Consider the following 44950-nt stretch of genomic DNA (forward strand, 5'->3'; position numbering starts at 1 on the left):
CTCGGCGAGCGCGGCGGTTTTGTCGGCATGACGGGATTTGGCGCGTCGGGGCCGGCCGATGCCTTGTACGAGCACTTCGGCATCACGCCGGCGCATATCGTCGCAGAAGCGCGGCGTCATTTCTAATCCGCTTCAATCCGCTCAACAGGATCCAGCATGCAAAAGATCGTCTTTCTCGACCGCGCCACACTCGCACCGCAAATCAGGCTGCCGCGCCCGGCGTTCGAGCACGAACTCGTCGAATACGACCATACGCGAGCCGGTCAGGTCGCCGCGCGCCTCGATGGCGCAACCATCGCGATCACAAACAAGGTGCCAATAACTGCCGACGTATTCACGAAGCTGCCGGCATTGAAGCTGGTGGCCGTCGCGGCCACGGGCACCGATTGCGTCGACAAGGACGCATGCAAGAGGCATGGCGTCGCGGTTTCGAACATTCGCGGCTACGCGATGAATACCGTGCCCGAGCATACCTTTGCGTTGATGCTCGCACTGCGGCGCAATCTGATCGCGTATCGCGATGACGTGCTGAACGGGGAATGGCAGAAATCCGGGCAGTTCTGTTTCTTCAATCACGCGATTCACGACCTGGGTGGCATGACGCTCGGGATCATCGGCGAAGGCGTGCTCGGCCAACGCGTCGCGGAGATTGCGAAGGCGTTCGGCATGCATCCGCTGTTCGCGGCGCACAAGGGGCGCGAAGGGCTCGGACCGCTCTATACCCCGTGGGACGAAGTGCTCGCGACAAGCGACATTATCACGATTCACAGCCCGCTTACGCCGCAAACGCGCGGCATGCTAGCGATGCCGGAATTCCATGCTATGAAGCGAAAGCCGCTCATCATCAATACGGCGAGAGGCGGGCTTGTGGATGAAGAGGCGCTGGTGCGGGCGCTTGACGACCAGTTGATCAGTGGCGTGGGGTTCGATGTATTGGCGAGTGAACCTCCGGATGCCAATAATCCGTTGATGCGGATCGCGGGGCTGCCGAACGTGATCGTGACACCGCATGTGGCGTGGGCTTCGGACGAGGCGCAGCAGAGGTTGGCGGATCAGCTGATGGAAAACATTGGCAGCTTCGTGCGCGGGGAGTCGGTGAATAGGGTTGTTTGAGGGGACCCCGACAGCGATTTCAGCTGATCGAACGAATACTTCGTCGCCTTCCCCTCATGGTCCTCATAAATGAGGGCAAGGCGCCCGCTACCGTCGGCCGACTTGTCGCAGGCGTCCACACCGATGTTGTAGTTTGCAGGGATATTCCACGCAAAGTCCGCTGTAACACTCTCGTACGTCTGTCCTTCTAGCTTCATCTCCGCCCCCAACCATCAAAGTACCTCTGTGCTTAGTCCTGGAGCCCTTTAGGCGGTTCGTAGCGAGGGAACCCGTTATATTCGGTGATTCGCTCAGCGTTGGCGAGCGGCCAGGAATGTCGGGCGTTGGGAACCCCGCCGTCCACGCGGATCACTGTACCGTTAATGAAGGCCGAGGCCTCCGAGAGTAGGAAAACCGCAGCGCTCGCGAGTTCAGATTCGGTACCAAAACGTTGAAGCGGCACTTTATGCTTCAGTTGGCGAAGCAATGCCTGGTATTCTTCGTTATAGCTGTCCATGCCTGCGGAGGCGATCCACCCCGGCGCCACGGCGTTCACCCGAACGCCGGCATGCCCCCATTCACAGGCTGCCGTCTCGGTCAAATTCCAAACACCCGCCCGTGCGGCGCCCGAATGCCCCATCCCGGGCATGCCCCCCCAAATATCCGCGAGCATATTCACGATCGCACCGCCGTGACCCGCCATCCATTGGGTAAAGCACTCGCGCGACATGAGGAATGTCCCATGCAGGTTGTTACGCACTACAGCGTCCCAGCCATTCAGCGAGATTTTTTCCAGCTTTGCCGGGAATTGTCCACCGGCACAGTTAAACAGGCCATCGATGTGGCCGAAGTCCGCGAGAGCCGCCGCAACCGTCTGTTTCACGCTGGCTTCATCGCGAATATCGCAAGCATATAAGCCGATTCGGTCCGCACTTTCCGGATAGTCCACATTAAGCTCGTCACGAACCGCAGTCAGTTTGTCCGGATTCCGTCCGACCATGATCAGCGTCGCGCCCAGCGAGGTAAGCTCATGCGCCGTGCAGCGACCAAGGCCACTTCCGGCACCGGTTACCATCACAACTTTTCCATCAAACAGGCCCGGTCGAAACACCGAACGGTAGCGGGCACTGACTGATTCATTTACGCGGTCCTTCATATCGTCTCTCCGAATTGGCGATGCGGGCGCCCGGCCTTTGCTGCCGACTGTTCCGTAAAAAGGAACTCCGTGAATCGGCTGCAGGTGCAATCAAGTTGCTCGATCACAGTCCGAACTTTGCTTGCAAATTAGTACCTTCAAAGACCTGAAATACGAGAAATTAATTCCATAGTTTGCAGCGCGTCTCTGCCTTGGTGGTAAAGGCCTGCTCGCCAGGGATAGTGGCTCGGCAGGCGTTTTAACCCGCATCAGATACATATCGTGAATCATGCTTCCGTCTGGGCGGATATCCGCCGCTGACTGCATCGGGTCAGGCCAGGTTGAACGGCAACTGGCGCTGCGGCTTGCCGGTCAGCCGTGCGATGGCGTTGGCAAACGCCGGCGCCAGCGGTGGCATGCCGGGCTCACCCATGCCGGTGGGTGCATCGGCGCTGGGCACGATGTGGACATCGAACTCCGGTATGTCGGTGATGCGGGCCACGGTGAAGTCGCCGAAGTTGCTCTGCTGCACTTCACCGTCCTTCAATGTGATGGCGGCGCCAGGCAGACACATAGACAGCCCCATGACCGCCGCGCCCTGCACCTGGGCCTCGACACTGCGCGGGTTCACGGCCAGGTTGCAATGCACCCCGCCGGTGACGCGATGCAGCACCGGATGCCCCTCTTGCACCGAGGCCTCCACTACATAGGCCACCACCGAGTCGAAGGACTCGTGCACGGCCACGCCCCAGGCGCGGCCGCTGGGCAACTGCTTCTTGCCATAACCGCTCTTGTCGACCGCCAGTTGCAGCGCGGCACGGTGGCGCGGGTGCTTGTCGCCGAACAGGCGCATGCGGTAAGCCACCGGATCCTGCCTGGTCGCGCGCGCGATATCGTCAAGCAAAGTCTCCATCACGAAGGCAGTGTGGGTGGAACCCACGCTGCGCCACCACAGCACGGGCACGTTGGGCGTGGGGTGGTGCACGGTCAGGCGCATCGGCAGCGGGTAAGGACCGCGCATGCCCTCTGTGGCTGTGGCGTCGACGCCGTTCTTCACCTGGAATTGCTCGAATACCGTGCCTGACGTGATGGACTGCCCGACGATGACATGGTCCCAAGCCAGCACGTTGCCGCGCTCGTCGAAGCCGATGCGTGCGCGGTGCAGATGCATCGGGCGATAGTAGCCGCCCTTGATGTCGTCCTCGCGGCTCCAGAGCGTACGCACCGGCACGTTCAGGCTAGCGGCGCGAGCGGCCTTGGCGACTTCACAGGCCTCGACCACGTAGTCGCTCGTGCCCACGAAACGCCGGCCAAAGCCGCCGCCCGCCATCTGCACGTGCATCTTCACCTGCTCGGGCTTGAGACCCAGCGCGCGCGAGGCCGCGACACCGTCCAGACCTGGACACTGGGTGCCGACCCACAGATCGGCGTGCCCGTCCGATAGCTGGACAGTGCAGTTCAGCGGCTCCATCGGCGCGTGGGCCAGGTAGGGGAACACGAACTCGGCTTCCAGCTCGTGCGGGGCAGTGGCCAGCGGTGCCATATCGGCGTCGAACTGGCGCGGGCCGGGGCGAGCGGCCAGCTCGCGGTACTGGGCCAGCAACTGTTCGCTGTTCACCTTCTCCACCGAGGCCGTGTCCCACTGCAGCTTCAGCGCATCGCGTCCCTGCTTCGCCGGCCAATAGCCGTCGGCCAACACGGCCATCCCTTCGCCACCGCGGTCCAGCGGTACGCGCAGCACTGCCTTCACTCCCTTGATGGCGCGCGCGGCGCTGTCGTCCACCGTGGTCAGTCGCGCGCCGAACACGGGCGGATGCGCCACCACGGCGGTGAGCTGACCGGGCAGGTGTGTATCGATGCCGAAGTCCTGACGTCCGCTGCTCTTGGCACGCGCATCGAGGCGTGTGGTGGGGCGGCCGATGATGCGGAAGTCCGTGGGGTTCTTTAGCGTGACCTTCTCGGGCACGGGCAGCGCCATCGCGGCCTCGGCCAGTTCGCCGTAGGTCAGCTTGCGACCGCCCGGGCCCAGCACCGTCCCGGCTTGCGTGCGCAGCGCGGCAACGTCCACGTTCCAGCTCGCTGCCGCCGCGGACAGCAACATTGCCCGGGCACGCGCGCCAAGCTCGCGGTACTGCGTGAAGCTGTTCTTGACCGAATGGGAACCGCCGGTGAGGTGAATGCCGAAGAGCGGGTCAACGTAAGCAGCGTCGTTCGAACCGTGCTGGCTGCGCACCAGATTCCAGTCCGCGTCGAGCTCCTCGGCCAGGATCATCGGCAACGCAGTCTGCACGCCCTGGCCGAACTCCAGCCGGTTGACCGTCACCGTGACCTCGCCATTCGGGGAGATCTGCACGAAGGCCGATGGCTGTTGCGTTGGCTTCAGGGCGCTGGCCGCCTGGCCGTTGCCGGTGGTTTGGCCAATGGCCAGGTAGGGAAACACGCCAAGCGCCAGTCCGCCGGCACCCGCCAGCTTCAGGAAGCTGCGGCGCGGCAGCGTGGCGGCTTCGTCGGCTTGGCCCCGGGTCAGCAGGCGCTGCAGCGCGCGCGGCATTTCGCTGTAGTCGAAATTGGGCAACATGGCGGTTCCTTCAAGCGAGGGCCCTGGCGGCGTCGGCCACCGCGGCGCGGATGCGGGCGTAGGTGCCACAGCGGCATATGTTGCCGGCCATGGCCGAGTCGATCTCGGCGGCGGTAGGTTGCTTGCCGCGGGGCAGCGACTTCAGGAACGCCGTGGCGCTCATGATCTGGCCGCTTTGGCAGTAGCCGCACTGCGCTACATCGTGCTTGACCCACGCTGCATGCACGGCGGCGCCGACTTTGTCGCTGCCGTCGGTGGTGGCTTCGATGGTGGTGATCTGCCTGCCCTCGGCCGCCGAGATCGGCGTAATGCAGGAGCGGATGGCCTGCCCGTCCAGGTGCACCGTGCAGGCGCCGCACAGCGCGGCGCCGCAGCCGAACTTCGTGCCGGTCATGCCCAGCGTGTCGCGCAAGGCCCAAAGAATGGGGGTGTCCGGGGGGACGTCGACCGTGTGCTCACGACCGTTGACGTGGAGCGTGCTCATGATGGGTCAGTCCTTCGCAGGTGAGGTGTGTCGTGGCAAGGGCAACTCGCCTCGCGATCAGAAGCTGCCGTCCGTCGACCTCGAAAGCGCCTCGAAGGCGTGCACTGCCTTCAATCGAGCCTCCACAGCCGGCCCGACCGCCGCCAGTGCATCGCTTCCGGCCACGAACACTCTGGGCGGAGTGTCCATGCCCACAAGCTTTACCAGCACCTGGCCGAGCTTGTCCGGATCGCCTGGTTGCCTGCCGGCGTAGAGAGACCACATCGCCTCGGCGCTGACCTCGGCGGCTGCGTAATCGTCGATCCGTTTGTCCGGCCACTTGGCGTTGGCTGCGTCCAGCAGATCCGTGCGGAAGAATCCAGGCTCGACCACCGTGATCTTGATCCCGAACTTTCCGACCTCCTCAGCCACAGCGAGCGAAAGACCCTCCACGGCGAACTTGCTCGCACTGTAGGCGCCGCAGTGCATCAGGCCGACAGCGCCTGCCACGGAACTGACGTTGATGATGTTGCCTGAGCGCTGCTTGCGCATGACCGGCAGCGCTGCCCGCATCACGTTGCTCACGCCCCAGAAGTTCGTCGCGAACAGCTGTTGAATGTCCTGCGTTCCCAATTCCTCGAAATTGCCCAGAAGGCTGTAGCCGGCACTGTTCACGACTACATCGATACGACCGAACTTTTTTTGCGCTTCGTCCACCACGGTCGTTGCCTGGGCCTCGTCGGAGACGTCCAGCCGGCGAACCTCCAGGTTCTCGCCGGCGAGGTCGCGCAAGGCATTGCGCACTTTCTCCAGGTTCCTGCCCGTGGCGACGACGCGATCACCAGCTTTCAACGCGGCCCTAGCCGTGCCGGTGCCGATACCGCTCCCTGCACCCGTGATAAACCAGACCTTGCTCATGCTCGATCTCCTTCCGTTCCTTTTCAATGCCCTCCACTCTAGGCAGATCGATTGAGAAGAAAAACACCCTAGTACTGAATACCGTTTGAAGATATTCTTCAAAGAATGAGACTCAACCAGCTTGATGGACTGCTCGCATTCTGGAAGGTCGCAGAGCACCGCGGGTTCTCTGCCGCCGCGGCAGCGCTCGAGGTCTCGCCTTCTGCGCTCAGCCAGGCGATCCGCCATCTGGAGGCCCGGCTCGGCGTCAGGCTTCTCAACCGGAACACGCGCAGCGTCAGCCTCACTGAAGCCGGACAGGCATACCTGACCCGGATTGGGCCGGCGTTGAGCGACGTGCTAGAAGCCGGAGAGCAGCTTCATGAGCTTCAGGGCCGGCCATCGGGCGTCCTGCGCATCAACGCAGCGCGAATCTCGACCGCCATGGTCCTCCAGCCGCTGTTGGCCGGGTTCCTGAAAGCCTACCCGGACGTCCAGGTCGAGCTGACCAATGATGAGGGCTACGTGGACATCGTCGAAAGAGGGTTCGATGCAGGCGTTCGAATGGGGGAGAGTGTCCAGAAGGACATGGTGGCCCTGCCTCTCGGTGGCCCGGTTGCGGTATCCATCGTTGGATCGCCCGAGTACTTCAAGGAGCATCCCGTTCCACAGCACCCCTCCGATCTGGTACACCACAACTGTGTGCGGTTCAGGTTTTCAGGCAGCGGGGCCATTCACAAGTGGGAGCTCGAGGTCGACGGCCGTATCGTCGAGTACGAGATCAGCGGCAATCTCACGATCAGCGACTCATTGTTCTCGGTTGAGGCTGCGCTGGATGGGATTGCACTGGCGTACACGTTCGAGCAGCTCGCGCTTCCTCACATCCGGGCCAGGAAGTTGAAACGCGTCTTGAGCAGCTTCTCACCGACGTTTCCCGGGTTCTACCTGTACTACCCGAGCAGGCGGCAGCAGCCTGCCAAGCTGAAGGCTCTGGTGAACTACGTACTGGCGCATTCCAGTCCCGAGACGATTGGAATGTCAGCGACCGTGCCCGCTACAGACGTGTAGTAGTACGTCCATTTTTTCGGTGACCAAAAGTCTGCGTCGGACCGATAAGTTCCGGACGAAGGTTGGCATCGCGCGACCATTAGACGGTGGAAAAAACCGCCGACTGTACCGACGGCCATTCGAATCAGGATGCAAAATTCGAATGGCCGGTTTGCCCCAATCAATGGTCAACCGTTACACGAACGTGATCGGCCGCTTGTGGCCGTCTGTTGCCTGTCGTTGCCACGGCATCCGATCCCTTTCAAGAGCGGGCACAAGCGGCCTGCTATTACGGCTTTCATGGTTGCAATGGGGCTACACTGAAAGAGCAATCGAAGCAGGAGAAAGCCATGACAAACTCTGACCCTACAAGCACCTTCCGAGGGCTGCCGCTTACCGCGGAACAGGACGCGGAAGTAAGACACTACATAAAGGTCCGAACGCAGCGTGGCCTGCCGTGGGATACGTCTGAACTGAACGCGATGCTCAAAGACATGCTGCAGCCCCCAGGTGACGGCAACGACGAACCCGATGCCCCGGCAGACGAAACGAAAGCTGCCGCCGAGCGCGCAATGGCGTCGGTTGACGAAGCGATGGAACCCATCGAGGCGAGCGAGGAACGGAATGCGGCCATGGAGTCGGAAAGCATGAAAGGGCCCAAGCGATAGAACGGCAAGCAATAACGACGCTTGCTTCCTGGCAGCACCGATACGGGGGCGATTACGACGCGTACCTCATGGGTGCGGTGCGCAGATTTCCACACTTGAGCGGGTGTCGTCGGTCCCCATAACGATAGGGCTCCACGACGTCTCCGTTGAACACAAGGGGGCCGAACATGCGGCTGATCGAACCGGATGAACACAAAGACTTTCTAGCGACCCTGGAGCGCAGTGGTTTGGCAGAAAGCGATTTCGCTCTTCTGGAAACAGATACGACGGACCCGAAAGGTGACGAGAACCTTGGTCTACAGGGCTACGTCACCATAGCCCGGCTATCGACGCAGGTTACGAAGGAATACGTGATCGGCGACGAAAGCGATTGGCTACAGCATTTCACGAAAGATCTCGAAGCGGGCGTCTTCAACAGGCCGGAATGAGAGTTCGAATGCTATCGAAGTGCAGGTGAAAGATGACTTGGCCACGCGGGTACTCGGACAAAAAGCGGCATATTCAAGCCGCACTCGGCAGAACAGCTTCGTCTCCGGCCCACCGGCTGCGTCTGGCAGGGTTGCGGCCGTCGGCACCGACGGCCCTCGACCCAAGACGGCCGGCCGGCGAGTGGCTACTATGCGTCCGGTCTTCGGCCGAACACCGGACGTTGAGGTCCGTATAAACGCTGCTAGACTGCGGACGAAGCACCCCCGCACAGAACTCCAACCATTCGGCATAGTGACATGACTGAATTCCCTCTAACGTTTATCAGCCAGACCGAATGGGAAGGCTGGTTAGGGCAAAACGGCGGCACTTCGACCGGAGCATGGCTGCGCCTAGCGAAAAAAGGCGCCGAGCAGCCAACCGTAACGTACGAACAGGCGTTGGAAAGCGCCCTCTGCTATGGCTGGATTGATGGTCAAAAACAGGCCGAGAGCGAGAAATACTGGTTGCAACGCTTCACTCCACGCTCCGCAAAAAGCATCTGGTCCAAACTTAACAAAGACAGGGCTGAAGCGCTAATTGCCGCAGGCAGAATGCGCCCACCTGGCATGAGGCAGATCGAGAAAGCTAAGAAGGACGGCCGCTGGGAGGCAGCTTACACGTCGGCCGGTAACTCGATAGTGCCGGGCGACCTACAGGTAGCCTTGGACGCAAATCCGGGAGCCAAGACGTTTTTTTCAACACTGAATAGCCGCAACCGCTATGCCATCCTGTTTCGCGTACAGAATGCCAAAAAGCCAGAAACACGGGCGCGTAAAATCGAGGAGTTCGTCAACATGCTGAACCGTGGCGAAGCCTTCTATCCCTAGATCCTTTCACTTCTGACGGAAATTTTGCCGAATGGACATGTAACCTCTAATGACCGCTTCGGCCGAGCAGTCATCATTCGCGGGTACACGCCCGAGGGGCCGCTCCTGGCCGGTCCCTGCCTGACGACGATCGACAGCACGCGACCCTGAGCGGCCGTTGAGCTTCACGGCGGCTGAACGACGGCTTCTTGCGGTTCAGGGGACATTGGGAGCCAAAAACTTGCGGGGGGAGCCGGGCTGCCTCTCCCCCCGCCGGGAACGCGCCAGTACGTTCACGATTGCCCGTGGACGACAATGCGCAGGTCGTGCCTTGCATCAGCGTTGAGCGGATCTACTTCCGGACCAACACAGTTTTCGGATTGGTGAAGAGCTGCCGGCCTTCAAAGCCATGTTCCGTGCCAAGGCCGGATTGCTTGTGGCCTCCGAACGGAATATCGACGCCTTGGGTGTGGATTTCATTCACCCGTACCATACCCGTCTCCAGACGATTCGCGACAGCAGCTGCTGCCTTCGTGCCGCGACCCCACACCGAACCGCACAATCCAAAAGGGCTGTTGTTTGCACGCGCGATCACATCTTCCACATCGTCATAAGCGATGATTGGAACAATGGGACCGGTAATAGCATTTCCGGCAGGCTTTCAAGTTCTTCAGAGCCGCGTAAAGTTTAGGCCCGTGCCATGGAACCGGCAGCGAGTCGCTTGCGCCAAGCGATCCAGCCGACAACAATCGACAGTGTCGCCACGACAAGCGGCGCCACCCCATGCCCGTATTCGCCGTGGAGTGCGACGGTCGCGAGCGCAGCCAACATCACGGTGCAGCCGAGCGCCGAGCCCCACAGCCGCGTCCGTGCCCGCGCCAGCAGGACGGCGGTCATGAGTTCCAGCGAACCGGTCACGAAATGGAACCAGTGCGGATATCCCCACTTCAGGTATTCCTCAATGATGGATCGCGGGCCGACGATGTTGCTGAGCGATCCCACGACGAAAAAAGCGGCGAGAACCAAAGGTAATACTTGGCGCCAGGAAATCTTGGAGAGCCGTCCGGTGCCGCCCGTTGCACCCAAAATAAAAACCTTCATGTTAGACCTCGATCTTTCTTGGTGTGAATGCCGCAGTTCATGGCGTAGCGGCCTTGTGGGCCGCCGCAAAGACGTCGCGAGGCGACGTCGTGCCCGCGACATGCTCCGTACCCTCGACGCCGAGGTCCATCCAGCCCGCGTTGACGGCCTCGAACATCGCTTCGGCCGGTCCGGTCTGCCCCTTCGGGATGCCGAACTGTTCGAACGCTGCCGCCCACCCGACCCGCGGGATGGCAAAGGCCTTGACGTCGCGCTGCATGACTTCGCCCAGTTGAGCCGCGACTTCATCCGCGCTGACCATCGAGCCAAGCTCGACGACGCGATGCCCGGACCACGCCGGCCCGGTCAGCAGCGTCGCCACCTCGGCGCCGATATCGTCGGTCGCGACCATGGTCGATTTCCGACTCGTCGGGTTGTAGTAGACGGGGAGCGTGCCGCCCTGGGCAACGTGCAAGCCGTAAAGGAAGTTTTCGAAAAACCCGCCGGCTCGCACATAGGCGGTCGGCAATGTCAGGTGGCGAAATCCTTGCTCCAGAAGCGACAGGGCCGTGATCATCCCCAGCCCGCCGGTTCTGTTCGCACCCATCGACGAGAGCACAACCACCCGCGGCGGCGCTGCCTTGGTCAGCGCCTCGACATAGTTCGCGATCACGCTCTTTGCTTCTTTGAAATCAGGCGAGGGTGCCCAGACAGCCGGCAGCATGACAAATGCACCTTTGACCCCTTCGAGCGCCCGTTCGACGGCGGCCGCATCATTCCAGTCGCCGTCGACCAGTTCCACACCTTGATCCGCCCAATTCGTCGCCTTCTCGCGATTGCGGACCATTGCGCGTACTTTCTTACCTTGCGCCAACAGATGTTGGGCCGTTGCGCCGCCCACGCGTCCCGTAATTCCCATTACCAAAAACATGTGTTTCTCCTGAAATTAGTATTGCCTTTAAACGCCAACTCGCGATCGGGAGATTCATCCAAATACGCTGTTGTTGGAAAGAATGATGTCGCCCAACCCATCGATGGAGATGATCAGCAGGCGCTCGACTCTGGCAAAAGCCGCGGCGAGCGTGGTTGGATCGTTGAAATCTGCTTTAACCTTCGCGGCGAAGCGGCTCAATTTCTGCGGGCTGCGGCTGGATGCGGTGATATTGGAATCTCCGGCTTCCATCAGCAACTTCACAACACGGCGGCCCAGATGCCCGCCAGAGCCTGGGTATAGAAGGCGGGCGGGAACAGGGTCTGACATGAGAGCTCCTTAAGGAATGGTCTATGTTTGAGGGCAGGTCTATCATAGAGACCTATGCCTCGCGCCGTAAGGAGGCAGTTTTTTGTTACCAGAAGAGTTAAAGGGAACCCGAATGAGCACCGCACAGAATGCGATCGAGAGATTCAGCCGATATCAACGTCAATTGAGCGACGCCCAGTCCGCACACTGCGCGGTTCGCGACGTGCTCGACCGCATCGGCGACAAATGGAGCATGCTCATGATCATGGAACTCGCGACGCGATCGCAGCGCTTCAGCGAGCTTCACCGGGCCATCCCTGACATTTCCAAGCGCATGCTTACTCAGACACTCCGCGATCTGGAGCGCGACGGACTAATCACCCGCCATGTTTTTCCCACCAGGCCGCCGACCGTCGAATATCGTCTGGCCCCGCTAGGCCAATCCCTATTGGACCCGATGGCGGCCCTCATCGATTGGGCCGATCGTCGTTATTCCGACATCCATGCCGCGCGCGTCCGCTTTGACGGCGCACCCGGTGATGTCCCGCGCTAGATGCTCAGCCCGATGTGAGGTGGGGGGCGAAACTCCTGGCTTTGCAGATGGCGCGGAAGGACGTATCACGCGTTTCGTGCTCGTCGCCTCCGCTGAAAGAGGACCAACTTACCAATCAAAAAAAGACCGCCGTGAAATCTGAATTTGCTGTTTGGCCAACTTGGGAGGCCGGGGGCAGCATTCAGAATTGTTTTGCGACCGGAACCGCGGCTGTGAACGCGCTACCGGCGTCACGTCGCCCGGTTAATGTCCGTTGTCGACGGATCAGCGGGCGTCCAACCGTCCATGAGCAGCGGTCGACGAAGGTCCGATTGTGGCCGGACAGCGACCGATTACCGTCCGGCCGACCGCGGCTCAAACCTCGGTCTGCTCTGCCATCTCGAGCGCATCATCGACCTCGATACCGAGGTATCGCACCGTACTTTCAAGTTTCGTGTGACCAAGTAGCATCTGTACCGCTCGCAGGTTTTTCGTGCGGCGGTAAATCAGCGACCCTTTGGTTCGACGCATGGTGTGCGTCCCATATGCCGTATCGTCAAGCCCGATCGACCCTATCCAGCGATGCACCAGGCGGACGTATTGACGCGTCGAAAGGTGCGGCGACCCGTGCATGCGGCTCGGGAACAGAAAGTCGGGAGGCGACAGTCTCGCTACCTTGATCCACGCTTCCGCACTATCTCGGGTTAGCTCGGTGATTTCGAACTGAACCGGCCGTTGCGTCTTCTGCTGCATCGCCGTTGCCCGTGACGCAACGCGCTGACCAAGGCAGATATCACGCACTCGCAGTTTGGTGAGATCGCACGCTCTCAACTTGCTATCGATGGCCAGGTTGAACATCGCAAGATCGCGTGTTCTCGCTGCCAGTTGCAGACGAATCCGGACCGCCCAGATCTCTTTCAGTTTCAGCGGCGGCTTCTGCCCTGTTAACTTGCCTTTATTCCAAGGCACACGTGCCGCGCTGACAACGGTAGTCGCTTCCATGACGATCTCCTTTCAAGTGAAGGGAGTGCCAGTCTGCGCCGACCACCGGGGGCGATAACCGACCCGGAAGCGACACTCGGCCTGCTCCGAAGCTGCCGTTCAGGATGCGACGACGGTAGCGCAGCGTGTAGATGCTGCGGATTAGCTTGTCGAACTCGAAGATCGCCCGCCGCGTCGGATCTGGCGCGGTTTAGGTGCATACCATCGCGGCTGGCATGGATGAACGCATGTGATGCGGCGGACGATGCAGGACGGCGGCGACCTGGACTTCGATATGGTGTCGGCGTTCAGCGTTGAGTTTGTCCGGTATTGCCAGGGCGCCATGTTTCGTGGACCACCATCCTACCGGGGAGCCATCGCCTCGATGCACCAACGCCGGAGAACGCGGCTCATCTGATGCTGTCGACAATTCTTGACTCTGCGTGAATGGGCGAATACGCTCGTACTCCCTGACTCTTGAAAAGAAGTGCTCATGGACAGGCGAAACATGATGCGCGGCCTGGTGATTTCCGGTGCCGGATTCTCGGTCATGACGCCGTCGCTGGCCGCGCCAGACCTGATGGTAAAGACTCTCGCTGAGCAATTCGCCGGGACTTTGAGCGCGCATGATATCGACGCGTTCGCGGCGCTGTACGCAGACGATTTCGTCAATCACCAGAGAACTGCCGCCTTGCCGCCTCCGCCAGTCGGCACGCGACCAAAGGATGCGGTGGTGGCGTACTTTGCGAGCCGCCTCAAAGGAATGCCCGACCTCGCCGTGTCGATCGAGGTGATGGTGGGCAATGGGGATATGTTCGCGGCCAGCTTCGTCTACGAGGGCACGCATCAGGGCGTGTATTTCGGTATCGCGCCGACCGGCAAGAAATTGCGGTTCACGTCCTGCGACATCTTTCGTGTCGCCGACGGAAAGATCGCGGAGCACTGGGGTATGGGCGACATCGCGGGCACGCTGGCGCAATTGAAATCGTAAGAGGCGGCGGCGACGTCAGTTCAGCAGGGGGCTCCACGCCGGGTCGCTCGCAGAGGACGGGGTTGGCACAGCGAATTCCTGGCGGCCGAGAATGCCCATCATGTAGATTTGGCGACATTGATGCCGCAGGTGTTTGCCTGCGGCGTCCGCTTCATATCCACAGGATTCCTCCGCGGGATAAGGGCTCGAATAATCCCGCAATGCGAATTCAATCCGAGCCTGGAACCTTTAATTAGCAACACTATCGGCACGGTAAGTGCCCGTCAGCCAGAAAGGGCTGATCGATAAAAACCAGCCCCACTTGCTCGGGGCTGCGGCATGCAACAACGAACGCGCTTCAGCGCAATGCTACTTGACGCGCGCCCAGACTACGTCACTCTGGCCACCGCCGCTCGATGGTGCGTTGACGGTATAGGTCAGTTGATCCCCGGAAACCTTGAACGCCCGCTTGAACGTACTGCCGTCGTAATTCGCGAATGTGCTGACCTCGACGTTGAATGTAATGGTTTTGTCGTTCGCGTCCACCGTGTACTTGCCGAAATGCGCGATGCTGCCGCCTACGATCGCCTTATTTTCCTCTGCGGTCCCTTTGACTCGCGTACCCGCGGCGACTTTCGGCAGCGTCGCGCGTGCGAGGATGATGGAATAGTGGCCGTCCGGTCCCAGGATCAGCTGGCCGCGCGGATTGTCGCCGAACTGCGCGGCCGAGACGAGGGTATAAGTGCCGGCGACGCTCCTGGCGTCCTGCGCGGCTGCGTTCCCGGTAGACAATGCGAATGCCGCGATCAGCAGCAAAGCGGAAACTGCGGAAAGGTTGTTGCTGTTATTCATGGTCATCCTCGCAGGTGTTTTGGCGCCACGGGCTCAGCCCCAAGCGTCCTTAAACAGGATAGGTGAGTTAGAGCAAATTAGAGGAGCCGTGGTCGAATTTTGTCTCGGTGCACCGCATCGAGAAGGCAAGCGGCCGCTCTCTCCTGCTTAATTCCGTACGAATTGTTTTGCAAATCGTGGCACGAACCTATCCGGCTTTCACCCCTACCCACTACTACATCCAGGATGCTGATAGGAACGGCACGAACTACCTGTCTGTCCATGCGGGGTGCGTTCACTATGGGTCTATGCTGACTGTCCGCTCCTGGCCGAACAGCGACCGATTACCGTCCGGCCGACCGCGGCTCAAACCTCGGTCTGCTCTGCCATCTCGAGCGCATCATCGACCTCGATGCCGAGGTATCGCACCGTACTTTCAAGTTTCGTGTGACCAAGTAGCAGCTGTACCGCTCGCAGGTTTTTCGCGCGGCGGTAAATCAGCGACCCTTTGGTTCGACGCATGGTGTGCGTCCCATATGCTGTATCGTCAAGCCCGATCGACCCTATCCAGCGATGCACCAGGCGGGCGTATTGACGCGTCGAAAGGTGCGGCGACCCGTGCATGCGGCTCGGGAACAGAAAGTCGGGAGGCGACAGTCTCGCTACCTTGATCCAGGCTTCCGCACTATCTCGGGTTAGCTCGGTGATTTCGAACTGAACCGGCCGTTGCGTCTTCTGCTGCATCACCGTTGCCCGTGACGCAACGCGCTGACCAAGGCAGATATCACGCACTCGCAGTTTGGTGAGATCGCACGCTCTCAACTTGCTGTCGATGGCCAGGTTGAACATCGCAAGATCGCATGTTCTCGCTGCCAGTTGCAGACGATTCCGGATCGCCCAGATCTCTTTCAGTTTCAGCGGCGGCTTCTGCCCTGTTAACTTGCCTTTATTCCAAGGCACACCTGCCGCGCTGACAACGGTAGTCGCTTCCATGACGATCTCCTTTCAAGTGAAGGGAGTGCCAGTCTGCGCCGACCACCGGGGGCGATAACCGACCCCTAGGAGCCGTTCGCTACTGCCCAAAGCGGTCACTCACGGACCTCCGGACAGTGCCCGACGGTGACGCCTGTCACCAAGATCCAAAGCGGTTGGTTGTGCTCGACTACCCAATCGACCGGCAGTTGCCTCACGCGTAATAATGGAAATAATGCTTTGTTTCGATCTGGGGCTTGGAAATGGCGATAGATAAAAACTGGGAAGATAATTTTAACGACGACGATTATGATGATTACAAGACGGCCTATCTTGAACGGGAGAGGTTTAGGCAGGAAAACTCCACTTTGGGATGGATCTACATAGGAGTCTGCACGCGGCAACCTGGCGTCGCCAAGATTGGACTAACCACTGGTGCGCTTGGGACTAGAGCAAGTGGTAGTCAAAACCCGTTTTACACCCTGCTTTGTGCCTTCAAAGTCAAGGAGGGCACTGATTCAAGTATTTTTCATGAAATAGAAGAAGCTGCCCTTGGAATGCTTGAGAGGCACTATCAGCGCATCAACCATGTCGGCTCCGGTAGGCCGTCTGAGTGGTTTTATGCCAACGCCTTCGAATTTAGAGAATTGGTTCATAGCTTTCTTTATGATCGATATAGTTTATACATGCATAGTTATTACTGCCATGAGCGAGAGATGGGAATTATCTATTCCTGGGAGAACAATCGCTTGCTTCATGGTGGAGGCGCTTCCCCGTATCAGGCGAATGACTTAAGCAATCCTCCTGTTGCGTTTGAGTGCCTTATGCCACCCGGTTGTGGTGCTGAATGTCAATGTTGGTGAGTAGTAGTCGAGGAACCCCAGTCTGGCCGAAGCTCGATTTAAACTCTACGCGCGAGAGCGGAATCAATTTCGTTACGTGTCAAGCCGAATCTCGCCATGCGAGCGCGATGGTCTGGTGAGCCCAGATATGAACGAAGTTGCCCGTTTACGGCATTGAGCAGATCGCTGTTTCTCCTATTAAACGAGAATGCTCCGAGTGGGAGCTTCTGCTGCTTGCGATCCGTTCCCGGTTCGTGTTCCACAGCTTCAAGCATGGAGCCTCCGATCCGATTCGCAACTATGCGATTTCCCAAGGCTGTGCTCGCATATGCATCGATCGCACCCGAGAGAACCGCTTCGATAGCGTCGGCCTGTTGCTCGAAGATGGCTATCCGGTCTTCGCTTACGCCTGATGCCCTCGCCGAATCATGTTGCACCTGTCCTGCAATGATGCCAAGGCGTGCATCGGGGTGTGCGGCTAGTGACACATAGCTATTGAGCGCTTTCGGGTTTCCAGTCCGAACCAAGAAGCCGTCTGCGATTCCCCATACGGGTACGCTGAACGCGACGATATCCGCGCGTTCAGGCGTAACGAAGAGCGGAACGTTCATATCCCAGCGACCTGCTTCAACGCCGGGGAGCAGTTCACTAAACATCGTCAGGCGATGCTCGATCCGAGTGACACCGATCGCCCGAAGAACCGCGTCGGCCAGATCAATGTCAGCACCCGTAGCGGTACCATCCACCTCCGCCCAACCGAACGGGGGTTCTTCGATGTATGCGATCGTTACCTTCATCGTTTTGTCTCGCGAAATGGGTGCGGCAATCGAATCTGGAGCCGATTGTTGACGATTCTACTTGCGTGGATGTCGCTTTTTGGCCGACTACTGCCTCATGCGGTTGCCCGTAATCGACCCACAACGGCCTGTTATCTTGATCCGAAACGGACGCTCACGCTGGCCGGATTTTCGCTTTCCAGAAATACCTTGCAACCGGTGAGGTTGAACCGGTTCGCCGCAGCCTCGGCTCCCCTTGCCAAGGGCGTTGCCGGTATAAATCACTGCACAACGCGGGCTGCGAATCGTGGCTTGATGAGTTGGCGCTAGTCGAACACATGGCACGCGAATGTTGCGCCGATTCCGACGCTTCGTTGGAGGAAACGCGTTGGGACCACTCGCGCGCCTGATCGGGCGACTTAGACAGCGTCAAGCAGCACGGCCGGTCGGCCAACTTGATTGGCGCCGTCCACGACTATTTTGTCATCGGTTCATCCCCACGCACGCACGTGGAGACCACGTCGTTCGCATACGAGGCCGCGCTAATGCCGTACGGTTCATCCCCACGCACGTGGGGACCACACCAAGGACGCAACGGCAAGGGTAGCGACAAGGTCAGACCGGCAGCGGGCGAACTCGAGCTACAACCTGGTGACGTGACAACGTACACCGAGTCCCGAATGGAGTCCTGCTGCGCGGTTATTATCCGGGCCCGGGCATGCAACGACACCGCCCAGCAAGGCCGTTTATAGGTGCGCAGCCTGTCTCGCCGCTGGATGCCGAATCGTGTCCCTGACGACCTGGGGAATGTTACCGATGAACGGATGAACCGGGAGGGCCTTCTCACAGGTTATCCACCGCGACACCCGCCCGGGCCAGAGAAGGGCCGCGGGTGCCGCGGTGGATAACCCTGCGCCCCTCGTTGCGGTGGATGCCCAATGCCCGCCATGGCGGGGAACCTGGCAACAGACACATGAACCAACGAACCGACCTTGCTAAAAAGGGAGAGTCCCCATAGGTTGTAACGGCACTCCATAGCCCTTGAACGAAACCGGTGCATCGGCCGACGGCAGAACGGAGAGGGAACCTTTCTGCATGCCCCATTATATTCGTCGCCCCCTCCGTCAACCTGACAGTACCCAAGCTCGCACAGCCGGTACTCGATCTTCGGACTAACTACCTCGCCAGCCATCGCCGGAACTCTTCCCCGCATCAGCTCGCGGACCCCGCTTCCATAAGCTTGCTGACGAGCTGCTTAAAGCTTGGCAACAGAAGCCTGTTCGCATAGCCGCTGAGGTGATCGCCATCGAAGACGAGCGGCCGGCCCTCGGCGGTGTGCGTTGAGCAGACCGAATCTGGGCACAGTGGTGGCAACGGGTCCCATACTCTAACTTCGGGGACCGCCTGCACGATGTGCGCATAGGATTCGAGCACCGGCGCCCGCAAGGCTTCCAGATCCGCACGGGCGATGCGGTCGCCGCCGGAACAGATGGGATTGTCGCGATTGAACCAGTCCGAACATCGGAACGGCTGGCTCCGAAACTCGGGTGTCGGCCCCTCCAGGATGACCTTCGCCCCTTTGGCTGCCAGTTTCTGCAAGATTGGAATGGCCTCTCGCACGCCGTCTACCCGGCTTTGCACGGCCTCTGGACCAAACATGTAGCCCCAAGCGCTCGAGTCGTCGAAGCGGGCCCACTCGTCGGAGAAACGTGGCAGCCGCAGCGAAGGCATGAAGACCACGTCACCGGGCCTGACCTGCGCCTCGATTTGAGCGATTGCCGCATCCGTCCCCGGCGCACAGCTCGCCACCTCATCTTGTTTGCGCGGCAGCAAAACAATGAACGGACAGCCTCCATTGTTGTACGCGAAGACCTTCACGCCAGTATCCCGGGCGAATTCGCGCAACATCCTGTTGTAGGCCATCGCGTGCGAATCGCCGATCACGTACAGGCGCCCGCGATAGGTCGCCGGAAGCGAACATCCCGCACGTGAATATGTCCATACGCGCCCCCCGTTGAGCTTCGTCCTATTCCACGTGTCCAGACATCCGTCATTGCTGGGCTCAAGGGGGCGGCTCGGATACCAGTCGTCGGCACGTTGTGACACCACGCTCAGCGACAGATTCAGCTGGGCTGCCTGAATGCCGAGCCACAACAGCGCTCCGCACGTCAACGTAGCTAAGCCCGCACCTACGAGAGCGGGACGCCGCATGCCTTTCAGGACCGCCGAGCGCCGCACAGGATTCTCGACGTAGTACCAGGACGCTGTCGCCAGCGCGAAGGTCAGTACGGCCGCAAGCAGGCGCCAGACAGGCGCATCGATCCCCGTCGTCCACCGCAGCAGCACGATCACAGGCCAGTGCCAGAGATAAAGCGAATATGAGATCTTGCCGACGAAAGTCACCGCTGGTGAAATGAGCAGCCTGTGCAGCCAATCCCGCGGCACTCTTCCGTGCAGCGCGTACAGTACGCCAAGCGTGCCGGCAACCGGCAGCAGCGCTCCCGGAAAAGGAAGCTGCTCCGGGCGCAAGACCTTGAAACCGGCCGCAAGCAGCACCAGCGAACCACCGAGCAACGCCATCGAACCCAGCGTCCCATTGCGGTCGATCACGCCGAGCGGGCGCTTCGCGAGCGCGAGCAACTGGTATAGCAGGATACCGGATGCCAATTCCCAGAAACGCCCTGGAATCAGGTAAAAGTCGAGCCCGTCATTTCGCCTCGAAAGCCACCATGCGCTCAACACGGACAGAGCGAGCCCGCCGGTGAACAGAACAACGCAAAGCGTCTTTCTCGGACGTTTGCTCACCCACATGAAGAAAAGCAACGGAAAGATCAGATAAAACTGCTCTTCTACGCCAAGCGACCAGGTATGCAGGTACGGGTTGAATTCGACGCGTGGCGAAAAATAGTCATCACCGGTCATCGCGAGCACCAGATTGCTCAACCCAAAGAAAGCAAAGAAGCCGGTGTATTTGTTGGTATCGCTCAGCCACGCGTTTGGAATGAACAGTGCTGAAAACAAGCCGGTCACCAGCAGGCACACCACGAGCGCTGGCACGATCCGCTGCACTCGACGCGAATAGAAATAGAACACGAAGCGCGAAAACTGCATCGATTCGAGGTTTCCAACGGATGCGCTGACAACAAACCCGGAAACCACGAAAAAGATGTCGACCCCCGCAAGCCCGCCGGGTAACCACTGCGCGTACAGGTGATAAACGATGACCGACAACACTGCGACCGCACGCAAACCGTCGATGTATGCCGCGTGCGCAGGACGGGTGAGTTGCGGCGCAGTAGTAGCGTTATGGCGTGGATTCATGGCATGAGAGTTAATGAGGTCGGTCGGAATCCGTGGACGCCAACGGGTTTAGCAGCGATCTTGTTCAAGTAGAAACGCTGCGTGAAAACCGCGGGAGACAGATAGTCAAGCTGCGCTTGTGTCCGCTGCCGGTTATAAAGGATCTCGATGTATTCCGTGATCTCTTGCTGCGCCTGCTGCCGACTGGCGAACCGCCGACGATAGGCCAACTCGCTCTTCAGCGTGCCCCAAAATGATTCGATCGATGCGTTGTCAAAGCAGTTTCCTCGTCTGCTCATTGAGGCTTGCATGCCGAACTGGCTGACAAGATTCTGGTAAGCATGCGCGCAATATTGGCTGCCGCGGTCTGTGTGGTGAATCAGACCGGCCGGCGGTCGGTGCGACGCGACCGCCCGAAACACCGCCTGCATCACCAGATGCTTGGTCATACGCTCGCTCATCGCGTAACCGACCAGCTCTCCGCTGAACAGGTCCTTGAGCCCGCCGCAGGGTTGCCGGAACGTCTGCTCGCGCGGGGTTCAGACATGCTCCGCTGATTCCGCGGCGATCATTGCATATTTCATCTCGATAAATAACCAGAAAAAGCGAAGGTGCCGTTGCTCTTTCTCTCGTTTGCTTTTACGTACGATTGTGACGTAAAAAGTTTAGGGAAATGTATAGGCCCGCGATGTATTTCGTGCGCTGCCCCACAGAAGCGATAAGAAATGTCGACTTCATCGTCGAGGAACTTCATCGGCGCGAACCGGAGGATCCATCGCGCATCGGTGCGACGCGCGTTGCCCTGCAGAACCAGCGTAACAATCTGCTTGCCTTCGCTGGCGTGCTGGACCAGAAGCTCGGCGCCATGGACCGCGCGAGCGGCGTTTCGGACCACCTCGTGCGGGCGACTTGTCTGCTGCACCGCAAGCCGGACACCTCCGTCACGTTCTGGCAGGCGTGGAACCGGCTGCACGCCGCCATCGGCCACAAGTTCCACGATCTCTACACGGCCGTGTCGCAGGCTCGACGATGAGGACAGCGCTGACTGCCAGCGTGAAATACGCATCGGCCCGATCAATACCGACCCAGACTCCGACGGCGAATGCAAGCATGACACCGAGCGTCGAAACGAAGCGCAAGCGGAAGGTCATGTAACAGACGAAGTGGCGCAGGCGGCTATACTTGCCGAGCATCGGCGCTACGGATTCGTCGCTGAACGCGAGGCCAAGGCTGCTGAATGCAAATGCGAGTGCCAGCGCGAGCTGCAACTGGCCGAATTGCTGGGGGCCATAGGCCCTTGCAAAGAGATGGTTGCTGGCAACGGCGGTGGCCGCGCTCACCAGCTTTGCGCAGGCAACACCTGTAATCGAGGACACCAAAAGCCGGCCTGCTTTCATAGTTCTTCTCCCGGACCTTGGCTGCAAGCACGATCGACCCGATCACCGAGGCGAGTCCGCCTTATCAGCAATGCATATCTTGGGTGCAAAGGATGGCGCGCCGCCGCTGACGGATGCCCCATAGCGGAACGTGGCTGGCACGCCCCCCCCCGTAAAAAAGCCGGCGCACCCACCTCCCTGCAAGATCAGCCCTCGGGCGACGACGTGCGTCAATCTCACGCGTACTGAGTCGCGCACGAAATCGAATCTCGCCCTCGCGTGCAGCAGCTTTCAAAACTCCAAAGTGATGCTTTCGAAACGCCACCATACGGCTTTCTAAAAGCGCGACACTACGTGCTATGGCATGACTGCTCTGTTCGAAATCACACAAACGCCCGCTCTTCGATGTCTACTCGAAGTCACATGTAGTCCTGGTCCAGGTGTCGGCAATTTGGGCGATCGTGCCGACTGACCGCTACTGGCCGATCACTGCCTCATGCGTTCGGCACAGATTGGCCGGCCTCTGCCTTTCTGCAATCGGCTGCAGTCGACCCAAAGGGGGCGCCGATGGCCTCGTCTCGACTGCTTCTCAGGGGAAGATCGGTGTCGTGGGCTCCGCGCCTTCGAGATCGGCCTTCGGAAAATGCTGCGCGACCATCTGCTCGATCTCCTGTTCGCGCGATCCAGGCACGTCGGCCATGATCAAGAGCTGGCCGTCACGTATGGCGCCACGAAAGCGCTCGAGTCGTGCATTCGGTTCGTCGACGCCGATCATCGCGGCCGTCCAGGCCCCGAAGCCGGCACCTGCCAACGTCAATGCGACGACGGCTCCTCCCGCAATTGCGAGCTCCGCGGGAGGAAACACCAGTGCCACGAGGCCGAGAAGCGCGCCGGTCGCACCGCCGAGCGCCACGCCGCGTTCGAGCGCGTGCACGACGTCGCTGCTTTGCAGCAAGGATGCCTCGGGTAACTGTTCGAGTGCGACACTGTGATTCGCGAGGACATGGATATGTCGCCATGTGATCCGCGCCCGCAGCAAGTCGTCTACCATCGCCTTCGCCGTCGTCGTGTCAGGTACGAGGAAATAAAGACGTCTCATGTCGGCTCTCCATCAATCAAGCATTCCCCCAACGGGTCGATGCTGTTTATCGTACGCCTGCCGCAGGCAATCAGGGGGCGTAGGTGACCTGCCCTGGAATTTTCGGACTAGCTGAAACTTGAGAGAATGGAAGCACGGGATCAGCGAGCAGACGATCTACAACTGGCGGCAGCATTTCGGCAGTCTGGAGGCTGCCGATGTGAAGCGGCTCAAACAGCTCGAGCAGGAGAATGCGCGGCTGAAGAAGATGCTGGCGGAGCGGGATCTCGAGCTGGACGTGATGAAAGAGATCAACGCAAAAAAGTGGTGAGCGCGCCCGCCCGACGCCAGCAGGCTGCCTACGGGAAAGCACGGGGGCTGTCGGAGCGACGTGCGTGCGTGCTGATGTCGGTCGCGCGGTCAGCGCGCACGTCGCACACGTGAACAGACCCTAAACACCTGGCGCCCTCGGGAGACGGCCGCCTCGGCAACCAATGCTGGAGGCGGCCGTTTTGCATTGCATCGCAGCAAGTGACTCCTCCATTCGCGCGATCCGTATATGGGGCGCGCTTCCCCCTTGCGCTGCCTTGCACGATGCAGAGGAGAGGACTACCTTTGCTCTATAGACGTGCCGGCGCAGACAGTACCGAAGTACGGCAAGGCGGCACAACGACGCCAGGAGCGTTTTGTTAGCGGCTCCAGCGAGTGACACGCAGCGAGGTGGCCTATGTCGCTTGCGATTGCCCTGATCCTGATCATCGCATTGGCGGTGGGGTTTCACTTTGCCAGTCCCTGGTGGATCACGCCGATCGCCTCGAACTGGGTGCGCATGGACGACATGCTGACGATCACGATCGTCATTACCGGCGCGTTTTTCATCGCGATCAACCTGTTCATCGTGATCGCACTGGTGCGCTACCGCCACCGCAGGGGTCATCGCGCTGCTTACGAGCCGCACAACAAGCGGCTGGAATGGTGGCTGATCGGCCTGACCGCTGTCGGCGTGGCAGCATTGCTGGCACCGGGGCTCTTCGTCTACGCGGACTACATACGGCCGCCGCGCAACGTGCTGCAGATGGAAGTGTTCGCCCAGCAATGGCAATGGCGCTTCCGCTTTGCCGGCCCCGGTGGCAAGCTGGGCACGACGGACGTGCGCTACATCAGCAACGACAACCCCTTCGGCCTGAACCCCGGCGACCCCAACGGCCGTGACAACTACCTGATCGAGACGCCCGAGGTGCACCTGCCGCTCAACCGGCCGATCCTGGTCCTGACACGGTCGCGCGACGTGCTGCACGACTTCTACGTACCGCCGTTCCGTGCGCGCATGAACATAGTGCCCGGCATGGTGACCACCTTCTGGTTCACGCCGACCAAGGCAGGGCGTTACGACATCCTGTGCGCGCAGCTTTGCGGTATCGGGCACGCCAACATGCGCGGCGTGGTGGTGGTGGAAGACGAAGCATCGTTCTCGCGCTGGCTGGCGCAGCAGAGCACGTTCGCGCAGCGGCAGCAGGCCAAGGTGCAGGCCGCACCCGCCGCTGCAGGCGGCAGCGCCCAGGCGCTCGCTGACCAGGGCAAGACGCTCGCAGAGGCCAAGGGCTGCATCGCCTGCCATACCGTGGACGGCAGTCCGCGCGTGGGCCCCACCTGGAAGGGCCTGTACGGCAAGACCGAAACGATGGCCGACGGCAGCACCGCGAAGGTGGACGAAGCCTATCTGCGCGCCTTCATCCGCGACCCGAAGGCCCGCGTCGTGAAGGGCTTCGCACCCATCATGCCGAACTTCGACCTGAGCGAGCAGGAGCTGACCGCGCTGGTGACCTACATCGAATCGCAAGGCGGCCCGGCCGCCAGCAGCGCAGCCCAACCCTAGCGGAGCAGACGCAATGTCCTACGCGCACACCGACCACGTCCCGCAAAGCTTCTGGACCCGCTATGTCTGGAGCCAGGACCACAAGGTCATCGCCGTGCAGTATTCGCTGACGGCCATCGCCATCGGCCTGGTCGGCCTTGTGTTGTCGGACCTGATGCGGTTGCAGCTCGGCTTTCCGGGCAAGTTCAGTTTCATCGACGCCAACCACTACTACCAGTTCGTCACCATGCACGGGATGATCATGGTGATCTACCTGCTGACGGCGCTGTTTCTGGGCGGCTTCGGCAACTACCTGATCCCGCTGATGCTGGGCGCCCGCGACATGGTGTTCCCGTTTCTCAACATGCTGAGCTACTGGGTCTACCTGCTGGCCGTGCTGGTGCTAGTGGCGAGCTTCTTCGTGCCAGGCGGGCCGACCGGCGCGGGCTGGACGCTGTATCCACCCCAGGCCATCCTGCCGGGCACGCCGGGCGTGGAATGGGGCATCGTGTTGATGCTGGTGTCGCTGGCGATCTTCATCGTCGCGACAACGATGGGCGGCTTGAATTACGTCACCACCACGCTGCAGGCGCGCACGCGCGGCATGACGCTCATGCGCATGCCGCTCACGGTGTGGGGCATCTTCATGGCGACCATCATGGCGCTGCTGGCGTTTCCGGCGCTGTTCGTGTCGGCGGTGATGATGCTGCTCGACAGGACACTCGGCACCAGCTTCTTCATACCGGCCGTGGTGTCGATGGGGCAGACGCTCAAGCATGCCGGCGGCAGCCCGCTGCTGTTCCAGCACCTGTTCTGGTTCTTCGGGCATCCGGAGGTCTACATCGTCGCGCTGCCGGCCTTTGGCATCGTGTCGGACCTCATCAGCACGCACGCGCGCAAGAGCATCTTCGGCTACAAGATGATGGTGTGGGCCATCATCATCATCGGTGTGCTGAGCTTCGTGGTCTGGGCGCACCACATGTTCATCGCCGGCATGAATCCGTACTTCGGCTTCTTCTTTGCCACCACCACGCTCATCATCGCCATCCCGACCGCCCTCAAGGTCTACAACTGGGTGCTGACGCTGTGGCGCGGCGATATCCACCTGACCGTGCCGATGCTGTTTGCCATCGGCTTCATCAGCACCTTCGTCCTGGGTGGGCTGACCGGGCTCTACCTCGGCAACGTGAGCGTGGACATTCCGCTGTCGAACACGTACTTCGTGGTGGCGCACTTCCATATGGTGATGGCCGTGTCGCCGATCCTGGTGGTGTTTGGCGGCATCTACCACTGGTATCCGAAGGTGACGGGCCGCATGCTCAACGACACGCTCGGGCGCGTGCACTTCTGGGTCACCTTCCTCGGCACCTATGCGATCTACTTCCCGATGCACTATCTCGGCATCCTGGGCATGCCGCGGCGGTATTACGCGTATGAGGGCTACAGCTTCATTCCACCTTCGGCGCAAACGCTCAACACGTTCATCACCGTCATCGCGCTGATCGTTGGGGCGGCGCAGTTGCTGTTCTTGTACAACCTGGCGTGGAGCCTGGTGCGCGGCAAGCGTGCCGACAGCAACCCGTGGCGGGCCACCACGCTGGAATGGCAGACGCCGCAAACGCCGCCAGTGCATGGCAACTGGGGCGCCGCGCCGCCCGTCGTCTACCGCTGGGCGTACGAATACAGCCCGCCGGGGCACGAGGAAGACTTCGTCCCGCAAAACCAGCCGCCTGCGACGGCGCCTGAACCGGCCCACCCGGCACTTCAACCCGGCGAGGCACGCGGATGACCACACTGCCCCGCTCCTTCGTTCCTGACACGCCACCTGTCTTGCCGAATGCGAGCCGCATCGGCCTGATCGTCTTCATGGCGGTGGCAACGACATTGTTTTCACTGCTGCTGCTCGCCTATGGAATGCGCATGCGCGAGCCCGACTGGCAGCCGATCCCGCGTCCGGCGCTGCTGTGGTGGAACACCGGCGCGCTGGTGCTGGCAAGCATTGCCATGCAGCGTGCCCGGCAGATGACCCTACACCGCGCGGCGTGGCTGGTGTCCAGCGGTGTGCTGGCGGCCGTGTTCGTGATCGGACAACTGACCGTCTGGCGCATGCTGTCGGCGGCAGGGCAGACCGTCACCGTCAATCCTTCCAATAGCTTCCTCTACCTGCTCACCGGCCTGCACGGGTTGCATGTGCTGGGCGGGCTGGTGGCCTGGGCGGTGACGATCGCGCGTCTCCAGCGCGGGGACCCCTTCCGAGCCCAGCGCGCCATCGTGCTGTGCGCCATCTACTGGCATTTCCTGCTGGCTGTCTGGCTCGTGCTGCTGGCGGCGATGTGGTGGATCACCCCTGGGTTCGTCGCCGCCATCTGCGGGCCGCTGTATGGAGCCGCGCCATGACCACGCCCACGCTCCCCACCGAATCCGCTGCCACCACGCCCACCGACGCCGGGCCTGACGGCTGGCGCGGCATCGTCACGGACTGGTCGGCCGACCGCCAAGCCTTCAAGGTGCCGTGGGGCAAGGCGATGATGTGGATCTTCCTGCTGTCGGACACCTTCATCTTCAGCAGCTTCCTGATCGGCTACATGACGGTGCGCATGTCGACCACGGTGCCGTGGCCTGACCCTTCCAAGGTGTTCGCGCTCACTGTGGGCGGCGTGGATGTGCCCTTGCTGCTGATCGCCATCATGACGTTCACCCTGATCAGCAGCAGCGGCACCATGGCAATGGCTGTCAACTTTGGCTACCGGCGCAACGCAAAACGCGCCGCCGCACTGTTGCTGGCGACCGCGCTGCTGGGCGCTACCTTCGTGTCGATGCAGGCCTTCGAATGGACCAAGCTGATCTTCCATGAAGGTATCCGCCCCTGGGGCAACCCGATGGGCGCGGCGCAGTTTGGCGCGTGCTTCTTCATGATCACCGGGTTCCACGGCTTTCACGTGAGCTGCGGTGTGATCTACCTGCTGCTGATCGCACGCAAGATCCTGCAGCCGGGGTTTACCGAGCACGGCAACTTCCAGATCGTCGAGATTGCCGGCTTGTACTGGCACTTCGTCGACCTGGTGTGGGTGTTCATCTTTGCGCTGTTCTATTTGTGGTGAGGCAGACCATGGACCACACCGATCCCGCCCATCGACCCGACGCCGCGCACGGCCAGCAGCATCCGATCGGCATCTACCTGAAGATCTGGGGCCTGCTGTTCGTACTGAGCACGATGTCGTACATGGTGGATTACTTCCACGTGCAGGGCCTGCTGCGCTGGGCGCTGATCGTCGTGCTCATGATCGCCAAGGCCGGGCTGATCGTGTCGATTTTCATGCACATGATGTGGGAGCGGCTGGCGCTGGTGTACGCCATCCTGATACCGCCCCTGTGCCTGCTGGTGCTGCTTGTGCTGATGGCTGCCGAAGCGCATCACACCTTCGGCATGCGGGAACTCTTCTTCCACTGACCCCTTCGCCGACCGTCACGCAGCAGCGGGGTTCATGGATCTATCCGCATGGGGCGTGCCTGGAACGCACCGCTCTGAATACAAAACGACCCGACAAATGCCGGGCCGTTTTTGTTTCCTGGCTCGCTGAAAATCTCAGCGAAAAACACCTTCAAATCAGGCGTGCTTCTCACTGAATTCGTTGAGCGGCACAGGCTGCCTGAGCGGATCGAAGTCGGCCCACCGCCCTTGTTGCCAGCGGCCGGTCGCGCGTTCGATCGCCGCGCCTCCCGCATCGCGCAGCACCCGTGCAGCGTCCAACTGGCTGTCCGGCGACACGTGTACGGCCACCAGCACGCCGGAATCACGGGTTTCTTCGTTGCCAGCTTCACGCGTGCGCACCATCGCGCCGACCAATGAACCGACATACGCACTCGCCCCGGCCGCGATCAGCGACACGATAAGCGGCGCCGAAAACGCCGCGAAGATCCCGACGCCGACCACGGCACCAACCGCTGCGCCAATCGTGATGCCTATCTCGGCACCCTTCGGCGCCTCCCTCGCGTTTGCGTCGGCGCTGGTATCGCCGCCGGGCCGAAAACGTGCGTGCTGGCCGGGCGGATTGACGAAAAACAGTGTGACGTCCTCCTCGACGAAACCGGCATTGAAGAGCCGTTGCGCCGCGTCTTCAGCGGCGGGGAATGTCGTAAAGCGTGCTGCGACGATGAGTGACATGTGGCCTCCTTCCATCGTTGACTAGCGGTTGCAGACTATGCCGCCCCACCTCACCCGCGCCGAGGCACAGGTGCATGCGGTGGCACGCGCCGGGACTATGCCGTGGTGCCGCGATCGGGTTCCATGCCGTCCACTCTGAACAGTCCGCTATGTAACACTACGCCTTTGCCGCCGTTCTGGTCGATCGCTTCCGCGCAAACCGAACGGATACGATTGCGGCCGTTGTCGAAAGCAGCCATTAAGGCGGATTCCAGCGCGGAATGGCCGCCGAAATGATCTTCCAGCGCCTCGGCGGTAATTGCGCATTCAACCGGCTCGCCGTCGACGCGCGCCGTAAAGCGCACTGTCAGATTCGCGCCGTCGAAGACCGGCTGGTCGTCGGGAAAAGTGATGTGCATAAGGGAATCCTCATAGGCTGGCCGCAGCGGCATCGCACTCATGGCGAACCCTTCATTGCGCCAGCGAATTGCTGCGCCCTCGCGAGGTGACGTTTGATGGTCGGCAACGCGTGCGTGGCTGCGGCCTTCAATTGCGCATCGTCGGCCTTGACGAAAGCCTGGGCCTGCGGCAGCAACCGGATCGTGTCGCCGTTCACCACACCGCCTGGCAGAACGACCGCGTCGAAGCCGTCGACGGCGAGCACCGCCACCTTGTAGCCATTCAGCCTGTTAGCCATGCGTTTTCGCCTTCAACGTCGATGCAGGGAGCGGGCCCCTGACACCGCATGTTTCCTTCGTCTCCCTACTTAGTCCGCAAAAAATATGCCCACACAGAAGCGCGCGGAAAGCGACGCGCCGTTTGCCGGGCGGGCAGGGTCTTTAGTGACCCGTCGGGTCCTCGTCGAGGCCGTCATCGTCGGCGGCCAATGGGTCGTCGATTCGATCTGGTTCAATGTCGGCGTCGTCGACGCCGTCGGCCGCATCCCGCGGCGCACGGTACGCGCGCCGGGCACCGCCATTGCTTCCAGCGAGACACCGGCGCAACCCGCGCCTCCCGCCTGAAACTTCCACCTACAACGATGGCTGCCACGACCGACCCGCGGGCAATCGAACGCGGACTCCACTGCGAGCTAAAAGATTAATTATCGATCCGCTGACAGGTCTGCCGCGGACAACCCTCCTACCTCTCAGCAACTGACGTGCCTCAAGGGTCTCTTGCACGTACAGTTCATCACGCCACGTCGTCGCCAGAACGAGGATCATCCGTCGGGGTGGCGATAGCCATGCGGCGCTATCAGTCTCGCGAGCTGGAGGACTAGAATGAATTATCCGAATCAATCGGGAGAGAAATTGTGCAACTTCACATGGATTCCCATCATTTCACACACGGCCAGCCCGACTGGCGGGCAGCCGTGCTGGCAGGCGTCATCGCAGGCGCTGTGTTCCTGGCGTTAGGGGTTATCCTGATGGCACTGACGACGGGCGGAAGTCTGCTGGAGCCCCCACGCATGGTCGCCGCGATCATGCTGGGACGAGGCGCATTGCAATCGCCGCAAGCATTCTCAATTGGCATCGTGCTCGCGGCCTTTGTGGTGCATTTTGCCCTTGCCATCGTATTGGCGCTTATCCTCGGTCTGATCATGACGTCATTCAACCTTGACTCGAGCATGGGGATGGCTTCACTGGCGGGTGGCGCTTTCGCTGCAGCCGTTTACCTGATTAATTTCTACGGCATGACACGGTTTTTTCCGTGGTTCGCAGAAGCGCGCAACTGGGCCAGCCTGTTCGTTCACATCGTCTTCGGTATCGTGACGGCGAACCTGTACATGAGACTGGAGCGCAACACATCCCGCAGGGTCAAGGCGGACGCGGGCGGCCCGTCGTAGTCCGGTGCCGTGCTGATCGACCGGTCTCCAGAGCAGATAAGGCTCGCCGCGCAACAACATGAGCACCTCGTCGAGATCGTCATGCTCGGCCACTCCGGTGAAAGCGCCGGTCGACATGTGCGAGGATGCTGCGCGATAGACGCGTCGCGCGTCCCTGAATCATCCGGTCGGAGACGCGTGAGAGCACATACGACGCGGCGAGCACCGCCAGCACCGTCGCGACGAAGAGCACGAGCGACGTCTCCCGGCCGCTCTGCCCGAACACGCCCTCGAAAAAGTGCAACGTCGCGTAGACGCAGATGAAGTGCCACAGGTAGATACCGTAGCTTTCGCGGCCCAGCGCGTCGGCACAGCGACGGATGTACGCCCCGCGAGCATCGTCGCCCGATTGGGAAACTGGAACGACAGGTGTACTGCAACGACACCGACGATCGCGAGCGCCCGGCCGCCGTCGAGCGCGGCAACACGTCCTTTTTCCATCGATACGTCCTCCTCGCGGTTCGTGCCGCCCGATCAGGCGGCCGCGAGCTTCGTGGACAAGGCGCGGTTCGCGGAAGTTCCTACTTTTTTGCTACAGGATGGCCGTGGACCGCGACACGCGCGATTCGATCGGTGGTGCCGCGACGCATCGCCGTGAATGTCGTTGATCTGCAACCACTCGGCGTGATGCAGCTTCCAACCCAACCGCGCTGATCGGTTCATGCGATCATCAGCAATGGCTCGACGAACCGTTCGCATCCGATTTCATTTTCCTAGCCGGGGACCCGAAGCCGTGCTTCGCGGTTGCGGGGTGGATCACTGCGACCCGCATTTCCGATCACCAGCCGCTCTGGTTCGACCTGCGCTGCCCCGTGAAACCAGACACCAGTAAGCCCGAGCGGCCATCGAATCACGCCGGGCGTATCGTATCGCGCTGGGTCAACGGGCTTGCTGTGGCACGGAACTACCGGCTTGCATGGCTGCCCCACGACGCGATCGCGGGCCTCAGCCTGAGCGCCGTCCTCGTGCCTGCGGGAATGGCCTACGCGGAAGCCGCCGGTTTGCCCGCCGTATCCGGGCTCTATGCATCGTTCGCGGCGCTGCTTGCCTACGCCCTTTTCGGCCCGAGCCGGATCCTCGTACTGGGTCCGGACTCCGCGCTGGTCGCGCTGATCGCCGCGAGCGTCGCGCCGCTTGCGCACGGCAATACGGAGCACGCGCTTGCCCTCGCGGGCGGCCTTGCTCTACTGTCCGGCGCAATCTGCATGGTGGTCGGCATGCTTAAGCTGGGCTTCGTCACCGAACTGCTGTCGTTGCCGATCCGCTACGGCTATCTCAACGGCATCGTGCTGACGATCGTACTCGGACAAACACCCAAGTTGCTGGGCTTCCAGGTGCACGGCGCTTCATTCCTGCAGCAGGTGCGCGAACTCGTGAGCGGCGTAGTCGCGGGCAAGACCAATGAACTGGCCGTTACGATCGGCGTCGCGGCGCTCGTCGTGATCCTGGGCTGCAGGCGCTACTTGCCAAAGGTGCCCGGCGTGCTCATTGCGGTCGCGGGTGCGTCAGTAGCGGTCGCCGCGCTGGATCTCGCAAAGCGCTTCGGGATTGCGGTCGTCGGCAACGTGCCGCAAGGGCTGCCGGCGCTGCGCACTCCGGCGCTCGCACTCAACGAATGGGCGGCGCTTCTCGGCGGTGCTGCCGCCGTCGCGCTCGTTTCGTTCACCGATATCAGCATCCTGTCGCGCACCTATGAGGCGCGCAGCGGGGAAGCAGTCAATCGCAACCAGGAATTCGTCGCGCTTGGGCTCGCGAACATCGCGGCGGGCATCGCGCATGGGTTCGCCGTGAGCGCGAGCGGTTCGCGCACACCGGTCGCGGAGGCGGCGGGGGCGAAGACGCAGGCGACGGGTGTCGTCGCCGCGTTGATCGTCGCGGGGCTGTTGCTGTTCACTCCACAGGCACTGCGTAACACACCGCAGGCAGCACTTGCCGCGGTCGTTATCGCCGCCTGTCTCGGGCTGCTCGAGGTGCGCGGCATGTGGCGGCTTTATCGACTCAGGCCGAGCGAGTTCGTGCAATCGATCGTTTGTCTGGTCGGCGTCGCGATGATCGGGGTCGTGAACGGCATCGGCGTTGCGCTTGCGCTCGCGGTTCTCGGCTTCCTGTGGCGCGGGTGGCGTCCGTATTCCGCTGTGCTTGGTCGCGTCGATCAGATGAAGGGCTATCACGATGCCGCCCGCCATCCGGAAGCCCGCCGCATTCCCGGGCTCGTCCTGCTGCGATGGGATGCGCCGCTTTTCTTCGCAAACACGGAGATTTTTCGCGAGCGCATGCTGCAGGCAGTGCGCGAAGCGCCGACGAAAACCGCGTGGATCGTGATCGCAGCTGAGCCGGTGACAGACGTTGACCTCAGCGCCGCCAATTCGCTCGCCCGACTCCATGACGAACTGCTTGCCTTGAACGTGACGCTATGCTTCGCGGAGCTGAAGGGGCCTGTGAAGGACAGCCTGAAGCATTACGGCCTGTTCGAGATGATCGGCGAGCAACACTTCTTTCCTACTGTCGGGCAGGCGGTGAACCGCTATCTGGAGTCGCATCCGGTCGGTTGGCACGACTGGGAGGATGAGGCGTAGGCGTGCCGCACGGTGACCGCACAGGCCTGCTCCGCACAAGTGAGACGCTCAACGGCGATGTTTTGTGCGGCCGTCGGTGGGCGCCACGCCATACCCCGTGGCTCGCCTTGATGAACCGACATCTACTTGCGGTAACTTCATGAAACGGCGGCGTGTGGTGAACGGCGTCGATCGCGGCGCTGGCACTAAACTATTAGTGTCGGTATCGTCCGAGGAGGTGTCCATCGATGGCAATCGAAGTCAAGGATCCCAACTACGAGTTCGGCGAGAAAGCGGCATATGTCACCGTCAACGGCGTCAAGTATGCGGTCGTGCGCGCGGACGCCTGGTTCGACCAGATCGGGTCCGGGAACGCCCCTGCGCCGTGTGGCAAATCGCTGTCGGTTCCGCTGGGGGACGCAATCAAGGGCAGTGGAAAATTTTACGGCGTGAAAACTGTCAAGCTCGCCCTCAACCCGGTCCATCCGGCCTATCACGCAGCGGTGCACAGGGCGACTTACTACCCTGCAGATCATGTGACGTTCACGGCCGTCTCCAGGAAGAAGCTGCGCCCTGGCAGTTCGGCGCATAGCAAAACCGGCCGTGTCGGGCGTGGCAAGGTCGGCGTGGGCGGCATGCGTACCAAGTCGCACGGCTGACGGCGCGCGGGTCGAGTCGCATCCTCTCCAGTTCGAGGAACTAGCGGGACGCGTCCCGCATTTCTTTGGTCGCCTTCGTCTTGTCCTTCCGCCAGCTTAGGAAGTTAGTCACCGCAGCCACGATGAACGTCACGATAGTGGAGGCCGACGACGCAATGAGTGTCTTTTCCTCAGTATCTAGCGAAGGCGTTGTCGGTTGGTATTGGGAAGCGGATGAGAATGGGACTGCCGGGGCGCTTCCCGACAAGGCTTGTGATGCGCTTTTCAACTGCACGACGGTTACTTGCGGCAGCTGGTTCGCCGACATGTAACGCACGAATAGGGCGGCTGTTATGCAAAAAAAGCCCACAAAGAGACCAAGGAATAACCGACAAAACAGCTCGACCCTAGTGGAGTTTGCCACGCCTGCCTCCGTCTTCGTCGACGGTTACCGCACCCTTATATTGCGCCAGAATCTCGCGCGCCGCGAGTCGACATTGGAAGGCGATGCGAACCTCTTTCTCCCTGTCCGCAGGCGCGATCTACGTGGCTTGCGAATACTTCGAAATTCGCTGCTGCGATGGCACCGGTGCACTGAACTGTTCCCCAGCCACGTTGCCTAATTTTCGCGATCCTCGCTGAATTGCCCCGTCGGGCACCGAGCAGGCGGCGCTGCGGTTTAAATTTGTCGGAAGAAACTATGAGTGGATCACCATGCGAAAACTCACCCCCGCCGGCCAGCAATTGATCGAAGAAGTAGCCCAGCGACATGGGTTCAGCACGGATGCCGTGATGAGCATGCTGGAGTCTGTGATTCGCGGTAACGGCAGCATGGCCCAGTTCAATCACCCCGAATTTGGTGGCTCCGGCCAGTGGATGCAGGGGGGAATGACCATGGTCTCCGACATGTTCAACAACTACCTGAAAGACCGGGTCGATGGGCTCTGTTTCGAGCTTTCCCGCCTGATGGCAAATCAGCCCGACCTTATTCGCAGCGGCAGCTTCCAGTCGCAGAGCCAGGGTACTCAGCAGCAGGGCAACGACGGCGGCGGCCAGCAACAACAGCAGAGCGCTGGTTACGGTGGCAGCAACCAGCAGGAGACTGCAGCCGGACCGGTCGGACCGGTGAGTCTGTTCGTTCCGCCCGTCCCCGGCACCTCTGGCGACTGGTGGCCCGCTGATCTGGGGCGGCCCAACAGCACCGGCGCACAGAACGACGTCCGCTATGCCTACTTCGCACAGCCCCGGCGCCTGGCGATCGAAGTGAACGGCAAGGTGACGGTTTACGATACGCTCGATCACCAGATCAGCGGCTTCTCACAGCAGCAGTCCCGCGGCGCGTCCCTCACATTTGCGAGCCAGCACGGCTTGGTTGCTGTCGCCAGCCTGGCGGTTGTCTCGGTCGGTGGGGTTCCGCAGCCGGCGTCGCCGCCGGTGCAGGAGGAGCCTGTCAGCACTCCGTCGGTCGCCCGCGAGGCGGACGTGTTCGCCACCATAGAGAAGCTCGCCCAACTGCACGCGAAGGGGATTCTCAGCGATGAGGAGTTTGCCGCCAAGAAGGCGGAACTGCTGAGCCGTTTGTGAGCGTCCCGTCATCGCGCAGCGCACCCGGGGCACGATTTCTACTTGGCTGAAACGCTCACACAGGGACGGGCACATCGCCCGGTTGATTGCTCAGTAAGAAGCGACTCGACTTGTTCCTGTAGGTCCAAAATCGGCCCTCTCCGGTCATACGCGGCTGCGCTAGCACGACGGCCGCTTCCAATGCACAGCGGCCATCCGTGCTGTCATGTCGGCTGCCTCGTACTCGGCGGCCCTTGCAGTCATCTGCACCCAATCGCGTCCCGCGCTCCACGAGTGGCCGCTTACGAGCGGCCCCCAACACCGGAGCCGACTCGTTTCAGCCTGTCATGCGAACGCCTTCAATTGAAGTGGGTGAATCGACAACGAAGCAATTGTGGCCAACGCGCTGACCAGGGCAAGATTATTTCAACTGCTTTAATGGCGGCAGTAATCGATTGCGCATGATCGCGACCACCGGAGGGATAGCGCGCCGCGCATTATTCACTACAGGAGTCGCGAAGGCCTGCAGGGCCCCCGCGTCAAGACGCTGCAGTAGAAAGTTGGCGCCCGTGGAACTCGATCCAATCATATCTCCGTGATTGTTCAAGTCCATGATAAAAGACAGGTCTTGCCCCACAGGAAAATTGACGACCAGATCGGCCAAATTCAAGCGCACGCCAGGTCGGGGCACAATGTAACTGATACTGGAACTAAAAATTTGCGTGATGACGATCAGCTTGTTGTCATTGAAGAGCAAGCGATTGCTTGAGTCGGTCTCGACAAAGTAGGTATAAAAGACGCCGTTGAGCCCCCATACCCCTACGCGCTCATGGTAAGGCGATCCGAGGGTGAACGAGTAGCCGAGAACATCGCCGTCTTGGTCAATAGCCTGGCCCCAGGCTAGCGTTTCAGTTGGATCCCCCGGAAACGGATTGAGGATCGTGGCGTTGCCGTTGCGTGAGTCGAAACGGAAGCCCCGAGCTCCATTGAAGATACCAGGGCCCTCGATTCCCTCGATGATTACGTTATTGTTTATGCACCTACAATTTCCTGTAAACGAAAAAAAGGGATTTGTAATGCTCTGCCCGAAGTTGATCGGCGTCGCCGTGCCGCCGCGGTAAAGCACAAAGGTTCGTCCACCTGAAGCATCGTCTGACTCCACCAGAGCCGTGTCGTTGTCGTTAAGTGCGATGACACCGGCAGACACCTCTCCCGGCTGCGGCGGAACGAGCTTGACTAGGCCTCCTTGGAATAAGGCGGCGCGAAAGATGAAATTAACGGGGTCGACTAGGATGCTACCGCCAATAGTGCCGCGTGCGTTGACAGGGCCGGCGAAACTGCCTGGAGGAACGGGGGGAAGAACGGTCAACTCCCCGTCTTTGAAGTAGGCGAACTGGGTAACGTCGCACACGGCATCACATAGGGTGCCGTAAACCCGACCGCTGTCCTGGATCGCGCTGGGGAAAAACGAGGTAAATCCAGTTGGCAGCGCGATTTGGTCGAGTGAGACATAACGATAGCGAGCCTCCTGACCAGCCGCCTGCGCATGGCCCACAACGGCCCAAAAATTAAGGGTTAGGGCCAGTAAAACCCAACCGAAGCGATATATAGAAAAGTATGGCATGGCTCGTCTCTTGATCGAAAGGGCGAGCACGATCGTGCGCCAATGCGACAATCGAAATATCGATGTTCGACATGCGCGGGCAATGCCGACCTGCAAGAGCCGTATCCACATCGGTGCCTTTTTCATTACTTCACTCCTTATGGCGTAGGCTGGCGCGGCGGCGGAACTTGTTCGAGCGGGCCGTGTTGCAGCAAGAGATTCCTCTCTGAGCCCAGCGCCACGATGTCAGAATTCAAGAATGCCTGGGACGTCGCAAGGCTGGTATGCTCAGAACGTTGTAAGCAGGGACTTCTGAGTCACTTACTGACGATGACGTTTAGGGTATAAGACCGCGATGAGTTGGCGCGAATGGTAACGCTGTGAGACGTAGAAGAGTCGGAGGCCATCAGCGTTCAAAGTTCGAGCATTTCGCGCTTACGCTCGCCCACTCGTAGCCGTCAACAGAGGTGAAGCGCTCTCCGGCAACGACGCCAACTCTTTTTGCGGAATCCAACTAGCGTTCGAGCGACGGTCCATACGCCATTACGGGGCGCAAAACTATTCCGAACGCCTATTGGTTGCTAGCGAGATTGGCTAGCAACCAGCCCATTTTCAGGCTTCGTATTTTTTTACTCTGCAAATCCAACATGTCGTCTTCTATTGGTTTGCTGCATTAAATTAGAAGACCCGAGACCCGAAACCCGACGCCGGCGACCAGCGCTGGCCCCTGAGATAGGCTAGGTCATTTTCTTGTGCGCGATCCGCCAAGTTAGCCGCCTTCGCCGCCTCCACACCACCCGAAAAACGGTGCTGGCTTTTAATTCATATCAGCAATCAATCGCACGGGTAACTCTCGATTGGACCAGTTACGGCTTTATCGTAGATGCAAGGGCGCCATACGGATAATTGTTGCCAGTCGCCCGCGCCTGTTCGCGCCGCACGATACCGGTCATTCGTAAGCGCTAGTTAAAGCACACCGGATCGTCAGATGCGAGAACAGGGGCAAGCCCGTCTACTTTTTGCCCCAGTTGTTCCACGCCATGCGCAGCAGCGTCGAGTTGGCTGCCCGTCGGTCGAACAGTTCGGCATCGAAGTCGTCGCCCGCCCATGTTCTATAACGCTTCGCTTCGTCGCTATCTGGCTCCAGACTTAGAACGCGCAACATCTCGGCATATCCGTAGGTGCCACCCACGTCCTCGGGCGGACAGGCACGTTCTCCAGCACCAATCCACGCCTCGCTGTGCGGCTGATGGTCGGTTTGAGTGACTTCTTCCACGTGAATGTCATGATGCCAGTCATCGCCAAAGTCATATCGGTAGAGGAACCGGTGTCCCGGGTATGCAATCCGGCATAACCGCGCCTTGCGGTCATCGAGCATTTCGGGATCTTCAGCAAACAGATCGAGCATGTTGTCGTTGTCGCCCATCGCGTAAATCCGCCCGTCGATCTCGAAGTCGTGCAAATGCGAGTCGGTCCACCCAAAGGCGGCTTGCAGGATGTGATGCAGCTTGCGCAAGGTGATGTTGCCGTCGACGTGGATCCGTCGCCAGACGGGCGGTTCGATGTCACGGATCTGCGCATGAAGTGTGTAGATGGTGTAGGACTTGGTCATGGATTCGTGCAAAGCATCGTATTGGGCGCAGGCAGGATTCGATTATCGCCTGGCGTCGCAATCGACTGCGTCTGCCGTGCTGGGTGCCGGGACCTATGCTGTACGCCGTCCGGAAACCGACACGGATTGCGTCAGGCGGATGTTTGCGTCGACGCGGGTCGTATCGCGAAGTTGAACGGGAGGAGATCCGTGATGTCTGCATCGGGCGGCCGTTGTGGCAGCTCGGTGAGCACATGCAAGAGATAGGCATAGGGTTCGACGTTGCACGCGCGGCACGTGAGCACCAGGCTATAGATCATCGCGCTGGCCTTCGCACCGGCAACGGTGTCACTGAACAGCCACGAGGATCTGCCCGTGCAGAATGGCCGGATGTCGCGCTCGATCACGTTGTTATCGATTGGCGCGCGTCCGTCGTTCACATAGCGGCTGAGGTATGTCCACTGGTTGCGCGTATATGAGATCGCTTTGCCCAGCAGGTTCTCGGGAAGAATCTGCGGCGCCTGTTCGTCGAGCCATTTCTGCAACGACTCAAGCAGCGGCACGCTGTGCTGCTGACGCAACCGGAAGGTGTAATCGACCCGCGCCTCACCTTCGGGCAGATCGCCCTTTGCGAGTGTTTCTACCTGGTAAAGCGCCTTGAAGTATTCCAGCCCGTGTGCGGCACGACCGCCTGGTTTCTTCATGCCCTTGAGGGCATCCACGAAGGCGCGCCCTGCGTGTGCCAGGCAACCAAAGTGCATCGGGCCTTCGAGCGTCCGCCAGGCTGCATACCCGTCGGTCATCAGCAGACCTTTGTAGCCGGCGAGGAACGCCCGGGGATAGTCCTGCCCGCGCCCCGGTTGGTAGTCGAACAACACGACGGGCTCAGGGCAGCCTTCGGCGCTGCGATACACCCACATATACGAGGTGCTCTGGGCGGCTCTGCCCGGCTCCTTGAGCACCTGTACCGTCGTCTCGTCGCCGTGGACCAACTGCTGCGATAGCAGTGTTCTGCGCAGTGCCTCGTACAGACGGCTGTAGTGCAACGCGGCAGGCCTGATGATCCAGTTCGCCAGCGTGCCGCGCCCGACTTCGATGTCCGCGCGTGCCAGCGCATGGGCCATCCGGTATAGCGGCGTGCCGTCAACGTATTTACCCGCAGTGACCGTGGCGATCATCGCCGCACTCGCATTGCTGCCCGGCAAGGGCTGCGCGGGCATCGGTGCCGTGATCACCGGCGTGTGCTCCGCGTGACGCTCGCAGTGGCGGCATGCATATTTGAAGCGCACGTGCTGAAGCACCGATGCCTTGACTTCGATATGCAACTGTTCGCTGACCTCTTCGCCCATGCGGTGCAGTGCGTGCGCGCAGCACGGACATACCTTCGCACTTTCGGGCAGATCGTATTCGATGCGCTGACGCGGCAGGTGCGCCGGTAACGGCTTACGTCCCGGTTTGCTTCTCGTGAGTGCCGGCGCATCCGGCAGACCCGTGTCGGGCAGCACAAATGCGTCGCCAGTGGCGTCGGCGTCCATGTCGTCGGCCTCGGTACTGGCGATCTGTTCGGCCTCGTCGAAGACGCGATCCTTGAGCTTCTCGCTGCTCGGGGCGAAGCGCCTGCTCTGCGCGAGACGGAACTGCTCTTCAAGCTGGGTAATCCGTTCGCCCAGCTGCCGGTTGCGTGTCTCGAGCTCACGGATATAGGCCTGGGCGGCCGGCGGCAATCGGGAGAAGTCGTCCCCGTTCATGCCTCCACGATAGCGAAGTGTCGCCCGCGATGGGTTTACGGGAATTTGTAACAGGCAGGCCGCACAGTATTGCTGACGGGCGGCCCCGATGCTCAACTGGCGTGACGGTACGACCGTACCGGATGGCGGCGTACAGCATCAATGTCGATACCCTCCAGGAGCCAGTGCAACTGCTCGCTCGTCAGCTTGACGACGGTCTGCTGCCGGCGCGGCCATACGAAGTGGTCTTCCTCGAGGCGCCTCAACATCATCCAGAAACCGTTGCGATCGTAGAACAGCAGTTTGACCCGGTTGCGTTTGCGGTTGTGGAAGGCGAAGACGGCGCGAGCAAACGGGTCGAGCTGCATGGACTGCTCGACGAGCGTCACGAGGCTATTGATGCCGGCCCGGAAGTCGATCGGTTCGCGATGCAGGAAGACCGCCAGGTCCGCCTCGAAGCGGAACATCAAGGTGCTCCCAATGCAACGACCACGGCATTGATGATTGCAACGTCGCCTGCTGAACATTCGAGCTCAAGGTTCACGCCGTTGGGCAGGTGAGCCGTCAGCCGTGCCGGTCGTGTTGACGGGGGCGCAGCGCAGGATTATTCGGCACTGGTGGCCCGTTGCGACGCGGGTGCGGGCGCGCACGCCATGACCGGCGTCGGCTCGTCGATCGTAACGACCGGCGCAAACGCCGACAGTGCGACCGGCGCGTCGTGCCTGACCGGGGCACCGCCCTGTTCACGCGCCCGAACCCACTTATGCAGCTGGTTGGCATTCACGCCGGCCTTAAGGGCGAGGCCCGATAGCGAAGCCCCCGGACGCAGACAGGCTTCAACCAGTCGTCGCTTGTCCATCGGGTCAAAGCTTCGCTTGCCGCCGACGCCAACACGGGTCACTCGCAAGGGCAAAAAGCTCAGGTCATCTTCTGTCATGGATTGCGTCCGCAAAGTAGGGTTGCGGACGCAATCGTGGCCCTTCTCGCTAATGGAAGCTAGGTGTGCGAAATCGCGCGCTTACAATAAAACGGCCAACTCGGTCTTCGCCTGCGGCGTGTATCAAGGACGTAACGTTTTTTCCGTGATTCGTGCCTTTATCGCCTCTGCCGGCGACAGGATGGCCACATGGTCGCCGGTCAGGCACGTGTGGCGTAGTTGTTGCTCTGAATCGTATCCCGAGTCATTGCCGCGGACGGCTCGTCACGATTCGCCTGGTGCTCGTGTGTTGCCTCTCAGACAAGAAAACATGACGACGCGTCCTTTCGCGGATGGCGACATCGCGAATCCGCGCGATAGCTTCTGCTGACGCCACGGTTTTCCATTTTGAAACGAAAACGAGGTCATGATGACGGACAAAACCACGAGCCACTGGATGTCGACGCGCCGGCGCTTCCTCAAAGCGGCGCTGCAAAGCGGTAGCGTTGCGCTTTTGAGCAGGGCGGTGCCGACGCTTTCGCGGATAGCGCTATTCACGCCTGCTGGTTTGGCTGTGACTGTGCGAAATGCTGCTGCAGGCGGCTTCAGCGATTGGAGTCAGCACGCGCGCGCTGCCGATGCCTCCTTCGGTGAGAACCCGGACAATACGGAACTACAGGGAATCGTCACGAATCTGGTTGCGCAAAACGTGAGTGTGGTGGAGACCGACACTCAACTGTCCAATTGGCTCGATGACACTCAATTTAGTGCAGCGATGGCAGATGCAACACGCTTCAATCAGATGGTCCATTCGGCGGGGTTGAAAGTCGTGTGGTATTACCCGTCACTTGAAGTGATCAGCAAGGGTGGCGAGAACGGCCCATCGATGTACAAGACCCATCCCGATTGGCTGCAAGTAGGACTTGATGGCCGGGCGAATGTGTTCTATGGCAGCCTGGTGTTCTGGGTGGATCCGGGCGACGAAAGTGCCTGGATGAGTCCGAATGGCCCTTGGAGGCAAGTTTACCTGGACCGCATCAAACTGCTGGTGCAGACCGGCACGGATGGTATCTGGCCTGATGTGCCGATCTATTTCAATGGCGCCGTTGACTGGTGCGATGCCTCATCGTGGGGGGCGGCGGCTTTTAAAGCGGACACCGGCCTCAATCTCCCGTCCGCACCAAACTGGAACGATTCCAGTTTCAGGCGCTGGGTCGAGTGGCGCCACCGGAATCTGAACCAATTCCAGATGGATATCGCCGCTGCGGCGCGTTCGGTCAATCCCGCCATTCAAATCTTCGTTGAGACGGTCACCTGCGATTACCATGACGCCACCCTGATCGGACTGGATGGCGCCTACTTGCGGAAAACCGATGGCATAACCCAGGTCTGGGAAGTCGATGTGCTGAGTAACAGCGATGCGATGCGCTATTCGCAGGAGAATGACTGGATATGCCTGATCGCAATGTACAAGTATGCGAAGGCGGCGAGCGCTGGTAAGCCGGCCTGGGCCTTCAGTTACGGATGGCAGGAGGACGATGCCGTCCAGGTCATGGCTGAGTTACTGGCAGCCGGGTGCAACCCCTATGAGGTTCAGGTGCCCGGGAAGACCGTTGGCGTGGGTGCTGCCATGCGTACGCGCATGTATGCGTTCGTCAATACGAATAGCGCCAGGCTCTTTGATGCCACCTCGCTGGCCAATGTCGCGCTTTACCACTCCAGCGCATCTCGCGATTATGTGAATCCTACTATCGGCAATGGGCTGTTTTGCACCACGACGCAGCCCAGTGCAGCCGCGGCGTGGTGGAGCACCGCCGATACCGATAGTTGCTACCAGCAACAATGGCTCGGCGAGTATCGGGGCACGGTCAAAGCACTCGTGCACGCGCATATCCCTTTCTCGGTACTGACAAGCCCGACTTTCAGTGCAGGCGATCTCACCGGTTACAAGGTATTGCTGCTGCCCGATCTGGAAGCCGTCTCGGATAATGAAGCCGCCATTATCAGGCAGTTCGTCACGGCTGGCGGCACGATCATCATCACCGGCCCGAACCCCACTGGCCTCAACGAATTCGGGGATGCCCGCTCCAACTATGCCCTGGCCGATGCGCTTGGCTTCAATCAGGGAACCGCGCCGCCAGCCAGTCAGAAGCATGCGTTCGGATCTGGCTGGGTCTATTACTTTTCCGATCTTCCTGGCAAGCAGTACCTGATTAATGGCGGGCAGGGCGATTACAATAAAATAATTGGTTCGCTCTTGAGCAGCATCGCACCGGTAGTCACCACTGACGCCGACCGTCGGATCCATCTGGAAGCAAACCAGTTGGGAAGTGAAATCCTCCTGCATTTTACGAACTTCACCTTCACAGCCAACGGTACGTTCCAAGTGTTACCTGCGAGTTTTAACGTATATCTGACGCAACCGGCCGGCAAGACTATAAGTGCCGTGAATATCAGTTCGCCGGACAACAGCACCGCGGCACTCCAGCCGGTAGCGTTTTCCGCGACCGGCAACACTGTCAGTTTTGCCCTGAGCCTTAAGCAATACTCGCTGGTAGTGGTGAGTCTCCAATAGTTCTTCGCTGTTTCGAATGGACAGATCACGCCGGAAAAATCGGAGGAAGTGAGATGCCCCCTGTTTTTCGTCATCTAGGGAAGCGGTGTCAAGCGGCGATATTCCGTTCGTGCCGAGTCGTGGTTGCATTTGTGCAACGTTTTTGCGCATGTTCATTTCGCCCAAGGGGCTCGGTCTGGACAGGCGTAAACGGGTGCCTTCAGGATTCGGACGAAAACGTACGCCAGCGACCCGCAAAGCCTTACGGAGTCCGACCTGCAAAATTCGATTTTGCTTGCGCGCGGGACACGGCCGCGCAGGCGTTTGCCTTCGCGTTCGTCCGTTTGCTTGAGCCCCAGCCCGGCGCGCTGCGCGCGAGCCGCACGAGCTTGGCTCGGGCCACCTCCAGCAAACGACTGTCGGCCGGATACGCGACGGCCTTCTGCTGCACCGTCGCATCAACGATGACCCGCTCGAATTTGGCCGGCGTCACCGTCTTCATCTGCACGGCGGCCACGATCGTCGTCGCCAATAACTCCTCGACACCGGCTTCGCCCAAGGCTTGCCGAAAGCGCACCAGGTTGGTCGGATCGCACGGCGGGCGCGACTGAAAGTACTCCTCGCCGCAGAAAAACTGGAAGTAGACGTTCTCCGCCCAGCGTTCGCACACCGACTCATCGCTCTCGTTGTACGCGTGCTTCAGATAGAGCGTAAGCACTCGATGAGTACCGTCACGATTGACGTTGACGCGCGAGAGGCTTGGCTGCTAGCGAACGGGATCGATTTT

General features: G+C 60.5%; 44 protein-coding genes and 7 pseudogenes (1 of these 51 running past the window's edge). 24 read left to right on the top strand and 27 right to left on the bottom strand.

Annotation, left to right across the window (positions count from 1 at the left end; all coding sequences use genetic code 11):
• Together tkt and AC3WLT_RS20435 are read left to right on the top strand one after the other, a co-directional pair.
• Positions 1 to 126, top strand: partial view of a transketolase gene (tkt, locus tag AC3WLT_RS20430; RefSeq protein WP_492593506.1) — the end only. The gene continues 1863 nt to the left of window position 1, outside the view; only the last 126 of its 1989 coding nucleotides appear in the window; its start codon lies beyond the left edge, outside the window; its stop codon occupies positions 124 to 126.
• Between the two features lie 30 nt (positions 127 to 156).
• Complete coding sequence (locus AC3WLT_RS20435; RefSeq protein ID WP_492593507.1) at positions 157 to 1113, top strand: D-2-hydroxyacid dehydrogenase; 957 nt, start codon at positions 157 to 159, stop codon at positions 1111 to 1113.
• A gap of 8 nt (positions 1114 to 1121) precedes the next feature.
• Here AC3WLT_RS20435 and AC3WLT_RS20440 read toward each other — a convergent pair.
• The 6 genes and pseudogenes from AC3WLT_RS20440 to AC3WLT_RS20465 form a co-directional block, all read right to left on the bottom strand.
• Positions 1122 to 1310 (bottom strand): annotated as a pseudogene (locus AC3WLT_RS20440) (AMP-dependent synthetase); the annotation flags it as partial.
• A 32-nt stretch (positions 1311 to 1342) separates the two neighbouring features.
• Positions 1343 to 2248 carry an SDR family oxidoreductase gene (locus AC3WLT_RS20445; RefSeq protein WP_492593508.1) on the bottom strand — a complete coding sequence of 302 codons (906 nt, stop codon included), beginning with the start codon at positions 2246 to 2248 and terminating at the stop codon, positions 1343 to 1345.
• 160 nt (positions 2249 to 2408) lie between these two features.
• Positions 2409 to 2584, bottom strand: a pseudogene (locus AC3WLT_RS20450) (ABC transporter substrate-binding protein); the annotation flags it as partial.
• On the bottom strand, positions 2559 to 4805 hold the full coding sequence (locus AC3WLT_RS20455) for a xanthine dehydrogenase family protein molybdopterin-binding subunit (protein ID WP_492593509.1): 2247 nt from the start codon (positions 4803 to 4805) through the stop codon (positions 2559 to 2561). The pseudogene AC3WLT_RS20450 and the gene AC3WLT_RS20455, both read right to left, overlap by 26 nt.
• A 10-nt stretch (positions 4806 to 4815) precedes the next feature.
• Positions 4816 to 5289, bottom strand: coding sequence for a (2Fe-2S)-binding protein (locus AC3WLT_RS20460; protein WP_492593510.1), 474 nt, complete (start codon positions 5287 to 5289; stop codon positions 4816 to 4818).
• 57 nt (positions 5290 to 5346) lie between these two features.
• Positions 5347 to 6186: an SDR family oxidoreductase gene (locus AC3WLT_RS20465; RefSeq protein WP_492593511.1), complete on the bottom strand. Its 840-nt coding sequence runs from the start codon at positions 6184 to 6186 to the stop codon at positions 5347 to 5349.
• A gap of 105 nt (positions 6187 to 6291) precedes the next feature.
• Here AC3WLT_RS20465 and AC3WLT_RS20470 point away from each other — a divergent pair, with 105 nt between their 5' ends.
• The 4 genes from AC3WLT_RS20470 (at position 6292) to AC3WLT_RS20485 (ending at position 9175) form a co-directional block, all read left to right on the top strand.
• A complete protein-coding gene (locus AC3WLT_RS20470; RefSeq protein ID WP_492593512.1) occupies positions 6292 to 7233 on the top strand; it encodes a LysR family transcriptional regulator in 942 nt (313 codons plus the stop codon).
• A 329-nt stretch (positions 7234 to 7562) separates the two neighbouring features.
• Entirely contained in the window at positions 7563 to 7880 is a 318-nt protein-coding gene (locus AC3WLT_RS20475; RefSeq protein ID WP_492593513.1) for a hypothetical protein, read from the top strand.
• A gap of 167 nt (positions 7881 to 8047) precedes the next feature.
• The gene (locus AC3WLT_RS20480; RefSeq protein ID WP_492593514.1) at positions 8048 to 8308 is read left to right on the top strand and encodes a transcriptional regulator; all 261 of its coding nucleotides are present in this window, start codon (positions 8048 to 8050) and stop codon (positions 8306 to 8308) included.
• A gap of 297 nt (positions 8309 to 8605) precedes the next feature.
• Positions 8606 to 9175, top strand: coding sequence for a YdeI/OmpD-associated family protein (locus AC3WLT_RS20485; protein ID WP_492593515.1), 570 nt, complete (start codon positions 8606 to 8608; stop codon positions 9173 to 9175).
• Positions 9176 to 9506: 331 nt separating this feature from the next.
• On the opposite strand, the gene AC3WLT_RS20490 is transcribed toward AC3WLT_RS20485, so the two are convergent.
• The 4 genes from AC3WLT_RS20490 to AC3WLT_RS20505 are packed head-to-tail and all read right to left on the bottom strand — an operon-like array spanning position 9507 to position 11495.
• Positions 9507 to 9797 carry an aldehyde dehydrogenase family protein gene (locus AC3WLT_RS20490; protein ID WP_492593548.1) on the bottom strand — a complete coding sequence of 97 codons (291 nt, stop codon included), beginning with the start codon at positions 9795 to 9797 and terminating at the stop codon, positions 9507 to 9509.
• 44 nt (positions 9798 to 9841) lie between these two features.
• The gene (locus AC3WLT_RS20495) at positions 9842 to 10255 is read right to left on the bottom strand and encodes a DoxX family protein (protein WP_492593516.1); all 414 of its coding nucleotides are present in this window, start codon (positions 10253 to 10255) and stop codon (positions 9842 to 9844) included.
• Between the two features lie 37 nt (positions 10256 to 10292).
• Complete coding sequence (locus AC3WLT_RS20500; RefSeq protein ID WP_492593517.1) at positions 10293 to 11165, bottom strand: NmrA family NAD(P)-binding protein; 873 nt, start codon at positions 11163 to 11165, stop codon at positions 10293 to 10295.
• A gap of 54 nt (positions 11166 to 11219) precedes the next feature.
• Positions 11220 to 11495, bottom strand: a complete 276-nt coding sequence (locus AC3WLT_RS20505) for an NAD(P)H-binding protein (RefSeq protein ID WP_492593518.1) — start codon at positions 11493 to 11495, stop codon at positions 11220 to 11222.
• 112 nt (positions 11496 to 11607) lie between these two features.
• Here AC3WLT_RS20505 and AC3WLT_RS20510 point away from each other — a divergent pair, with 112 nt between their 5' ends.
• Positions 11608 to 12027 (top strand): winged helix-turn-helix transcriptional regulator, encoded by a 420-nt coding sequence (locus tag AC3WLT_RS20510; RefSeq protein WP_492593519.1) that lies wholly within the window; start codon positions 11608 to 11610, stop codon positions 12025 to 12027.
• A 354-nt stretch (positions 12028 to 12381) separates the two neighbouring features.
• Here AC3WLT_RS20510 and AC3WLT_RS20515 read toward each other — a convergent pair whose 3' ends face one another.
• Positions 12382 to 13008, bottom strand: coding sequence for a tyrosine-type recombinase/integrase (locus AC3WLT_RS20515; protein WP_492593520.1), 627 nt, complete (start codon positions 13006 to 13008; stop codon positions 12382 to 12384).
• Positions 13009 to 13480: 472 nt separating this feature from the next.
• Here AC3WLT_RS20515 and AC3WLT_RS20520 point away from each other — a divergent pair, with 472 nt between their 5' ends.
• Positions 13481 to 13978 (top strand): ester cyclase, encoded by a 498-nt coding sequence (locus AC3WLT_RS20520; RefSeq protein WP_492593521.1) that lies wholly within the window; start codon positions 13481 to 13483, stop codon positions 13976 to 13978.
• A 348-nt stretch (positions 13979 to 14326) separates the two neighbouring features.
• Here AC3WLT_RS20520 and AC3WLT_RS20525 read toward each other — a convergent pair whose 3' ends face one another.
• On the bottom strand, positions 14327 to 14809 hold the full coding sequence (locus tag AC3WLT_RS20525; protein ID WP_492593522.1) for a lipocalin-like domain-containing protein: 483 nt from the start codon (positions 14807 to 14809) through the stop codon (positions 14327 to 14329).
• Between the two features lie 345 nt (positions 14810 to 15154).
• Positions 15155 to 15781, bottom strand: coding sequence for a tyrosine-type recombinase/integrase (locus tag AC3WLT_RS20530; RefSeq protein ID WP_492593523.1), 627 nt, complete (start codon positions 15779 to 15781; stop codon positions 15155 to 15157).
• A gap of 236 nt (positions 15782 to 16017) precedes the next feature.
• On the opposite strand from AC3WLT_RS20530, the gene AC3WLT_RS20535 reads away from it, so the two are divergent.
• Positions 16018 to 16623 (top strand): hypothetical protein, encoded by a 606-nt coding sequence (locus AC3WLT_RS20535; protein ID WP_492593524.1) that lies wholly within the window; start codon positions 16018 to 16020, stop codon positions 16621 to 16623.
• Between the two features lie 38 nt (positions 16624 to 16661).
• Here the strand turns inward: AC3WLT_RS20535 and AC3WLT_RS20540 are convergent, their stop codons facing one another.
• The 3 genes and pseudogenes from AC3WLT_RS20540 to AC3WLT_RS20550 all read right to left on the bottom strand — a co-directional run.
• Positions 16662 to 17399: a transporter substrate-binding domain-containing protein gene (locus tag AC3WLT_RS20540; protein ID WP_492593525.1), complete on the bottom strand. Its 738-nt coding sequence runs from the start codon at positions 17397 to 17399 to the stop codon at positions 16662 to 16664.
• Between the two features lie 1191 nt (positions 17400 to 18590).
• A complete protein-coding gene (locus AC3WLT_RS20545) occupies positions 18591 to 20699 on the bottom strand; it encodes an acyltransferase family protein (protein WP_492593526.1) in 2109 nt (702 codons plus the stop codon).
• Positions 20696 to 21181, bottom strand: a pseudogene (locus tag AC3WLT_RS20550) (IS3 family transposase); the annotation flags it as partial. The gene AC3WLT_RS20545 and the pseudogene AC3WLT_RS20550, both read right to left, overlap by 4 nt.
• A 185-nt stretch (positions 21182 to 21366) precedes the next feature.
• Between AC3WLT_RS20550 and AC3WLT_RS20555 the strand changes: the two are divergent.
• The gene (locus AC3WLT_RS20555; protein ID WP_492593527.1) at positions 21367 to 21711 is read left to right on the top strand and encodes a hypothetical protein; all 345 of its coding nucleotides are present in this window, start codon (positions 21367 to 21369) and stop codon (positions 21709 to 21711) included.
• 932 nt (positions 21712 to 22643) lie between these two features.
• Here AC3WLT_RS20555 and AC3WLT_RS20560 read toward each other — a convergent pair.
• Positions 22644 to 23153, bottom strand: coding sequence for a DUF1269 domain-containing protein (locus AC3WLT_RS20560; protein ID WP_492593528.1), 510 nt, complete (start codon positions 23151 to 23153; stop codon positions 22644 to 22646).
• 130 nt (positions 23154 to 23283) lie between these two features.
• Here AC3WLT_RS20560 and AC3WLT_RS20565 point away from each other — a divergent pair.
• The 6 genes and pseudogenes from AC3WLT_RS20565 to AC3WLT_RS20590 form a co-directional block, all read left to right on the top strand.
• Positions 23284 to 23558 (top strand): annotated as a pseudogene (locus AC3WLT_RS20565) (transposase); the annotation flags it as partial.
• A gap of 301 nt (positions 23559 to 23859) precedes the next feature.
• Positions 23860 to 25008 carry a c-type cytochrome gene (locus AC3WLT_RS20570; protein ID WP_492593529.1) on the top strand — a complete coding sequence of 383 codons (1149 nt, stop codon included), beginning with the start codon at positions 23860 to 23862 and terminating at the stop codon, positions 25006 to 25008.
• Positions 25009 to 25021: 13 nt separating this feature from the next.
• Positions 25022 to 26776: a cytochrome c oxidase subunit I gene (gene ctaD / locus AC3WLT_RS20575; RefSeq protein ID WP_492593530.1), complete on the top strand. Its 1755-nt coding sequence runs from the start codon at positions 25022 to 25024 to the stop codon at positions 26774 to 26776.
• On the top strand, positions 26773 to 27384 hold the full coding sequence (locus AC3WLT_RS20580; protein WP_492593531.1) for a cytochrome c oxidase subunit 3: 612 nt from the start codon (positions 26773 to 26775) through the stop codon (positions 27382 to 27384). The genes ctaD and AC3WLT_RS20580 overlap by 4 nt, the downstream gene beginning before the upstream one ends.
• Complete coding sequence (locus AC3WLT_RS20585; RefSeq protein WP_492593532.1) at positions 27381 to 28088, top strand: heme-copper oxidase subunit III family protein; 708 nt, start codon at positions 27381 to 27383, stop codon at positions 28086 to 28088. Before AC3WLT_RS20580 ends, AC3WLT_RS20585 begins: the two co-directional genes overlap by 4 nt.
• Positions 28089 to 28096: 8 nt before the next feature.
• Positions 28097 to 28438 (top strand): cytochrome C oxidase subunit IV family protein, encoded by a 342-nt coding sequence (locus AC3WLT_RS20590; protein ID WP_172167237.1) that lies wholly within the window; start codon positions 28097 to 28099, stop codon positions 28436 to 28438.
• 156 nt (positions 28439 to 28594) lie between these two features.
• On the opposite strand, the gene AC3WLT_RS20595 is transcribed toward AC3WLT_RS20590, so the two are convergent.
• The 3 genes and pseudogenes from AC3WLT_RS20595 to AC3WLT_RS20605 form a co-directional block, all read right to left on the bottom strand.
• Positions 28595 to 29152: a hypothetical protein gene (locus tag AC3WLT_RS20595; protein ID WP_492593533.1), complete on the bottom strand. Its 558-nt coding sequence runs from the start codon at positions 29150 to 29152 to the stop codon at positions 28595 to 28597.
• 95 nt (positions 29153 to 29247) lie between these two features.
• Entirely contained in the window at positions 29248 to 29592 is a 345-nt protein-coding gene (locus AC3WLT_RS20600; RefSeq protein ID WP_492593534.1) for a DUF1488 family protein, read from the bottom strand.
• Positions 29589 to 29783, bottom strand: a pseudogene (locus tag AC3WLT_RS20605) (hypothetical protein); the annotation flags it as partial. The gene AC3WLT_RS20600 and the pseudogene AC3WLT_RS20605, both read right to left, overlap by 4 nt.
• A 130-nt stretch (positions 29784 to 29913) precedes the next feature.
• Between AC3WLT_RS20605 and AC3WLT_RS20610 the strand changes: the two are divergent.
• Together AC3WLT_RS20610 and AC3WLT_RS20615 are read left to right on the top strand one after the other, a co-directional pair.
• Complete coding sequence (locus AC3WLT_RS20610) at positions 29914 to 30153, top strand: hypothetical protein (RefSeq protein ID WP_492593535.1); 240 nt, start codon at positions 29914 to 29916, stop codon at positions 30151 to 30153.
• 302 nt (positions 30154 to 30455) lie between these two features.
• Positions 30456 to 30977, top strand: a complete 522-nt coding sequence (locus AC3WLT_RS20615) for a hypothetical protein (RefSeq protein ID WP_492593536.1) — start codon at positions 30456 to 30458, stop codon at positions 30975 to 30977.
• Between the two features lie 79 nt (positions 30978 to 31056).
• Here AC3WLT_RS20615 and AC3WLT_RS20620 read toward each other — a convergent pair whose 3' ends face one another.
• Positions 31057 to 31260 (bottom strand): hypothetical protein, encoded by a 204-nt coding sequence (locus AC3WLT_RS20620; protein ID WP_492593537.1) that lies wholly within the window; start codon positions 31258 to 31260, stop codon positions 31057 to 31059.
• Between the two features lie 125 nt (positions 31261 to 31385).
• Here AC3WLT_RS20620 and AC3WLT_RS20625 point away from each other — a divergent pair, with 125 nt between their 5' ends.
• From AC3WLT_RS20625 to AC3WLT_RS20645, 5 genes are all read left to right on the top strand, one after another.
• Positions 31386 to 31670 (top strand): hypothetical protein, encoded by a 285-nt coding sequence (locus AC3WLT_RS20625; RefSeq protein WP_492593538.1) that lies wholly within the window; start codon positions 31386 to 31388, stop codon positions 31668 to 31670.
• Positions 31671 to 31828: 158 nt separating this feature from the next.
• On the top strand, positions 31829 to 33592 hold the full coding sequence (locus AC3WLT_RS20630) for a SulP family inorganic anion transporter (RefSeq protein ID WP_492593539.1): 1764 nt from the start codon (positions 31829 to 31831) through the stop codon (positions 33590 to 33592).
• Between the two features lie 227 nt (positions 33593 to 33819).
• Complete coding sequence (locus AC3WLT_RS20635) at positions 33820 to 34230, top strand: hypothetical protein (RefSeq protein WP_492593540.1); 411 nt, start codon at positions 33820 to 33822, stop codon at positions 34228 to 34230.
• Between the two features lie 122 nt (positions 34231 to 34352).
• Positions 34353 to 34541: a hypothetical protein gene (locus AC3WLT_RS20640; protein WP_172167244.1), complete on the top strand. Its 189-nt coding sequence runs from the start codon at positions 34353 to 34355 to the stop codon at positions 34539 to 34541.
• A 382-nt stretch (positions 34542 to 34923) separates the two neighbouring features.
• A complete protein-coding gene (locus AC3WLT_RS20645; protein ID WP_492593541.1) occupies positions 34924 to 35793 on the top strand; it encodes an SHOCT domain-containing protein in 870 nt (289 codons plus the stop codon).
• 400 nt (positions 35794 to 36193) lie between these two features.
• On the opposite strand, the gene AC3WLT_RS20650 is transcribed toward AC3WLT_RS20645, so the two are convergent.
• From AC3WLT_RS20650 to tnpA, 5 genes and pseudogenes are all read right to left on the bottom strand, one after another.
• Positions 36194 to 37522 carry a hypothetical protein gene (locus AC3WLT_RS20650; protein ID WP_492593542.1) on the bottom strand — a complete coding sequence of 443 codons (1329 nt, stop codon included), beginning with the start codon at positions 37520 to 37522 and terminating at the stop codon, positions 36194 to 36196.
• Positions 37523 to 38387: 865 nt separating this feature from the next.
• Positions 38388 to 38999, bottom strand: a complete 612-nt coding sequence (locus AC3WLT_RS20655; protein WP_492593543.1) for a plasmid pRiA4b ORF-3 family protein — start codon at positions 38997 to 38999, stop codon at positions 38388 to 38390.
• Positions 39000 to 39118: 119 nt separating this feature from the next.
• Positions 39119 to 40714 (bottom strand): IS66 family transposase, encoded by a 1596-nt coding sequence (gene tnpC / locus AC3WLT_RS20660; protein ID WP_492593549.1) that lies wholly within the window; start codon positions 40712 to 40714, stop codon positions 39119 to 39121.
• A gap of 92 nt (positions 40715 to 40806) precedes the next feature.
• On the bottom strand, positions 40807 to 41160 hold the full coding sequence (tnpB, locus tag AC3WLT_RS20665; protein WP_492593544.1) for an IS66 family insertion sequence element accessory protein TnpB: 354 nt from the start codon (positions 41158 to 41160) through the stop codon (positions 40807 to 40809).
• A pseudogene (gene tnpA, locus AC3WLT_RS20670) lies at positions 41160 to 41630 on the bottom strand (IS66-like element accessory protein TnpA). The gene tnpB and the pseudogene tnpA overlap by 1 nt, the downstream one beginning before the upstream one ends.
• Positions 41631 to 42036: 406 nt before the next feature.
• Between tnpA and AC3WLT_RS20675 the strand changes: the two are divergent.
• Complete coding sequence (locus AC3WLT_RS20675; protein WP_492593545.1) at positions 42037 to 44184, top strand: hypothetical protein; 2148 nt, start codon at positions 42037 to 42039, stop codon at positions 44182 to 44184.
• Between the two features lie 278 nt (positions 44185 to 44462).
• Here the strand turns inward: AC3WLT_RS20675 and AC3WLT_RS20680 are convergent.
• A pseudogene (locus AC3WLT_RS20680) lies at positions 44463 to 44872 on the bottom strand (transposase); the annotation flags it as partial.
• Between the last annotated feature and the right edge of the window lie 78 nt (positions 44873 to 44950).

It is taken from the genome of Paraburkholderia sp. FW306-2-2C-D06C (assembly GCF_058781505.1).

What these genes read in the sequence shown, in the direction of transcription:
- AC3WLT_RS20555 (WP_492593527.1), top strand. Translation starts at nt 21,367, where the DNA reads ATGTATTTCGTGCGCTGCCCCACAGAAGCGATAAGAAATGTCGACTTC.
- AC3WLT_RS20675 (WP_492593545.1), top strand. Translation starts at nt 42,037, where the DNA reads ATGATGACGGACAAAACCACGAGCCACTGGATGTCGACGCGCCGGCGC.
- AC3WLT_RS20485 (WP_492593515.1), top strand. Translation starts at nt 8,606, where the DNA reads ATGACTGAATTCCCTCTAACGTTTATCAGCCAGACCGAATGGGAAGGC.
- AC3WLT_RS20600 (WP_492593534.1), bottom strand. Translation starts at nt 29,592, where the DNA reads ATGAGTGCGATGCCGCTGCGGCCAGCCTATGAGGATTCCCTTATGCAC.
- AC3WLT_RS20615 (WP_492593536.1), top strand. Translation starts at nt 30,456, where the DNA reads ATGGATTCCCATCATTTCACACACGGCCAGCCCGACTGGCGGGCAGCC.
- AC3WLT_RS20540 (WP_492593525.1), bottom strand. Translation starts at nt 17,399, where the DNA reads ATGAAGGTAACGATCGCATACATCGAAGAACCCCCGTTCGGTTGGGCG.
- ctaD (WP_492593530.1), top strand. Translation starts at nt 25,022, where the DNA reads ATGTCCTACGCGCACACCGACCACGTCCCGCAAAGCTTCTGGACCCGC.
- AC3WLT_RS20455 (WP_492593509.1), bottom strand. Translation starts at nt 4,805, where the DNA reads ATGTTGCCCAATTTCGACTACAGCGAAATGCCGCGCGCGCTGCAGCGC.
- AC3WLT_RS20570 (WP_492593529.1), top strand. Translation starts at nt 23,860, where the DNA reads ATGTCGCTTGCGATTGCCCTGATCCTGATCATCGCATTGGCGGTGGGG.
- AC3WLT_RS20530 (WP_492593523.1), bottom strand. Translation starts at nt 15,781, where the DNA reads ATGGAAGCGACTACCGTTGTCAGCGCGGCAGGTGTGCCTTGGAATAAA.
- AC3WLT_RS20475 (WP_492593513.1), top strand. Translation starts at nt 7,563, where the DNA reads ATGACAAACTCTGACCCTACAAGCACCTTCCGAGGGCTGCCGCTTACC.
- AC3WLT_RS20595 (WP_492593533.1), bottom strand. Translation starts at nt 29,152, where the DNA reads ATGTCACTCATCGTCGCAGCACGCTTTACGACATTCCCCGCCGCTGAA.
- AC3WLT_RS20640 (WP_172167244.1), top strand. Translation starts at nt 34,353, where the DNA reads ATGAACGTCACGATAGTGGAGGCCGACGACGCAATGAGTGTCTTTTCC.
- tnpC (WP_492593549.1), bottom strand. Translation starts at nt 40,714, where the DNA reads ATGAACGGGGACGACTTCTCCCGATTGCCGCCGGCCGCCCAGGCCTAT.
- AC3WLT_RS20560 (WP_492593528.1), bottom strand. Translation starts at nt 23,153, where the DNA reads ATGAGACGTCTTTATTTCCTCGTACCTGACACGACGACGGCGAAGGCG.
- AC3WLT_RS20460 (WP_492593510.1), bottom strand. Translation starts at nt 5,289, where the DNA reads ATGAGCACGCTCCACGTCAACGGTCGTGAGCACACGGTCGACGTCCCC.
- AC3WLT_RS20650 (WP_492593542.1), bottom strand. Translation starts at nt 37,522, where the DNA reads ATGAAAAAGGCACCGATGTGGATACGGCTCTTGCAGGTCGGCATTGCC.
- AC3WLT_RS20445 (WP_492593508.1), bottom strand. Translation starts at nt 2,248, where the DNA reads ATGAAGGACCGCGTAAATGAATCAGTCAGTGCCCGCTACCGTTCGGTG.
- AC3WLT_RS20545 (WP_492593526.1), bottom strand. Translation starts at nt 20,699, where the DNA reads ATGAATCCACGCCATAACGCTACTACTGCGCCGCAACTCACCCGTCCT.
- AC3WLT_RS20585 (WP_492593532.1), top strand. Translation starts at nt 27,381, where the DNA reads ATGACCACGCCCACGCTCCCCACCGAATCCGCTGCCACCACGCCCACC.
- tnpB (WP_492593544.1), bottom strand. Translation starts at nt 41,160, where the DNA reads ATGTTCCGCTTCGAGGCGGACCTGGCGGTCTTCCTGCATCGCGAACCG.
- AC3WLT_RS20480 (WP_492593514.1), top strand. Translation starts at nt 8,048, where the DNA reads ATGCGGCTGATCGAACCGGATGAACACAAAGACTTTCTAGCGACCCTG.
- AC3WLT_RS20505 (WP_492593518.1), bottom strand. Translation starts at nt 11,495, where the DNA reads ATGTCAGACCCTGTTCCCGCCCGCCTTCTATACCCAGGCTCTGGCGGG.
- AC3WLT_RS20435 (WP_492593507.1), top strand. Translation starts at nt 157, where the DNA reads ATGCAAAAGATCGTCTTTCTCGACCGCGCCACACTCGCACCGCAAATC.
- AC3WLT_RS20510 (WP_492593519.1), top strand. Translation starts at nt 11,608, where the DNA reads ATGAGCACCGCACAGAATGCGATCGAGAGATTCAGCCGATATCAACGT.
- AC3WLT_RS20610 (WP_492593535.1), top strand. Translation starts at nt 29,914, where the DNA reads ATGCCCACACAGAAGCGCGCGGAAAGCGACGCGCCGTTTGCCGGGCGG.
- AC3WLT_RS20465 (WP_492593511.1), bottom strand. Translation starts at nt 6,186, where the DNA reads ATGAGCAAGGTCTGGTTTATCACGGGTGCAGGGAGCGGTATCGGCACC.
- AC3WLT_RS20470 (WP_492593512.1), top strand. Translation starts at nt 6,292, where the DNA reads ATGAGACTCAACCAGCTTGATGGACTGCTCGCATTCTGGAAGGTCGCA.
- AC3WLT_RS20635 (WP_492593540.1), top strand. Translation starts at nt 33,820, where the DNA reads ATGGCAATCGAAGTCAAGGATCCCAACTACGAGTTCGGCGAGAAAGCG.
- AC3WLT_RS20520 (WP_492593521.1), top strand. Translation starts at nt 13,481, where the DNA reads ATGGACAGGCGAAACATGATGCGCGGCCTGGTGATTTCCGGTGCCGGA.
- AC3WLT_RS20525 (WP_492593522.1), bottom strand. Translation starts at nt 14,809, where the DNA reads ATGAATAACAGCAACAACCTTTCCGCAGTTTCCGCTTTGCTGCTGATC.
- AC3WLT_RS20515 (WP_492593520.1), bottom strand. Translation starts at nt 13,008, where the DNA reads ATGGAAGCGACTACCGTTGTCAGCGCGGCACGTGTGCCTTGGAATAAA.
- AC3WLT_RS20590 (WP_172167237.1), top strand. Translation starts at nt 28,097, where the DNA reads ATGGACCACACCGATCCCGCCCATCGACCCGACGCCGCGCACGGCCAG.
- AC3WLT_RS20500 (WP_492593517.1), bottom strand. Translation starts at nt 11,165, where the DNA reads ATGTTTTTGGTAATGGGAATTACGGGACGCGTGGGCGGCGCAACGGCC.
- AC3WLT_RS20495 (WP_492593516.1), bottom strand. Translation starts at nt 10,255, where the DNA reads ATGAAGGTTTTTATTTTGGGTGCAACGGGCGGCACCGGACGGCTCTCC.
- AC3WLT_RS20580 (WP_492593531.1), top strand. Translation starts at nt 26,773, where the DNA reads ATGACCACACTGCCCCGCTCCTTCGTTCCTGACACGCCACCTGTCTTG.
- AC3WLT_RS20645 (WP_492593541.1), top strand. Translation starts at nt 34,924, where the DNA reads ATGCGAAAACTCACCCCCGCCGGCCAGCAATTGATCGAAGAAGTAGCC.